Consider the following 57671-nt stretch of genomic DNA (forward strand, 5'->3'; position numbering starts at 1 on the left):
GATAATAACGTAAAAACCTATTTTAGCCAAAATGTAGCTAATATCCACGACGATAGCGTACTGCGAACTATCGTCAAGTGGCAAGTGGAGCAGTTCAATCAAGCTGAAAGACGTATCCAACGCTTCACCCAAAAGCACGAAGAGGGTATAAAATTTCTCAAATATCTGCTCAATCACCCAATTATTGTAGAAGGTTTGTGGAATGAAGCTTTGCCACTGATTACCGAAAATTTACATCAACTTATTGGTGCAGATTTGATTAGTATCTGGGCATATGATGAAAATCAAGGTGTAGTACAATGTATAGAAATGTACGACCACAAAGCCCAAAAACACATCAGCATCAAAGATATTGAGGCTAATACCTTGTATATGAAGGATTTTCCCACTTACTTTGAAATTCTCAAAAATGAAAATATTATTGTCGCCAACGATGCTTTCAATAATCCCGCTACTTACGAACTCACCGAAATTTATCTTAAACCTATGGGGGGTAAATCCCTGTTAGATGTACCTTTCTTTATGGGTGGCAAATTGGCAGGAATCATCTGCTTTGAGCAGTATAATATGCGAATTTGGCTTCCTGATGAAATTTTTTTTGGTGTAAGTATTGGTACTTTTCTTTCGCTTACCTATCAAGCCTTGCAACGCAGACGCTCCGAGAAGCTCTTGCAGGAAGCCAATGAGTATTTAGTAAAATTGAATAATGAGATTATCCAACAGAATGAGGAAATTAGATCACAAGCAGAAATCATACGTGAGCAAAATCAGGAATTGCAGGCTCAATATGCTTCTATACAATATCTTAATCAAGGTTTGGAGGATTTGGTCAAGCAAAGAACTGAAAATCTTAACCAAACCACTGCCAAACTTATTTCTATCAACGAAGAGTTAGATACTTTTTTTTATCATTCGGCTCACGACTTACGCCGCCCACTCACTAATATTTTAGGACTTTTAGAGCTTGCTAAGATGCAAAACCCGTCCCAAGAAATGCAAGAAATATTAGGGTACATCAATGATACTGTGCTGGGAATGGACGCAATGCTTCGTAAACTTATTAGCATCAGTGCCATTCACAATCAAATTAACGAAAAAAAATTCATTGATTTTGAGGAAATTCTTAGCGAAGTATTGCTTTTACTTCAAAGATTGATAGCACAGAAAAAGGTAGAAATCATTAAACAAATAGAGCCTCGTTTAGATTTTTATGCCGAAAAAGAAGCCATAAAAGCCATTTTGCACAATCTCATTGAAAATGCCCTTATTTTTGCTCGCCCCGAAGGTGCTTGGGTAAAAATAGAAGTATTCAGACAAGAAAATCAACTTTGCATACGCATAACTGATAATGGTATTGGTATCCCCGAACAGTATCATCAGAAAATTTTTCAGATGTTTTTTCGTGCCAGCACCTATTCGCAAGGCAATGGGTTGGGGCTGTATATTGTTCGTAAAGCCGTAGAGCAGTTGCAAGGCACTATTACCCTTCAAAGCGAACCTGAAAAAGGCAGTGCTTTTTGTGTAAAATTGCCTTACTGAGTGTTTTTCGCTACTCTGCCTATCTTTTTTCAACAACAAAATCCTTGCTTTCTCGTTAATATTCCATAGTTTTGCGGAAATTTTAACTCAACCAAGCAATGATTACTGCTATTATCGTTATTTTTTGTATTGGCTATTTACTGATAGCCTTGGAGCATAATATTCGCCTCAATAAAACTGCCCCTGCTTTGCTGGCGGGTATTATCTGTTGGGCTATTTATATCGTAGCTGCTGATAACAAACAACTTGTTCAGGAACAATTATACCATCATTTGGCAGAAATTTCACAAATTTTATTTTTTCTTTTAGGAGCTATGACCATCGTAGAACTCATAGATGCTCACGATGGCTTTGATATTGTTAAAAATCAAATCAATACCAAAAATAATAAGCGTTTGCTTTGGGTAATGAGCCTAATTTCATTTTTTTTAGCGGCAATCATTGATAACCTCACCACGGCAATTGTAATGGTTTCTATTTTGCGAAAGGTTGTCAAAGACAAAGAACAAAGGCTTTTATTTGCAGGTGTAATGGTAATTTGTGCTAATGCAGGAGGCGTATGGTCGCCGATAGGTGCTGTAACTACCACAATGCTTTGGATAAAAGGACAAGTTTCGGCAGGAGCAGTGATTACTGAAATATTTTTACCAAGTTTGGCTTGTGCCCTCACGCCGCTTGTTTATTATCAGTTCAAACTTCCCAAGCAAGAAATTCAGCAGTTTAGTGAAAAAAATGAGGAAGCCAACCCCGATGGCAAAACGATGCTGGCTTTGGGGGTAGGCGTACTAATTATGGTGCCAATTTTCAAGACACTTACAGGTTTGCCTCCTTTTATGGGTATGCTTTTGGGGCTGGGTTTGGTTTGGGTTATTTCCGAAGTTATCCATAGCAATAAAGATGATGAACGCCGCCGTCCCCTTTCTGTGGCTCACGCCCTTTCACGCATTGATACTTCCAGTATCCTGTTTTTCTTGGGGATACTACTTGCCGTAGGGGCTTTGGAATCTACCCACATTCTCACTAATTTTTCTGAAATAGTAACGAATGCCGTCAAGGATTTTAACCTCATTTCTCTTATTATTGGGGCTTCTTCTTCGGTAGTGGATAATGTGCCTTTGCTTGCGGCGGTTCAGAATATGTATTCTATGGAGCAGTTTCCTATGGATAGTAAATTTTGGCTACTCACAGCTTATTCCACAGGTACAGGCGGAAGCATACTCATTATTGGCTCGGCGGCAGGCGTTGCCGCTATGGGTATGGAAGATATTACCTTTACGTGGTATCTGAAACGTATGTCGCTGATTGCTATTGCAGGATTTTTGGTAGGTGCAGGTGTGTTTTTCCTTTTGCACGGTTGGTAAAGTTTAGTAATGTCTAAATATCTTGATTTCTGATTATTGTTTTCTACACAATTACAAGTAGAACCCAACTGCTATGTCTTGGCTTTGTATTTCTTGCGAAACCGTTAATTACAGCGATAGCCAAAAGTGCATTGTTTGCGGTCTTGAAAGATTTTATTCTTTCAAAGAAGTGCAAAATCTTTTGGATAATCACCCTGAATACAAAACCTTACAAGAACAAAACAAAAAGCTCAACCAACAAAACAAATGGCTACAAACTCGTAACCGCAACCTAACGCAAGAAAATAAACAACTCAAAGAAATACTCGCAGAGCTTGAAAAAAAGGCTTCGGAAAATCCTCAAAACACCTATCAGCCAGAAAATATACAAGAAAATAATGATGAACTTTCTTTGCCCAAAGAAAAAATTACAAATAGTCAATACTTTCAAAAGCAAAGTTCTTTTGACTTATTACAAGAAAAAGTTTTTTGGGCTGAGCTAACCGCTCTTGTAAGCACCTTTTGGGCTATTTTTTGGACTACTCGCTAAAAAAATCGCAAATATCTTCTACAAAAGGTACAATATGAAAAGTTTGCAAACCTACTTTTTTTGCTCCTTCCAAGTTTCGTAAGCTATCATCTACAAAAAGTGTTTTTTCAGGTTTGAGCCTATTTTCCTCAATTACTTGTTCGTAAATGGCTCTTTCAGGTTTGGCTTTTCCCACTTCAAAAGAATAATAGGGCTTTCTGACAAGCATTTTAAGCGTAGAAGCACTCGTTTGCTTTTGCAAAATATTTTCTACCTCTTGCAAATGGGTAGGGTTGGTATTGCTCAAAATAAAAGTAGGTAGCTGGGTTTGCAAGTTTTGAAGCAAATCTACCCTTTTCTGTGGAATATCTAAAAGCAGAGCATTCCAAGCCTGTTTAAGTTCAGTTAAGGTAGCATTTAGGCTAAAAACTTTCTGAATTTCTGAAAAAAAAGCATTTTCAGAAATTTTTCCTGTTTCAAACTCATAAAAAATAGGGTGTTTGGTAAGATATTCGCCCTCGCCGAACTGGTGCGAGGTGTATTTTTCAAGGGCTTTGAGCGTAAGATTGAAATCAATATCAATAATCACCCCGCCCAAGTCAAAAATAATGGCTTCTATATCGCCTTTCAGAGCATTTTGTAACCAAAGTTTTTTTTCTTGCATAGCCGAATTTTTTGAGCAAATTAGAAATTTTATGCGTATATTTGTAACAAAAGGGCAATATTAGCCGTTTTTTGCAAAAAACAAGCTATGAAAAACACATTTATCGCATTAAGCGTATTATTTTTTTTCGTTTCCCCCCTCTTTTCCCAAAATAAACTCACCATTAGCGGCTATGTACGTGATGCCGCCACAGGCGAAGACCTCATTGGGGCATCAGTTTGGGAAGCCAAAAGCAAAGTGGGTATTCTTACCAATGCTTATGGCTACTATGCTTTGGAAATTCCTATCAGCAACGATACCATTATCCTGAAAGCCAGTTTTGTGGGCTATGCCGAATACACACAAAAAATTTTCTTTACCAAAAGTCTCACGCTCAATATACTTTTGCAAACCGACCAAGCCCAAGAGCAAATTGAAGCCATTGAAGTAGTGGGCGAAGATAAGTTCAAAGATGCCGTAGAAAAAACGCAAATGAGCGTAGAAAAACTGGATTACAAAGAAATAAAAACCGTACCTGTCATTTTTGGTGAAACGGATTTGATAAAAGTCTTGCAACTCAAACCGGGCGTGCAGTCGGGTTCGGAGGCTTCGGCGGGTTTGTATGTACGCGGCGGCGGACCCGACCAAAATTTGGTTCTCTTAGACGAAGGGCTTATCTACAATGCCGCTCATCTCTTTGGTTTTTTCAGCATTTTCAACTCCGATGCTATCAAAAACGTAGAACTCTACAAAGGCGATTTCCCCGCTCAATACGGAGGCAGGCTCTCTTCAGTGCTGGATATCAAGATGCGTGAAGGCAATAAAAATCGTTTTTCGGGTACAGGTGGCATAGGACTGATTTCATCAAGACTCACGCTTGAAGGTCCTATTCAAAAAGGCAAATCGTCTTTTATTGTTTCGGGCAGAAGGACGTATTTTGATATCATCACTCGTCAAATCAATAAAGCCAACGAAGGCAAACCCAATTACAACCCTATCCCCGATTATTACTTTTACGATTTGAACCTCAAAGCCAACTACGAAATTAGCGAAAAAGATAGGATTTTTGTCAGTGGCTATTTCGGCAGAGATGTGTTCAAATTTACAGGCAATCGGGGTAATTTTAACTTTGATTTTGATTGGGGCAATAGCTCGGCTACGGTGCGTTGGAATCATATTTTTAGCCCCAAATTATTCTTAAATACTACTGCTATTTACTCGGATTATCAGTACAAAATTCGCAATCGCTTTGCTTCTTTCCTTTTCAATATTGGCTCAAACATCAAAGATTACAACTTCAAAACCGACTTTGATTATCTGCATAGCGAAAAACATCATATTCGTTTTGGGGCTCAAGCCATTCATCATCAGTTTGGAGTGGCTCGCATACGCTTTGCCAGCGATGATAACCGCGTCAATTTCAATTCAGGAAGCACTTTCGAGGCTACCGAAATGGGCATTTACTTCAACGACGACCTCAAACTCAACGAAAAATGGCGACTCAATGCAGGTCTACGGGCTTCAGGCTTTTTGCAAAACCGAACTTTTTATGCAGGTCTTGAACCTCGTACAGCTTTGCGTTACAAGCTCAATGAGCAAACTTCGCTCAAAGCGAGCTTCGCCCAAATGTACCAGTACGTGCATTTGCTTTCCAATTCGGGGGCTACCTTGCCCACAGATATTTGGTATCCTTCCAACGAAGTAGTAAAACCGCAACTTTCCAGACAAGTAGCTACGGGGGTAAGTCATTTGTTCCGAAACAATGAACTGCTTTTCACAGCAGAAGTGTATTACAAACAAATGAAAAACCAAATTGATTTTCGCGATGGGGCAAATCTTTTCCTCAACGACAATCTCAATGGCGAATTTGTCTTTGGCAAAGGTTGGAGTTACGGATTAGAGCTTTATCTTGAAAAAAAGGCAGGCAAACTTACAGGCTGGCTCGGCTATACGCTTTCTTGGACAAAACGCCAATTTGCTGACTCTTCCAACAACAATGCTCCCATCAATTTTGGAAAAGCCTTTTTCCCCCGTTACGACAGACGCCACGACATAGCCCTTGTGCTAATGTACAAACTGAATGAAAAATGGACATTTGCCTTCAATTGGGTTTTTGGCAACAACAATTGGGTAACTATCCCACAGGGCAGATTTGGCGTACAAGGGGTAAATGGAGCGAATTTTCTTTTGGGGAATGATTTTGGCGAAAGAAGCAACTACCAAATGCCTGCCTATCACCGAGCCGATTTGAACATTATACGCAAATTTAAGCCCAAGTGGGGCGAATCTGACCTTACTTTTAGCATTTACAACCTCTACAATCGTCGCAATGCTTTTGTCATTTACTACGAACCTACCGAAGAAAACGTCCAAATTAACTTTTTTACTCAATTCCGAGCCCGACAGCTCGCCCTCTTTCCTATCATTCCTACACTGACGTATAATTTTAGGTTTTGAGGTTTCGTCAAAAATTTTTACCTTTACGAAGGTAAGTGCAACGTCTAAAATATGAGCTAATGAATGAACGAAGCAGTATTTTTGATATGATAGGTCCCATAATGATAGGACCATCAAGCTCGCATACAGCAGGTGTAGTACGCATTGGTAGAGTAGCTCATAAGATTTTGGGCAAAATGCCCCAAAAAGCTACTATCACCTTTTACAATTCCTTTGCCCAAACTTACGAAGGACACGGTAGCGATAGAGCTATCATTGCAGGGCTAATGGATTTTGCCACAGACGATACACGTATCAAAAACTCCTTTGATTTCGCCCAAGAAGCAGGTCTGCAATACACTTTCAAAGCCGTTGGCAATGCCTCTCTGTACCACCCCAACACCGTAAAGTTAGAACTGGAAGCCGAAGGCAAACAAATTGAAGTAATTGGCGAAAGTCGTGGTGGGGGAATTATCAATATTGCCTCCTACAATGGCTTTCGGGCTAATATTTCGGCATCTATGCACACGCTCATTGTACTGGCAGAAGATACCAAAGGAAAACTCGCCTTCCTTGCCAATATTTTAGCTCAAGACGATTGCAACATTGCTACTGCCTCGGTTTCAAGAAAAGGGAAAAATGATTTGGCTTGCCACTTTTACGAAATGGATAGCCCTCCTCGCCCCCTTACCCTTGAATACCTCAAAAGTCTGAAATGGGCTTACGAAATTACTGCCATTGATTGTACGCAAATCTGAGTTCTTACTACTCTTTTTTCTTCGCTTTTTTCTTTTTCTTGGAAGGCTTTTCAGGATACTGGAAGCCGTATTTTTTGGTAACCTCACTGCGTTTCATTACCTTGATAGAGGCTTTCATTCGTACATCTTTCAACGGGCGGTCGCGGGCATCGGTAGGTTCGGCAATGATTTTTTCAAGTACATCAAACCCTTCCAACATCTCACCAAAAACCGTGTAGTTTTGGTCTAAATGGGGGGTTCCTTTTTTAGTTTTGTAAAACTCGCGATGCTCCACTGGAAACTTGTGCTGTATTCGGGCAGAAAGAGCATCTAACTCCTCATCTGTGAAGGTTCTGCCTTGTACAATGTAAAACTGACAACTGCTGGAAGCCTTTTGGGGGTTATTGTCGCGAGCCGCCGCCAACGCTCCTCTTTTATGGAAAAGTTCAGGGTGAAATTCAGCATCAACACGATAATCCAGCCCGCCCATTCCAAGCATTTCACCGGGTTTGGCATTTTTGGAATTAGGGTCTCCGCCTTGTATCATAAAATCCTTAATAACTCGGTGAAAAAGCAAACCATCATAAAATTTCTCACGAACAAGTTTCAAGAAATTGGCTCGGTGCTTGGGGGTTTGTGGATAGAGTACAAACAGCATATCGCCATAGTCGGTCTGCAATAGCACCAAACTATCTTTTTTTTGAGCAAAAATACTATGAGCCAAAATGAGCAAGCTGAAGGCAAAAATTTTTCGCATAATTGTAAGTATTTACGTTCAAAGAGTTCAAGGGTTTGAAGGTTTCTGAGTTTAAGAGTTCAAAGGTTCGCAAGTCGTGAGTAAAGGCTGCGTTTCTTACGCCCAAATCCAAGTTACTTCCTGTTTCCTGCTTCCTATTTCCTGTCTCTATTTTTCAGGAAGTTTTGGTTTCTAAAAGTTCTTGTAGTTCTTTGAGTTGCTTTTCAAGTTCTTCAATGCGTTTTTTATCTTGTTTTTGTTTTTCAAAGAGGGTAGCCATAATTCTTTGGTTTTCGGCTTCGGCGAGTTTGGCTTCGGTAATATCTTTGGCAAAAACAGAAATACCTATTACCTCCCCTTTTTCGTTGAAAATAGGATTGAAGGAATGTTCGCGGTACTGAATTTTTTTATTACCCAAGTCCCTTTTGATAACTTTTTCAAAACGCTCTCCTGCTAGTGCCCTATCGTAATATTTTTTCCATTCTTCGTGCAGATGTTCGGGTATGGTGGTAAAAATATTATCGCCTTCTTTGAAATTGTATTCTTTCCGTCTTTTTCTAAAAACTTCGTTGAAAACAAGTAAATTATAGTTTTTATCAATCGCCATAATAGAGTCTTCGGTATTGTTGATAAGCGATTGCAAATTGGCTTCTTTCATTTTAAGTTCAATTTCGGCGGTGCGTTGTTGGGTAACATCAGTAACAAATACCGAAGCCCCTACTACTCTTTGCCTTTCGTTGTAAATCGGATTGTAAAGAATATCGTAATAATACGTAACCCCACGAATGGTAACGGTGGCACTGGTTTTGAAACGCTCTCCCGATAAAGCTCTCTTGATTTCCTCCATCATTTGCTCATAGGTTTTACCCGGAAAAGCATCATCAATAATTCTGCCCATATCCAAATACACACCAACCGACTCGTAAAGGTTCTTCATCGCCTTGTTGATAACCGTAATTTGCCTTTTATGATTAAATGCCATAATGGCATCAGAGGCATTATCCAACAAAGCCCTCATATTTCCCTCTTTTTCTGAAAGCTCTCTTTGGTTTCTCTGCATTTCTTCTTGGGTAGCCTGCAACTCCTCAATATTCTGACGCAACTCTTCTTCTTTTTCTCTCATCAGAGCTGTTATTTTTTGCGATTCTTCCAATAGTTGCTGGGTACGGCGATTCACTTTGGTACTTGAAAAAGTAGAAGCCACACTATCAGCTATCTGCTTGATAAATTCCTGCTGGTACTCCTCAAATTCGTGAAAAGAAGCCAGTTCCATTACCCCTTCTACTTTCTCATTGATTTTGAGCGGTACAATAAAAACATATTTCGGATTTGCCCCACCTAAACCTGTTCTTATTTCAATGTAGTCGTTAGGCACTTCGCTCAGATAGATAGGCAAGCCTTCCAACCACGCTCTACCCACTAAGCCCTGCCCTTTGAGAACTTTCTTTTCAATAAATTTCTTTTTGTTGTAAGCATAAGCGGCGGCAAGTTCCAAAAAATGTTCATTCGGATTGAGGTCGGTATCATTTACAATAAAAACTCCTCCCTGATTAGCCCCCACGTATTTTACAAGTTCGCCGATAAGCTCTTCGGAAAGCCTTTCCAAGTTGTTACTTTCACGGCGTAAGATTTCACTAAATTTAGCGATACCTGCGTTCCGCCAAGTACGAATACGCTCCTCTTCCGATACTTTCAAAAGCCCTTCTCGCATCTGTGCAATAGCCTCTCCAAAAGTTCCCTTGCCCTCAAAAACATTCAGTTCGGCATCGTATCTGCCCTCTTTTACACTAATAGCGTATTTTCGTAAGTTTTGCAGGTTCTTGGTGAGTATATTCAAATTACGAGTAATAGGCTCTAATTCACTTACTTGGGTGTGCAAGGTTTCGGGTAGGCCCCCTTCGGCAAGCTCTTCGGTAAAAATATCCACTTGTTCCAAGTTTTTTCCGATATGGCTATTGAGCAAGAAAATAAGAGCTACTAAAGCCACCGCCGTAATGAGGAACACAATTACCTGAAAAAGTGTAAAAAACTGATTTTCTTGCTCAATATCTACGTATAACTTTTCAGTAGCCTTGTCGTTAAAACTGATAAGTTGTGAAAAATAGACATCTAACTCTTTTTGTAGGCGTGTAATCTCATTGGCAAGAAGAAACGCAAGAGCGTCGTCGTAGAAAGTAATAGCCTTATTGGCTTTGATAGCCGTTGTATCCGATACATCTACCCTATCGGAATAATATACAGGACTTCGTTGCCCTTTTTTATTGATAGAAATAGCTTCTTTTACGAGTTTATCCATTTTTGCAAGCCTATCGGCAATAGCTTCGTAAGTTACGGCTAATTCGGGCTCATTGGTACGCCTTGCTACCATTCTTTGCAAGGAATCATTGAAAGCAAGAGCCTTTTTTTCCCATAAATCCAAAATTTCTTCATTTGTCCGAGAGCTAATCCGTTGTTCGGCGGCATAAACGCTATTTTGTAGAATAGAAATCATCTGATTGACTGCCTGAAAACAAGCATAAGCATACAACTTTACAGGCTGATAGGTAGAAGCGATGGCTTCGTTGCGTTTGGTTACCTGTACCATTCGCCCAATAAGCAGATAAGCAAATGCTATCATCAAAACGCCTGCAATAGCAATACTTAAAGCAATACGACTCTGAAAAGATTGTGCGTTGAACCTAAAAAGACGTAATAAACGGCTGACAAAGGCTTTCATTTTGTTTCAAGCAAAAGATTTCTACCAAAAGAATTTGCGAAATTTACGCAAATTTGCAATTCCTTCCAAATTTTCAAATAAAACTGCAAGAAACTTTGTAATTATTTACGTTCAAAAAAATTGAAGGTTCAAGAGTTTGGGGAAATTCTGCTCCCTCTAAATATCCAATATTCTAAATCCTGTTTCCTGTTTCTGCACTATAAATTAGACTTTAACAATTACGAAACTTTTATCGTAGATGCCAAAGCGAATTGACCCCTACCATTCGGCTGGTAGTAAAACCTTCGCCATAAATAGCTCCAATCTGATGCCCAAACTCTTTGGCTCGGGCTTCTATGAAGGCAAAAAATTCGGGAGTAGAAATGTAGGTTTGTGGCTCGTTGTTGTCTGTGGCATTAAATTGAGTGCTATATGCCAAAATTGCCTGTTTCTTGATTTCCCAAAAATCTGTAATATCTACTACAAAAGTAGGTTGTATGTACCTATCCTGAATGAAATGATACACAAAATCGGGTCTGTGAGCCTGCTGACCAGTTTCAATTTTTCTCAAACCTGCCAAAAAGCAAGCATCTCGCACCAATTCGGCGGCACGGGCGTGGTCGGGGTGGCGGTCGGTGATGGCATTGGTAAGCACAATTTTAGGCTTATACTGCCTTATTTTTTGAATAATTGCAAGTTGATGCTCTTTATCGTTTCGGAAAAATCCATCGGAAAATTTCAGATTTTCTCGTAAATGTAAGCCTAAAATCTGTGAGGCTTTTTCGGCTTCCTGCTGACGAGTTTGGATATTTCCTCGCGTGCCAAGTTCGCCTTGGGTAAGGTCTATGATACCTACTTTATTGCCTTGTGCTATGTGTAAGGCAAGCGTACCTGAACAGGAAAGTTCGGCATCGTCGGGGTGTGCGGCAAAAACTAAAATATCTAATTGCATTTTTGTTGTTACAACATTATTTGCGGCAATTTACAGAAAAAATACAAAATACGTCATTTGACGTATGGAAAAAATCAAGATAGAATGTCTACTTTGTAAAAAAATCTTATGAGAAACTATTTTTTAACCTTCGCTTGGATAGTTTTAGGATTAGCAACCACCCAAGCCCAAACCGAAATTTTTGAGGCTATTCGCGATGGCAACCAAGAACGCTTTATGCAACTTGTGCAAGACCCTAAAAATGTAAATGCCAGTATAAAATGGCAGGAAAAAACTTGGCTTTACGAAAACTTCACGCCTTTGATGCAGGCTGTTTCGTACCAGAGAGAAGAAATGGTATTGGAACTGCTCAAACGCAAAGCCAAAGCAAATGCCAAATGCAAAGTAATAGAGGGCTATGAAATAGATAAATGCGATGCCAAGGTTACAGGTTATACTGCTTTGCATATGGCGGCGGCAAAAGGCAACGAAAACATCATCAAACTATTGATTAGAGCAGGTGCCGATACTCGTGCCGAAGTAAAAATTAAATTCCGACATAAGGAATGTTACAAAACCAAAGATGGCTGGTTTGTAGAGGAGTTTGTACTGGGTCCGCAGGGCTATGCCGAAACTTTTGGGCAAAATGATGCCGCCCGTATTATTCGTACCGCCAAAGGCTCTAAATGGATAAAAGAGCCGATAAAATAATTCATTAACCTATTTAATCAATTTAATATGCTCAAAACATCATTCTTGGGCTTATTTTTAGCCTTTAGCTTACAAACCTTTGCCCAAACCCTACCCGAGCTTATTCCCTACCGAAAAGGCAATATGTGGGGCTTTTGCTCGCCTGATAAAACCATTAAGATTGCGTGCAAATATGAAGAGGTTAGCGAATTTAGAGAAAATCTGGCGGCTGTACGAATCAACAAAAAATGGGGTTTTATTGATAAATCAGGGAAGGAGGTTGTTGCTTGCAGATACGAATCTGTTGGCGATTTTACAGAAGGTTTGGCAAAAGTAAAACTGAATAAGCAATGGGGCTTTATTGACCCCACAGGCAAAGAAGTGATATCCTTGCAATATGAAGAGGTGGGCGATTTTTGCGAGAACTTAAAAAAGAATTGTAGTGGCTTAGCACGCGTAAAACGCAACAAGAAATGGGGTTTTATTGATAAATCGGGCAAAGAGGTGATTGCTTGCCAATACGAATATGCAGGGTGTATGTGTGAAAATCTGGCAGCTGTGCAAATTAACAAAAAATGGGGATTTATCGATAATACAGGAAAAGTTGTTATTCCAGCTCAATTCGAGAGTTCTCTTTCCTTCAATGAGGGCTTTGCTGCTGTAATGAAAAATAAAAAATGGGGTTTTATTGATAAAAAAGGAAAAGAAATAATTGCTTGCCAATTTGATGATGCAAGATGGTTTTTTGAAGGATTAGCCGCCGTAAAACTTAATGATAAAGGTTTTGTATTCATAAACCGCTCCCTAAAAATAGTCGTTCCCCCTTACGAACAGGCTTTGAGCACTCTCTCTTACGAAGAAGCTACGTTTTTTAATGAAGGACTTGCTCCCATAAAAAGTTTTGGTAAATGGGGATTTATTGATAAAACAGGAAATGAAGTTATTCCTTGCAAATACGGTTATGCGTGGAGTTTTGTCAATGGCATTGCAAAAGTTTCTTTGAAAAATGGTAAAACTTTCTACATAGACCGCAACGGCACCGAATATTTTGAACCCTAATACTTTTATTCCTTAAAACAAAAATTTAAGATTATGAAGAACACATTTTTTGCCCTGATTTTGATGTTTTTAACACCTATCTGGGCTTTTTCGCAAAACGAATCGGCTGTGAGAATGGCTGAAATAGAAACTAATACCTATAACACTGAAAAAGTGATAGAAAATTCCGCTGCTCAATTTTTTATTCAACCACAGCCCCCTATTTCAGTTAAACAAATTGAACCCCTGAAATTTTCCAAAAAACTTACTAATGAAAAGATTTTAGTAAAACCTGCTATATCAGGAAAATTCCTTGCCAAAATCAAGAAAAACCTAAAACATCAAAAACCCGAACAAACCCATAAAACCACAAAAGGTGGTAAGTTTTGGGCTATTTTGTTCGGACTGGTTTCTATTGTTACTTTTTTGCTTTTATTTTCGGAGCAATCGTGGGCATACTGGTTTATTTCAATGATAAGTATGACCATTGCTCTACTTATCAATTCTGATGTTGCAGAAATTTTAGCAATTATTTCTTGCATAGTTTGCTTGGTACTTATCATTATCGGACTGACCACCGCTAATGCTATGGCTCTACTTTTAGGCTTGCTGATGCTTATTTACGTTGCCGCAATGATTGGATTAACCTAATAAACATAAATTTACAATTCTTATGAAAAAACTTTGTTTGATTTTCAATATTTGTTTGATTGGGTTTTTGAGCGTTCAAGCTCAAAACAATATTCCCAAAGCCCCCAACAAAACCGATACGCAAGGACGCAGACAAGGCAAATGGGTTATCCTTTTTGACAAAGATTGGAAGGTTACAAGTAGCAATGATGTTGCTTATTACAGAATGACTGAATACAAAGAAGGAAAGCCCATTGGGAAAGTAAGGGATTACTATGCTCACAATCACAAAATACAATTTGAAGGCGAAATGATTGATGACACCCCACAACAAGAAGTAATGAAAGGCTTGTGTGTCTGGTATTATGATACAGGTCTAAAAATGCAAGAAGCCCGCTACAACGACAAAGGCAATATGCTTGAACGCAAAAACTATGACGAAAATGGCAAACTTATTCCTGCCGAACAAGTAAAAGCACAAGAAGATTTACAAAAGGGAATACAACTCAACCAAGAAGGCAAATATCAGGAGGCTTTGCAATACTTAGAAAGTGCTAAAAAAGTTTTGAACAAAGAAAATTTTGGCAACTACTATCATTTTTTGCTCGGTAGTTTGGTAATCTCTACACAAAACCTCAAAATGTGGGGAAAAGCCTCGCAGTACGCCGATGAATATCTTGCCGTTCTGAAAGAGAAATTTGGCGAAAACGATAAAAACTACGCAGAGGCAATAATGGATATAGCTTTCATTTACGAAATGGCAAACGAATTTCAGAAAGCCGAGCAATGCTACCTTTTTATGCTTCGCTATGTAGAAAAAACACAGGGCAAGCAATCCAAAGCATACGTTGCACAACTCAACAACCTTGCCGCTACCTATTTTCTGAAAAATGATTTCAAAACGGCACTCAAATATCTGCAAGAAAACAAAGATATTTCTGCCAAAGTCAATGGAAATAAAAGCACAGACCACGCCCTAATCCTTGAAAATATCGGGCAATGTTATCGGTATGTGAAAGACTGCAAAAACGCCAAACCTTATTTGCAAGAGGCAATGGAAATATTCAGAGAGCAAAAAGGAACAAGTAGCAAAGAATACCAACGTTGCCAAAAAGCAATGAGTGATTGTCAGTAAATCAAAAAATTACAATTTTTTAGTTTAGATTATGGTTTGAAAGGCTCTTTCAAAATCAAAAAACATTCAACTATGAAAATAATCTGCTTTTTCGGGCTTTATCTTTTGGCTGTGTGCAATCTTTCAGCCCAAGATTGGCAAACACAATTCAAGCAAGGCGTGAGTGCCTATCAGGCAAAAAATTACAAAGAAGCTATCAGTCAATTTTTTTACGCCAAACAAGGAGCTATTGACTATGTAGGGAAAAATAATATCAACTATTATTACATTGTAACGCTTTTAGGCAGAGCCTACGAAGACAATTTGCAGTACAAAGAAGCAGAAAAAGAATTTCGGGAAGCCTACGAGATAGCAAAAACTATCTTTCCTCAAAATCAGGAAGGTTTTTTGGAAATGGCGGCTCACAATCTTGGAAAAAACTATTATTTGCAAGAAAATTACGCCGAAGCCGAAAAATACACCCAAGAAGCCTATCAGCTCAACAAGTCTGCCCCTGAAATAGACCTTTCCATTTACAATACCTTGGGGGCAATCTGCAAAGAACAAGGAAAATTTGAGGAAGCTGAAAAGTATTTTAGAGAAATAATGAAAAGAACTAATCCCGAAAAACCGCTTTTCTACCCTGCCCTGAACGGATTAGCTTCGGTTCTGTATAAGCAAGGCAAATTAAAAGAGGCCGAAGAAACTTTTTTACAGCTCATTAAAGAAACCCGAAATAAATTTGGCGAAGATGCAAGATATGCCAACTACTTGTATAATATTGGTACTTTTTACCGAAATACCTATCAATTTACCAAAGCCGAAAACTACCTAAAAACGAGCCTTTCTTTGCAAGAAAAACTTTTGGGCAAGAAGCACCCCGATTATGCACTTACCTGCTCGCAATTGGGCTATGTGTATCAGGACTTGGGCAAATGGCAAGATGCCGAAAAACTCTTGCAAGAAGCCACAAATATTTTCAATGAAAGAAACGATAAACTCAATTATATCCTTTCGCTCAATAGTCTGGGTAGTTTGAAAGAGCATCAGGCGTTTTTTGTTGAAGCCGAAAAGCTCTACAAAGAAGCTCAACAACTCTGCGAACAGCACTTCGGTAAAGAAAAAAGCACTTATGCCACCATTTTAGGCAATTTAGCAGGTTTATATTTCAAGCAAGGAGCATACAAACAAGCCGAACCACTTTTAGCTAATGTTTTAAGCATCAAAGAAAAAGTTTTTGGCAAAAATAGCCCCGAATACCACATAAGCCTGATGAATTATGCCGTGCTAAAAAAAGAACTCGGTGCAACAGAAACGGCAGAAAAAGACCTAATGAAATGTGCCGATTACTTTCAGAAAAATGTGGGGAAAAATACGCCTTATTATATTTCTGTTTTGCAAAATTTGGCTGTTATTTATACCGAAAAAGAAAGTTTTTTGCAAGCCGAAGAGAAATATTTAGAAGCTCAAACGATTTGCCAAAAAGTTTTTGGAGAGCGAAGTTCCAATTATATTGAACTTCTCAACAATTTTGCTCAATTCTATATTACGCTTGGCAATTTAGAGAAGGCTTTAGACTTGTATCAGCAAATTTTGTCTTTATCCGAACAGATTTGGGATAGAAATCATATCAGATATGCCAATGCGATTAGTTATGTTGGATATATTTTTGCAATGACAGGCAATTACGAGGAAGCTGAAAAATTGGGCTTGAAAAGTTGGGAAATCGCACAAAAATACTATGGTGAAAATCAGCCTGAACTACTTTCTATACTCAACAATCTTGCCTATACGCTTTCCGAAGCCAAAAAATACAAAGAAGCCTCTTTCTATTTGGAAAAGGCTAAAAGTGTAGCCGAAAAACTTTATGGCAAAGAAAATATTTTTACAGGGGTAGTTTTCAATAATGTAGGCACAAATTTTATCCGAGCAGGCGAGTATAAGAAAGCTCAACCTATACTCCTTGAATCCTTGCAAATCCAAGAAAAAATTTATGGCAAAGAACATCAAACTTATCTGACTGCCGAACAGAACCTTGCTTGGCTACATAGCTTGCAAAATAATTTCTCGGAAGCCGAAAAAATCTATCAAAGAAATTTAAGTAAGCAAATAGAACGAATTTTTCAGATTTTCCCCATACTTTCAGAAAATGAAAAAATTAGTTTTGTAAGAAATCAACAAAGATTTTTTGAAAATTACATAGATTTCTGCATTCGTTATCCTTCGTATAAGCCCAATATTTACGCAGATTTGTTGGATTTTCGCCTGCTTACCAAAGGAATGATTGCGGAGGCTTCACAAAATTTACAGAAAAAAGTGATAGCTCTCAAAAACCCTCAAATTACCCAACTCTACAACCAATGGCTCGCTAAAAAAAATGAGTATCTAAAACTTTTGAACGCACCTGTTTCCCAAAAAAGCGATACCCAAATCAAACAAGTTACAGAAGAACTTAATTTTTTGGAAAAAGAACTTTCTAAAAAGGTAGATTTAGGCAAAACACCCAAAAAATACTCTTGGAAAGACATTCAAAAACAGCTAAAAAATGATGAGATTGCTATTGAGGTTATCAGAACGCTGACACAAAACCCTACCAATCGTCAGAAAACAGATACTGCTTATGTTTTTTTAATCATTACTACCCAAACCAAAGAAGCCCCCGAATTATTACTTGCCCCAAATGCCTCACTTTTAGAAACAGAACAATTAGCCCTCTACGGCAATGTGATAGAAACTCGTAAAACACAATTTTATCAGGAGTTGTACGACAACTTTTGGGGAAATATCATCAAAAAAAGTAAGGTTTTACAAAGCACAAATTTCAAGAAAATCTATTTTTCACCCGATGGCGTGTATCATAAAATCAACTTGGCAACTCTTTATGATGAAACCAAAAAGCAATTTTTAGGAGAGTTTTTGCAAATTTATCAACTCACCAACTTGAAAAAGTTAATAGAAACTGATAATCTTTCAGTTTCCAATAAAAATGCTTTTCTCGTAGGCTATCCTGATTATCAAGGAACTGACGAAAAACAAGAAAAACCCGAAAATAGAGGGTATAGTACTAAAATCACTAACAAAGAAAAGCAAAAACTTTCTCGTTTCTTAGATTTTGAAAGTGTAAGCTATTTGCCCGGTACGAAAAAAGAAACAGATAAAATTGCTGATATTTTGCAGAAAAAGGGCTTACAAGTAAATCTGTTACAAAGCAAGCAAGCTACCGAAGAAGCTATCAAAAAAGTATCTAATCCACAAATTTTGCATATCGCCACACACGGATTTTTTTTAGAAGATGTAGATACGGGTTCAGAACTTGATGTAAAGCAAAGTTTGGTGAATAAAAATCCTCTTTTGCGTTCGGGTTTGCTACTGGCAAATTGTAGCAAAAGTTTAAGACAGGGCGAGTTAAACTCCGAAAAAGAAGATGGTATCCTGACGGCTTACGAAGTAGCTCAGTTGGAATTACAAAATACTGCTTTGGTGGTGCTTTCTGCTTGCGAAACAGGTTTAGGAGCAATTTTGAATGGGGAAGGAGTTTTTGGTTTGCAACGTTCATTTTTTCAGGCAGGGGCTAAAAATCTGATTATCTCGCTGTGGAAAGTAGATGACGAAGCTACGCAAAAGTTTATGGAGATGCTCTACGAAAACTGGCAAAACAAAGGTATGAGCCTACAAGAAAGTTTTTATGAAGCTCAAAAAGCTATTCGTCAGCAGTATATCCACCCCAAATATTGGGGGGCATTTGTGTTGGTGAAGTAAATTTTAAACTTAATATGATGTAATTTCATAATATCTTACAACTCCTTACAACTTTTCTTTGAGTTTTTTGTTTATTTTTGTGGTAAATTTTTTGTTTATGCAAGAAACGCAAAGCCACAGCAAATTTTTGTATTGCCCTTCGCTTACAAAGTATCAACGCAGGCAAACGATTGAAGTAAAAATTGGAGATGTACCTTTGGGCGGTAATAACCCCATTCGGGTGCAAACTATGACCATTTCCGATACAATGAATACCCCTGCGGTAGTAGCGGAATGTATTCGCCTGATTGAGGCTGGCTCCGAATACATACGTATTACCGCACCAAGTATTAAAGAAGCTGAAAATTTACAAAATATAAAAAAAGAACTACGAAAATTAGGTTACACTACTCCGCTTATTGCTGATATTCATTTCACGCCCAATGCCGCCGAACTTGCGGCTCGCATTGTAGAAAAAGTACGTATCAATCCGGGAAATTTTGCTGATAGAAAACGCTTTGAGATTATAGAATACACCGAAGCCGAATACCAAGCCGAACTTGAACGCATCAGAGAAAAATTTGTGCCATTACTTAAAATTTGTAAAGAATATGGTACAGCTTTGCGTATCGGTACGAATCACGGCTCACTCTCCGATAGAATTATGAGCCGCTACGGTGATAACCCTTTGGGAATGGTAGAATCTGCTTTGGAATTTTTGCGTATTGCCGAAGATGAAGGTTTTTACAATATTGTGCTTTCAATGAAAAGTAGCAATCCGCAAGTAATGGTGCAGGCATACAGGCTTCTGGTACAACGCCTCCAAGAAGAAGGCTTAAAGCCCTATCCTTTACACTTGGGCGTAACCGAGGCAGGCGATGGCGAAGATGGTAGAATAAAATCTGCCGTAGGCATTGGAACTCTCTTGGAAGATGGATTAGGCGATACAGTGCGAGTTTCGCTCACCGAAGACCCTGAATATGAAATTCCCGTAGCCAAAAAACTCGTTAATCGCTATACAGAACGAGAAAAACTACAAAAGCCCATTCCTGCTATTGAAAACTACCCTATCAATCCTTTTGCCTATCATCGTCGCGAAACCTGCGAAATTTTGAATATTGGGGCGAAAAATGTCCCTCGTGTGATTGCTGATTTTTCCACCTTTGAAAAAATTGAAATGGACGATTTGAAAAAAATTGGACATTTCTATCTCCCTGCTACCGACAAATGGGCAATGAATGACCTTGGAGCAGATTTTTTGTATTTAGGCAACAAATCTGTTCCTTTTATGCTTCCTAATGGTTTGCAAGCAATACAAGATTATCAAGTTTGGCTAAAGCAGAAAACTGAAAAGGCTTATCCTCTTTGCAATCTAACCGAATATCTTTCTTGTAATGATTTCTCCCCCACACTCAATTTTCTTTTGCTTGATGTAGATAGTACAGATTTACAAGGGGAACTGCTTCATCGCTTGCAAAATGAAAAAAAGTCTTGGGTAATGGTTTTGAAAACAGGTAATCCTCACGCTTTGCCTGCTGTTAGGGCATTAGTTGTAAGGCTCATACAAAATCGCATTGATTTACCTGTAATAATTTGGCGAAGCTATTGCACCCAAGATTTGGAACAATTACAAATTGATGCCTCTACCGATATAGGAGGCTTGCTATTAGACGGATTAGGCGATGGCTTGATGATTTCCGTGCCTAATGAGCTAATCTCAGAAGGCAATAGTCTGGCATTTGGTATTTTGCAAGCTACACGCACACGCATTACAAAAACCGAATACATTTCTTGCCCAAGTTGTGGCAGAACGCTTTTTGATTTGCAAGAAGTTACTGCTAAAATTCGCAAACGCACCGACCACCTCAAAGGTGTCAAAATTGCTATAATGGGCTGTATTGTAAATGGACCCGGCGAAATGGCAGATGCCGATTATGGCTATGTAGGTTCGGGCAAAGGCAAAATTTCTTTGTATAGGGGCAAAGAAATAGTCAAACGCACCGTAGCCGAAGAAAATGCCCTTGATGAACTCATTAACCTCATCAAAGAAGACGGCAAATGGATTGAACCTGTCTGATATTAGCTTTTTCGGTGAGATAACTCATTTTTTTGCAAAAATAGACTTTCTAAATTTTGCAAAAAAATGATAAAACTATGGCTAATGTTGCTCAAAAAAACAACTTCGTTCAAGAAAAGAACCTGCACATTCCCAACAAAGAATGGAGAAATGCCTTCGTTTCTTTGTTTATCAGTTTTATAGGCTTTGTGGTAATGTCCTTGCCCTTTTTAGATGAAGATACTTTCAAGAAGTTTATCGGACCTATGGTCTTTTTGGGCTTATTCGTGGGAGTTACTTTTATTATCATTTTCTTTTTGTTCAGAAGAAGAGCCTTACTGCTTGACGAAATTCGTCAGGGCAGAAACATTCTAATCCATTGGAAATATGACAAACCCACTTGGGAAAAATTTATTCAAAAAGATACTAATGAAAAAGAAAAGTCTGCTAAAGCCCTATTGAAAGTAATGACCCTTATTATGATTATCGTTTCTTTGGTTTTTCTGATAGGCGATGAATTTAGCCAAGAATCGATACAAACCTTCTTTGTAATTTTTTCTGTTTGGATTTTAATATTATTAGCCTATTCCTACAATAAGGTAGTTCTGAACAACAGAAGAAAAAAAGAGGGGGAAGTAATTATTTCCCCGAATGCCCTTTGGCTAGCGGGGCAGTTTCACGCTTGGAGGGGCTATGGCTCTCGTTTGGAAGAAATTGTCTATGACGAAAAAGAAAATATCCTCACGCTTTGTTATTCTTACAAAGTAAGGCACGGCAGAAGTACAGAAACTTTTGACCTTCCCGTTCCTGCCAATAAAGAAGCAGAAGCAATCAACCTGATAAAATTTTTTAACGATAATTTTAGGAATGATTAAAACATTTTGCTATTTTTAGCAAAAATACCACGCAATATGATTTCAGCTATTTTGCTTCGGAAAAACCTCATAGTACCCTTTATTATACTTGCCTTCGGGCTAATGAGTGCTTTTGTCATTGCACCCGAAACTGCCCAAAAAAGTATCTCGCAAGAGTATGATACTTTCTTGAAAGACACTTATCTAAATTTCACAAAAAAATGTGAAAAGGTGTTTAATATAGTGCAAGAAAGCAGTATTCAGGATTTAAAGAAGGACTTACAGATAATAGAAAAAGAAATAGAAAGAGCCTTGATAATAAAAGATAAGGCTATTCAAACGGGTAAATGGCAAGACCTTGCTTATGCCTATGATAACTTAAAAAGACTTCAAAGCCGCATTAGTACCTTCTCGCTAAATCACAAAGGCATTTTTTATATTTTTGAAACGCTTGAAAAAAATTGGGCAAAATGGAAAAAGCTCATATCTGACTCGCAAGCAAAAATTTCTACGTTACAAAGCCAAACTAATCAATATTCGGGTAGAGAAAAAGAATATTTGCTTTCCGCTTGGAAGTTTTATGAAGAAAACGAACAGAAACTTGGACAAAACCTATCATTTATTGAAAAAATCAATCAGGGCTTGCCTTTATCTGAAAAAATAAGCCTATACAACTTAAATGCCATTAACACCAACACAGAATTTCTCATCAATCAGCATAATGCAGAAACTGAACGTTTGGAACGCTGGTTAAAAGACTTCGCTCAAATAGAAACTGCAACTACCAATCGTGTATTAAGCTACGGCAAATCTATTCAAGAAATTAAAAAGCGAGTAGATTCTATTTCTACCGCAGATAAAATTTTCAATCGCCATACAGCCTTACGCAAAACAGACTCTTTACTTACCATTGCCCAAAATACCTACAACAAAGCCTATCCGTATTTTACAAGCAGAGATTTTCTTTCTGCCTACATCACTTTGGACAACCTAATCGCTATTGAACCAGCTTTGCAGAATGAATTTGCTACACAAGTAGAGCAGTACGAAACATTCAAATCGCAATATGATGACATCAACAAAGAGTTGGCAGAAATCAAAAAAAATGGCTCTACCAATAAAGATTATCAAGACGCTTTGGCTTCGCATAATTTAGCTCTACAATATGCAATGATGGCAAATTGGGCTATGGCACAAAACCATTTGCAAAAAAGCTCACAATTTTCCGAAAAAGCTTATAGCTATACTTTCAAGCGTAGCTCACCACGCAGAGATTATTATTCAGGTGGCTCTTCGGGTAGCGATTATTCTAAAAGCAGTGGTGGCTCTTCTTACTCTTCCAAGCGTTCCAGCAGTAGTTCATCATCAAATAGCTACTCTTCCAGCAAAAAATCTGACAGCCGCTCTTGGAGTAGCAGTAGTAGCAGAAAATCATCAAGTTCAAGTAGTAGCAGTAATAGCTCTCGCCGTTCAGACTCTCGCTCTTGGGGCAGTAGAAGTGGCGGCAGAAGAAGATAAATCTATTTACCATTCAATAAATCAAAATGGAACAGGCTTATTTTAGTTTTTATGTGGGCTGGGTAGCCATTATTGCAGGTGCAGTTTGGCTTTCTTGGCGTATTTACAAAAATTACAAAATTGAAAAACAAAAAACTGACGAAATCAAACTTCAAGAAAAAAGAAAAATGGAATTTTACAACAAACCCCTACTGGAAAAATTGGAATTGCTCCAAATCAATGATATTTTGGTGTATTGGAACAACAATTACCAAGTAATTGGTAAAAGCAAACTGATAGAAATGACTTGGGACGAGTACGATAACCATATTGCCACAGGCAGATTTTTTCCCATTATTTGTTTAGACCAAAATCGTTATTTGGTTAGTATGCCCAAAGGCGAAGGCATTGATATTGTTTGGTTTTTTATGGAAAAAGAAGCTCTTTCCTCTTCGCTTACGCCGTTTTTTGAGGGTACAGACGAAAATCCCGGTCCCGCTATGATTTTTGCCGATAGCGAGCAAACTGCTTATGTTACTTTCGCTTTGCCCGGTAAGACCGAAAAATGGCAAATGACCGATATTGGCAGTTTCTTTTTTGAAGGGCAAGGCGTTACGTTTATGCGTGGCAAAGGTGAAGCCAGACACGTTTTGGCTCAAAGTACCGAAAACCCCAAACGCTATATGCTGTTCTTTGATGTCATTGAAGGCAATGGTACAGATACCTTACTGGTTGGTGAAAACATCAATCCAGAAATGGAAATTGAGTATGTATTGCGTTAGGAATCACGTAATTTTATTATGACTGATAGCTTTTTGACGAGAGCAACGAAAACGCCCAAGTTGCTCTATTCTTTTTTGTAGATGCTTGGTTTTTCGGCTATTCATTCGTTTTCGCCAGTGTTTCCAAGAACTTTTTTTCATTTCGCTACGCATTAGTCCAATCACTTCTTGTTCTTTCAAGCCAAATTGAGCCTCAATCGCCTCAAAAGGAGTGCGGTCTTCCCAAGCCATTTCTACAATTCTATCTATTTCAGCAGGCGAAAGATTATACTTTGGGTTAGTTTTCATTATAGCTACGCAACTTTTTACTCAAAACTATGGCTCATCAGAAATTGTTGCAAAAAACTTTCGGTATTGTGTGGATAAATCTGAAAATAACGCTCCGAAACAGCTTCAAAAATCATCTGTCGTAGAGCTTCAATATTTTCTTGCTTTGCGGCTGAAATAAAAATGCTATTCTCATTTTTCTTTTTGGCATAAATTTCCTGCAAATGCAAAGGGGCTTCATCAGGAATAGCCTCTTGGTAAATTTTTTCACGCAAAACATCTATCTTGTTGAAAATAGTAATGATTTTCTTATCCACCGCCTTGATTTCGGCGAGCGTTTGCATTACTACTTGCATTTGCTCTTCAAAAGAAGGGTGTGAAATATCCACCACGTGCAGTAAAATATCAGCCTCAACAATTTCAGCAAGGGTAGATTTGAAACATTCTATCAGAGTTGTAGGCAATTTACGTATAAAACCTACTGTATCGGAAAGCAAAAAAGGTACTCTGTTCCAAACTACCTTCCGTACCGTAGAATCTACGGTAGCAAAAAGTTTATTTTCGGCAAAAACGTTGCTTTTAGAAAGCAAGTTCATCAGTGTAGATTTTCCTACATTGGTATAACCCACAAGAGCTACTCTCACCATTGCATTGCGAGCCTTTCGGCGGGTTTGGCTTTGGCGTTCAATGTGAGCGAGTTTATCTTTCAGAAGGGCAATTTTATCATTGACGATACGGCGGTCGGTTTCTAATTCCTTTTCACCGGGTCCTCTCATACCTACTCCCCCACGTTGCTTGCTCAAATGCGACCACATACGTGTCAGGCGAGGCAAAATATACTGATACTGAGCAAGTTCTACCTGAATTTTCGCTTGTGCCGTTTGGGCTCTTTGTGCAAAAATATTGAGTATGAGCAGACTTCTGTCTAAAATCTTGCACTTCAAGATAGCTTCCAGATGTTTTACTTGTGAGGGTGTAAGTTCATCGTCAAAGATGATTGTATCAATTTCGTTTTTTTGAATAAAGTCTGCTATTTCCAAAATTTTACCTTTACCCAAAAACGTTTTGGCATCAATTTTCTGCAAATTCTGAACAAACCGCTTGACAACTTCCACATTAGCAGTTTCGGCAAGAAAGGCAAGTTCATCAAGGTACTCTTGGGTTTGCTCTCTGCTCTGCTCGGGGGTATGAATAGCGGCAAGCACTGCTCTTTCTTTCTTTTTGGCGGTTTGAATGTAATTTTTCTTTTCTATCATACGAATTTTTATGCAAAATTTTCTTTTGTTGGGGCTTTTTTTCGTGAAAAAACGTTTTTATATTTGAAACGAAACAAAAATTTTTGTTGCAATTTTTTCAAATATTTTACACTTTTGTAGCAAATTTAGCACAAAAATTGTAGCTTTGCCGTATCAACCTTATAGATTTTTCGTTTTTTGGTGGTAAATTATGAAAACCCGCTATTGTTTTAGCCTTACGCTATGGTTCTTGATGCAATCTTTTATTGCCTTCTCCCAAGAATTGGTTGTAAAAGGAACGTATCAAGGGAAAAATGTGTATATTCACAATCCTCTTACCGCAGACCAAAGAACTTTTTGCATTCAATCGGTTTATTTGAATGGAAATGTTGTTATCAAATCCCCTCGCACCAGTTCTTTTGAAGTAAATTTGTCTTCGCTTGCTATTGGTAGTGCCGTAGAAATTAAGATTATACATTCCGAAGGCTGTAAGCCGAAAATCATTAACCCTTGGGTACTCAAAGGGCAAGGCAATTTCAAATTTACTAGCGTAAGTGCTGATGAAAAAAGCCTTACGTGGTCGGTAGAAGGAGAAACTGCCAATAGTGTGTATTACATAGAGCGAATGGTGAATAATAATTGGACGAATGTAACTACTTTGCAAGCTCAAAATCCTCAAAATACCAACACTTATACTTTGCCCATTAGCCACAATGTAGGTTTGAACAAATATCGCATCAAACATCAAGAAAGAAGCGGACAGATTACTTATTCCAACGTTTTGGATTATAGTTTTACGCAAGGAATGGTAAAATTTTATCCACGTAATGTAAGCAATAAAATTTATTTTACTGCCGTAGTAAGCTACGAAATCAGCAATACCAAAAAAGAAGTCTTGAAAAAAGGCAAAGGTAAAGAAGTTGATGTAAGCAACCTTTCTCGTGGTGTGTATTATGTTTCTTTTGATAATCGTACCGAGCAATTTTTGAAAAAGTAAATTGTTTTTTCAGGAAGTTGCTTTTTCAAGTCGGGCTTTGCTTTCTGCGAAGCCCGACTTATTGTTTCATTGCAAAACCTTTCAAAATTTTCTTTCTTTTCTGCAAAAGATTTGTAATTTTGTTGTGCCAAAGGTTAAATTTTTTCAGAATGAACAACCATTACAACGTTTCCAAACGACTGACTATCATTTACATTACGGCTTTAAGTATTATAGCTTTGGTTACTATTTTGAGTTATATTTTTGTCAATCAAAATTTAGTTTCAGACCCTAATGACCCTTCCGATAAACGCTCTCATATTGGTAGAATGATAAATTTCAACGGAGCTTGTGCTACCTATGCCCAAGAAATAGCCTTGCAAACCCTGCTCATTTCCAAAGTACCCACTACCGATTCAGCTCGTAATATTTTAGAACAAATAGAATTTGATTTTGAATTGCTCCAAAAAGCCTACAAAGGTCTCAAAGAAGGTGATGAAGACTATGGCTTGAACAAAGATTTTAATACTGATGAAATTAAAGCTGATTTTCAGAATACCGACCTCTACTACGAGCCTTTTAGCAAGCAAATCAAAGAAATCTTGCAAATGGGAAAAGAATTTCTCCCCAAAGATAGCCTTCTGTTTTTTGCAAAGGTAAAAAATATGCAACCCCAAGTTACAGAAACAGCACGCGATTTTTCTAACCGAATGTTGGATTTGAGTTTTGCATACGACCAAAAAGCCGCCGATGAAATTGCATACTGGGGTAAAGTTGAGCTATGGCTTACTATTTTTGCCTTGCTGGTACTACTTATAGAAGCCTTTTTTGTTTTTCGCCCTGCTGTAAGCACGCTCAATACCTATGTAAAAGAAATTGAAGCTAAAAACAAAAGCCTACAAGAGGCTTACGATAGAATAAAAGCCAACGAAAACCAACTTCGCCTCAATGCTGAAAGTTTAGCAAAAACGAATGCAGATTTGCTCAAATCACAGCAAGAACTTCGCGAAGCAAATCTAATGAAAGACAAATTTTTTTCTATCATAGTTCACGACCTCAAAAGCCCTCTCAATTCGCTGAAAGCTATGGTAGGTTTGCTCACCAAGTTTTCGGATAAGCTCACTACTGAAGAAATACAAAAAACTGCCCAAGACTTGGATAAATCCATAGACGGCTTGTTTGATTTCATCAATAACCTACTGACTTGGGCAAAAGTACAAATGCAAGAAATGAACTTTGAATCCAAAGCATTTGATTTGCGAGATTTAATTGATAAGCAACTCAAATTGTTCAAAGTCTATGCTCAATCCAAAAATATAACGCTCAAATATGCTATTCCCAAAAATAGTGTAGTTTTCGCCGACCCCAACTATACTGATTTAGTTATCCGTAACCTCGTTTCTAATGCAATGAAATTCACGCCTTCGGGAGGAGAAATCAAGGTGAGTGCAAAAAATAAAGGAAATTTCGTGGAAATATCGGTGAGTGATACAGGCGTAGGCATAGAACCCGGCATTTTGAAAAATCTCTTTAATTGGAACAACAAACACATCACTTCGGGTACTTTGGGCGAAAGAGGCACAGGTTTGGGGTTGGTACTTTCCCGAGAGTTTGTGGAAAAAAGCGGTGGCACGATTTATGCAGTCAGCGAAGTAGGAAAAGGCTCAACCTTTACCTTTACGCTACCAACTTATCAAGAAACATAAATTTTTAACCTCAAAAAAAGAACACCTATGAAAAAACTTTTAGCTTTATTGTTTTTCTCTATATTTTGGCTACATATCCAAGCTCAGCCGCTCCATAAAATTCAAGAGCAGTTTGGAGATTTGTACCAAAAAATGGCACAAGAGGGTAAAAATAAAAATTATGCCCAAGCCTGTACCTTCGGCTCGGAGGCAGAGCCACTTGCCGAAAAAGCCTTAGAAAGCAATCAAGAAAAGATTGCCTCATTCTACTACAACTTTGCAGGTTTTTGTGCCGCCGCAGGCGAAGCCGAAAAAGCCGAAAAAGCCTACAAACAATGTTTGGCTATTCGCAAAAAGGCTTTGGGCGTTCAACACCCCGACTACATCAAGACCGTAGATAAACTCGCTCAATTCTACACCCAAACCAACCGACAAGCCGAAGCAGACAAACTGCTTGCCCAACTCAAAAAAGAGCAAAATACCACTACGGCTCAAAATTCTACCAAAACCGATACACAAAACTCCGACACCGCACCCCAAGGAGCAGAAAGCCCCGAATTTGCCAAAACACTTACCAATCAGGCTCTCACGCAAATAAAAGCACGTAATTTTAAGGAAGCGGAAAAAAATCTTACTCGTGCCATAGGTATTTATCAAAAAAATAATCTCCAAAATACCGATTTTGCAACAGCCTCCGATGCCTTCGGTATTGTAATTGTAAGCCAAAAAGGTAGTTACAAAGAAGCTATCCCACATTTTGAAAACGCCTACAACATTCGCAAAAAAGAACTCGGCGAAAATCATCAGCTCAGTCAAGAATCAGCTTTCAATTTAGCCGTATGCTATACACAAACTCGTCAGTATCCCAAAGCCCAAGCACTTTTTGAAAATATTTTACAAAACTTTGAGAAAAGCAATCAGCAAAGTTCGCCTAAATATCAAGAAACACTTATTTCATTAGCAGGTTTATATTTAGATGGCAAAAATATCACAAAAGCTGACCCCCTTTTGCAAAAAGCCTATCAGATTGAGCAAAAAAACAGCCAAAAAAGCCCTCAATATGTAGATTTACTCAATGATTTGGCTCGTTTAGAATTTATCCGTAAAAACTATCACGTTGCCGAAAATTATTACCGAAATGCCATAGAACATTACACCGCTACCAAAAATCAAAATACCTTAGAGTATGCCACAGCTCTAACCAATTTGGGAAATATTCTTAAAGAACAAAACAAAAACGTTGAAGCCGAAAAAACCTATCAGCAAGCACAACAAGTGTTAAAGGGATTAAAACAAGAAAAATCGCCCGAATTCTTGGAAATCAGTATGCACTTAGCGGAACTCTTATCCAAAAGAGGTGAAAACGAAAAAGCCATCAAGACTTATCAGCAAATTTTACCACAACTCAAAGAATTGGTTGGCGAAAATCACCCTTACTACTGGAAAAGTTTAGCCAATGTAGCCGATTGTTTTGCCGCTTTACGCAAATACAAAGAAGCTCGCCCCTACTACGAACAACTTATCAATAATTCTGCGGCTCAAAGTTCGCCCAATTACCCTGTTTGGCTTATCAATTTAGGTGGTTTTTATTACGAAACAGGCAAATACCAAGAATCTGAAAAATTATTTATCCAAGCCTTGCAAAGCTATGAATCGCAAATGCAGGGTGTAGAAGTAGATTATATTGAAACTTTGGAAATTGTTGCCAATTTGTACAAAAATCAAGGTCGCTTTACAGAAGCCGAAAAACTTTACAGCAAAGCCATTGATTTTTGTAAAAAGCAATTCGGCGAAAAACACTTCACTTTTACCACATTACAAAACAATTTAGCTAAACTTTACAAATCGCTCGGACGCTACGAAGATGCCGAACAAATCTACAAACAAGCCCTTGCTCGCTTTACCAAAGCAGATGAAAACAGCACCGCATATGCCCAACTGCTCAACGATTATGCCGTATTGTACAGCGATGCGGGCAAGTTCAAAGAAGCTGAGCCCTATTTCGAAACTGCTTTGAGTATTTTTCAGAAACAAACAGGTGAAAAATCTGCTGAATATGCCAATGTGCTTCAGAATTATGGAAATTTGCAAAGAAAAATGGGGCGTTTCAGCGAAGCTATCACCAATTTTCAGAAATGTTTGAGTATCCGCAAAGAAGTTTTGGGCGAACTGCATCCCGACTATGCCGTTACGCTCAATGCACTGGCAAGCCTGTACAAAAAAGCGGGCAACTTTGAAAAAGCTGAACCCCTTTACCAAGAGGCTCTCAATATTCGGAAAAATCTTTTCGGTGAAGAAAATCCTGAATATGCCACCTCTCTGGACAATTTGGCAAACTTTTACCAAAATACACAACAAAATGCCAAAGCCGAACCTCTCTACAAAAAATCTTTGGAAATCCGCAAGAAAATTTTTGGGGCTAATCACCCTATTATTGCCGCAAGTATGAACAATTTGGCGGTGCTTTACACCTCTACCAAGCAATTTGCACAAGCCGAACAATTTTACAAAGATGCTTTGGCTATTCTTAAAACAAATCTGAGCGATAAGCACCCCAACTATTTGGCTACCCTCAACAATTTCTGTATGCTTCTGCAAGAGCAAGGCAAATTTCAAGTAGCTATGCCTCTTTTTCAGCAACTTACACAAAATACGCTCTCACTCATTCAGAAAAATTTTAGCACTTTGAGCGAAAATGAAAAAAGGCAGTTTTGGGCTGTAAATAAGCCTTACTTGGATAATTTTGTGCTTTTTACGGCTAATTGTGTGAAAGGTAAAATTCCTAAAAACGAAGCTCTTGCAGGCGAAGCACTGGATTTGCTCGTAATGACCAAAGGCATTATCCTCAATAGTACAGGAAAAGCTCGTAAAGAAATTTTGACAAGCAAAGACGCCCAACTGCTCGCCCAATATGACGAATGGGTAAAACTGCGTGAAATGATTGCCAAGCTATCCAATTTAGGCACTGCCGAGCTGAAACGCCGAGGTATCAATTTGGATAGTTTGGAAAACAAAGCGAAAAACCTTGAAAAATCTCTTTCAGCTAAATCCAAAGCCTTTGATGAAGCATTTAGTAGCAAAGTTATTTCTTGGAAAGATATTCAGAAACGACTTTCAGATAAAGAGGTATGGTTAGAATTTTTGCGTGTGCAAGGTGAAAATAAAGAAGTTTTGTACGTAGTTTTTGCAGTAAAAAAGGATAGCAAAAATCCTGAAGTGCTTACCCTAAACAATGGAAAAATTTTGGAACAAGAAGAGTTGTATTTTTACAAGAACTCTGCCAAATTCCGAAAAGAAGACAAAGAAAGTTACAAGAATTTCTGGAAACCTTTGGAAACACTCATTGGCAATGCCCAAAAAATTTACTACTCTCCCGATGGTGTTTATTCACAAATCAATCCGCTTGCCCTTTGGGATACCGAAAAAAACGAGTATCTCTGGGATAGAGCTGATATTATTTTTCTAACAAGTGCCAAAGATTTATTAGAAAAATCCACTGCCACCAAACTGCAAGGCAAAGCACTACTTCTGGGTAATCCTTTTTACCAAATTGATAACAATCTAAAAATCAATGCCGATGCTATCAATTTGGACGAGCAGAGTAGTTATTGGATACAAAACCCTGTTTTTATAAGTTTGCCCGCTACCGATAAGGAAATAAGCAATATTGAAAGCATTTTGCAGAAGCTAAACGGCTTGCAAGTAAAAAAACTTTTACGTGCCGAAGCCACCGAAACTAACTTGAAAAAAGAAATGGGGCAGTACAATCTTTTACATTTGGCAACTCACGGCTTTTTCATTCCTTCCGATTTTGAGGAGCGAAGCAATGCTATCATTAGCACCGAAATTGCAGAAGGCTCACAAGAAAGCAACGACCCTCTACTGCGTTCGGGCTTGATACTAGCAGGTGTTACTGATTATTTTGTAAATGCCAAACGCTCCCCCGACCAAGAAGATGGTATCCTGACTGCCTACGAAATTATGAATTTACCTTTGGATAATGTGAATTTGGTAGTGCTTTCGGCTTGCGAAACAGGTTTGGGCAAAGTACAAGCAGGCGAAGGCGTTTATGGTCTGCAAAGAGCCTTCCGAATTGCAGGAGCTAAAAACCTGATTATGAGCCTATGGAAAGTAGATGATACCGCTACCCAAGAACTTATGCAAAGTTTTTATAGCGAACTGCTCAAAAATCCAAATCAAGTACAGGCTTTCAGAAACGCCCAAAAGCAGATACGTGAAAAATACAAACACCCTTACTATTGGGCAGGTTTTGTAATGTTGGGCGAGTAAAATTTTTCAAATTAGGCTTAATGTAGGGCTACAAAGCCCTTTTTTTCTTACTTTTGCAAAAAACAAAAAAATGAAGCTCATCAGTTACTTTTTTCTTATTACTACAACTTGGTATTTGCTTCAAAGTTGTACTCCTTCGCAAGGCAAAAAAGCAACCGATACCACACAAATCAGTAAAGAAATCACGGAACCTATTTTGGTGCTTACGGGTTTTGGCGTAGAGGCTGAAAGCATCACTTTGCCCGAACTGCAAAAGAAGTTTTGTGCAGGCGAAGTCTATGTTTTAGAAAACTCGGCAGAACGAGTAAAAAAGGTATTTTCTTGCAATACAGCCAGCCTCAAAAAATTAAAAAACATTCGTGAATTTGCCCCACTTGCCAAAAACAGCTTGCTACTTGTTTTACTTTCCGAAAGTACGCCGCAATTCAAGGCTCTTGCAATAGATAGCTTGTATTTTTTTCAGAATGCTGAAAAATATCCGCTTTACGCTTGGAGCGAAGCCAAAGAAAAATTTGATTTCAAGCAAAAAATTACCCGCTTCACACTTACAGGCACTACTGCTGTTACGCGTTATATGGGGCGAGCCACCGACCAGTATGGCACCGATTGGCTTTTAGCCAACATTTTGGAAAGAGTAAAAGGAAGCGACTTTTTGCATATCAGCAACGAAGTAAGTGCTACCGAAAAATGTGAGTATGTTCCGGGTATGCGTTTTTGTATGAAAACCAAACATTTGGAAATCTTTACCAAATTGGGGGTAAATATTGTAGAACTGACGGGCAATCATAATTTGGATTACGGCAAAGAGGGCTACATCAAAACTTATGAGTGGTACAAAGCAAATGGTATGCAAATTTTTGGCGGCGGATTGAGCGTAGAAGATGCCTACAAGCCGCTAATTCTTACGCTGAAAGACGGCAAAAAAATTGCTATGGTGGGCTTTAACGAAAGTTGCCCTGTAAATGAATGTGCAGGCAGACGTGGCAATAGCGTAGGAGCGGCAGCTTACGATAGCCTTAAAGTAATGCAAATATTGCAAGATTTACGCAAAAATCCTGATATTAGCTATATCATCGCTTCGGTGCAATTTGATGAAACCGATTCTTATGCCCCTACCAAAAGTCAAGCTAAAATTACTAAGTATCTTTTGGATTGGGGGGCAGATTTTGTGTATGGTTCGCAAGCCCATCAGGTTCAGCAAGTTGAGTTCTACAAAGGCAAACCTATTTTTCACGGCTTTGGCAACTTTCTCTTTGACCAAATCCACCGAATTGGCGTAAGACAAGGGTTTTTCTTGCATACTTATTTTTATCAGGGCAAAATGGTGCAAGCAGTTCCTATTTTTACTTTTACCGCTACCGAACGCCGCCCTGCTTTGGCAAATAACGAGCAAATCCGTGAAATTAAAAAAGTGATTTTCTTGGATAAGCATTTGTATCAATGAATTTTTTGTGAAAAATTCGCCTCATACTAATTGAGTAACAAACAAATTTTTTTATTTTTGGAAAAAATCTAAAACATTTCGTTTGCACATTTTTTTATAGCATAAATTTTGGTATATGGCAGGCATTAAAATTCTCACCGAGCATATCAACGTTCCAGGAATTGAAACCTTTGAGGTGTATCGCAAAATGGGGGGCTATCGTGCCGTAGAAAAAGCCCTTAAAACAATGACACCCGACGAAGTTACCGAAGAGGTCAAAAAATCGGGCTTGCGGGGGCGTGGCGGAGCAGGTTTCCCTGCGGGTATGAAGTGGAGTTTTTTGGCAAAACCCGAAGGCGTACCTCGCTATTTGGTTTGCAATGCTGATGAATCCGAGCCCGGAACTTTCAAAGATAGATACCTGATGAGCCACATTCCTCACGCTCTCATTGAAGGAATGATTGTTTCCAGCTATGCTTTGGGAGCAAGAACTTCTTACATTTACGTAAGAGGTGAAATGCTTTACGTGATAAAAATATTAGAAAAAGCTATCGCCGAAGCCTATAATGCAGGATTTTTAGGCAAAAACATTCTCGGCACCGACTATAGCTTGGATTTGTACGTACACCCCGGCGGAGGGGCTTATATTTGTGGAGAAGAAACAGCTCTTTTGGAAAGTTTAGAAGGCAAACGCGGCAATCCTCGCAATAAACCCCCTTTCCCTGCTGTAAAAGGTTTGTATGGTTGCCCTACGGTGGTAAATAATGTAGAAACCATTGCTTCTGTCTCTTGGATAGTAAATAACGGCGGCGAAGAGTATGCTAAAGTTGGTATTGGCAAAAGTACAGGAACAAAACTCATCTCGGCTTGCGGGCATATCAATAAACCCGGTGTTTATGAAATTGAGTTGGGCGTACCTGTGGAAGAGTTTATTTATTCTGATGAATATTGCGGGGGAATTAAGAATGGAAAAAAATTGAAAGCCGTAATTGCAGGAGGTTCTTCGGTGCCTGTATTACCTGCCCATCTGATACTCAAAACAGCCAAAGGCGAGCCAAGACTAATGACTTACGAATCGCTCAATGACGGCGGTTTTCAGACAGGCACAATGCTCGGTTCGGGTGGCTTTATAGTTATGGACGAAAGCGTGTGTATTGTAAAAAATACTTTGAGCCTTGCCAAGTTTTATCATCACGAATCTTGTGGGCAATGTAGCCCTTGTCGCGAAGGTACAGGCTGGCTTGAAAAAGTTTTGCAAAAAATAGAATATGGCAAAGGCACAATGCAAGACATAGATTTACTTGTAGGCATTGCTAATAATATTGAAGGCAAAACAATTTGCCCTTTGGGCGAAGCGGCGGCTTGGCCTGTACAATCAGCAGTAAGGCATTTCAGAGATGAATTTGAGTGGCACGTCAAATATCCTCACGAAGCTACCAAAAAAGGGGCTGTTTATCAAGGTATGCCTGTGGCAGTATAGTTATTAAAGCGGCAACATCGCTAATAGCGATGTTGCCGCATAAAAATCTTTCTAAATTTCTTAAAGAAGAAAGAAATCACGTCCTTTTATCCTCTTATTGCTATAATTTCAACGTTCCTTTCCCCATTTTCATTACTAATATTGCTTTGTTTTCGGCATAGACTTCTTTCATTGCTTTTCCAATTTTTTCCATAATTATATCCATTTCACCAAAAACTTGCGTACTCATTCCGTTGGTCTGCACTTCCAAAGAACTATCTTTCAGTTTTTCAATGAAATCTAAAATTATTTGCTCAAAATCTTTGCTTAAAGGATAAAGGCTCAATTCTACACTGACTTGCATAATATCAAGCGTTTTTCTTCTTACAAATTATCTTGGAACTTACTTTCCTTTGGGTAAGAGATTTACAAAAACAGGAAAATGGTCGCTATAACCCGCCAAATAGCGTTTTCCTGCAAAAGTTCGCAAGGGTTGTCCTTTGTACTGGGGTGGCTCTTGTTGTAAAAGAAATTCGGGCTTATAGATAGTAGCCGAGTTAGGTAGATACTGCAATTTACTTTTTCGGTCAAGTAAGTTTTGTGATAGAATAACTTGGTCAAGCACGTTCCATTCTAATTTTTTCTCTTGGCTATTGTAATGAGCGTGAGAACCCAATCCTTCAGCTTTGAGCCGAGCCATAGGATTAAACAAATCGCCTGCTTGTAAATTTTGCATATCTCCTTTGGCTTTCAAAACTTCTATAATGCTTTTATTATCTGGCTCATCGTTCCAATCGCCCATCAAAAGAATATTGCTTTTGGGATTTCTCTGCAAAAGTGAATCTACGGCTTGTCTTACTTTGGTAGCGGCTATTATTCTACGAGGTTCGCTGGCTTCCAAGCCCCCTCTTCGCGAAGGAAAATGCACTACAAAGACGTGAAGGGTATCTTTTTTACCTAAAATACCTGAAACAAATAGTACATCGCGAGTTTTATCGCCGTTGGGTAGCTCAATACGGATACTTTTATCGGCAAAAGGTGTAAAGACATTTTTTTTGTAAAGCAAAGCAACATCTATCCCTCTTTCGTCAGGCGAATTGTAATGCACAATGCCATAATTGTATTTGGCAAGACTTTCCTGCTTCACCAAATCTTCCAATACCCTTCTGTTTTCAACCTCACAAAGTCCTAAAATATCAGGAGCATTATGCCCTATGGTGCTAATAGCATACGCCATATTAGCAAGTTTTTTCCGATACTTTGCCTCGTCCCACTGATTGGCAGAAGTAGGCAGAAACTCCGAATCATCAATCGTGGGGTCGTCTTCGGTATCAAAAAGATTTTCTTGATTGTAAAATGCTATCGTAAGCAAATTTTTGGGCATTTTTTTCTTTGATTTTTTCTGTGCTTGCACAGAACTAAAAGCGGCGAAGGCTAAAAAAAGCAATATAAAACGCATAGGCAAAATGGTTAAGATTGAACACCTGAAATGGTAAAAAATCCGTTTCAAAGTTACTCGTTTTTAAGGAAATTCATATCTTTGCTAAAAGAAAATGTAAGATGTACATTTCTAAAATCAAACTTATCAACTGGAAAAACTTCAAAGAAATTGAAGTCTCCTTACAAAAACGCACATTTATTGTAGGTCCCAATGCTTCGGGTAAAAGCAATTTTTTAGATGCTATTCGCTTTTTACGAGATATTGTCAAACAGAGTGGTAGCTTACAAGAAGCAGTAGCTTTAAGAGGTGGGGTTTCTAAAATTCGTTGCATAGCCTCTCGTAGCAATTCAGATGTAAGCATTGCAATAGTCATTTCTAATCATCAAAATCAAGCTGAATGGGAATATGAACTTACTTTCAACCAAACAGGTGGTGGCATAGCCGAATTGAAAGCAGTGGTAAAGCGTGAATTTCTCAAAAATCTTTTGACAGATACCATTTGGATTGATAGAAAAAATAACAACGAACCCAACGAATATCTTTTAGAATTTACCCATATTGAACAAGCCTCTATCAATTTCAACTTCAAGCCTTTTATTGATTTTCTGAACGAAATTACTTATTTGCATCTCATTCCTCAATTATTGCGAGAACCTCAATCTTTTCTCAAAACCTCTAAAAGCGAAGATTATTATGGCAGAAACTTTTTTGAGCGAATTCAAACACTCAATAAAAATACTCGCAATGCCTATTTAAGACGCATTGAAAAAGCCTTAAAAATCATTTTACCAAATTTTGAAAAACTATCGCTTGAAACAGATGAATTAGGCACACCTCATTTAGAAGCAACCTTTAAGCAGTGGCGTGCCAAAGGTGTTAAGCATACTGAAAAATACTTTTCAGATGGCACTTTAAGGCTTATTGCTTTGCTTTGGGTGCTTTTAGACGGCAATAAGCCTGTTCTTTTGGAAGAGCCTGAACTTTCTTTGCATAGTGCCATTGTTCAACAACTCGCAGATATTATTTATGTATTACAAAAAAAGAAACAAGGTGAAAGACAAGTAATTCTCACTACACATAGCTACGAACTGCTAAACAATAAAGGTATTCAGTTAGAGGAGGTACTTTTGGTAATATACCAAGGCGAGGAAGGTAGCCATATTATTCCTGCCGCACTACGTAATGACATCAAACAATATTTACAAATTACTAATGATAGCGTTGCAGAAATTATCATTCAGCGTACTGCTATGAAAGACCCTTTTCAAATTCCTATATCATTTGAAAAAGAATGAATAAAATTTACATACAACCTGTTGTAGAGGACATTCTGCACGAAAAAGTTTTGCAGAAACTTTTTCAAAATTTACGCAAAGATATTGAACTTTACCCTGCTCTTGGCAAAAAAGGTAACGACTACATCTATCAAAAATTAGCTCAATTCAATGGTGCCGCTATTCCTGACTGCCGATATTTTTTGCTATTAGATACTGATAAACCTATTTGCGTAGTTGATTTTTTGAAAAGCATTATTACATTTTCAGCTAATCCTTACTTTTATTTGCGTTTGTGTGTCGTAGAAATAGAAACTTGGCTTTTGGCTGATAGAGAAAATTTTGCAAAATTCTTGGGTATCCGAGAAAGTGAAATTCCTTTCAATCTTGAAACAGAAATCTCTAAGCCCAAAGAATTTGTAATTGCTCTTGCTCGTAAATCAAAGAAAAAAGGAATAAAATCAATTGTTCCCGAAGGTACAGCCAAGCAAGGCAAAGGCTACAACTTGAAAATGGTTGAATTTATTGAAAATGATTGGGACTTTCAGAATGCTTCTTTGCTTAGCAGAAGTTTGCAAAAAACTATTCAAAAAATTCAAAATCTCTAAAACTTCCCTACTACCGCAACAGTTTCTTTGTAGGTTTCTTTTTTACCTGAAAGATTGAAAATTTCAAAAATTACCACATAATAGCCGGGTAAAACACGATTTTTTTCCTCGTTGGTGCCGTCCCAAAGCAAAGAACCCTCATTGGGCAAGGTCTGATTTCGTGCCAAATAACGCACAGCTCGCCCCTGTGCATCATAAACAATTACATTGGCTACATTTCCTTGCCCTGAAAATTTGAAATTGATACTTGCAAAGTCTGCTTGCCCATCATTGTTGGGGGTAAAAACCTTCGGAACAATGGTAATTTCCCCGCTTTGACTTTGATAAAGTTTATTTTGAGAGTTTTCGTAGCCCGGTGTAGCAAAGCCCACACTACTTGCCGCCGAAAACCAAGAGTTGGGGTTGTTGGTGGGTAAATCAAAGCCTAAACGCTCCAAAGAAACGCCTTTTACATCATCAAGCAGTTTGAAGTGCATATTTTCATCATAATCAAAGCGTTCTACAATTTTGTCTAAATTATTGATAACCAACACTACATCTCTTTGACTTGTAAAAGCAGGCAAAGAGGAAGGCGTTTGAAGCATTGGCTTACCTTCGGAAAATGGGTAATTTTGTTGAATGTTCAAAATATCGTCAGAAATAGCTACATAACTGCGAGGAGCAAGTACATAGTCTTCGTCTGTAATATTCTTTCTGCTATCCACAGCATCATTACGTATGCGAGCCAGCGACCAATTTTTTAGATTGATGTATTTTTCTGAATTGTTGTAAAGTTCAATGAAATCACTTCCACCTGTACGAGGATTGAAAAGCACCTCATTAAGTACAATATCCAGCGAGTCGGCTTGCTCGGGTACGCCAAAATCTGCAAAATTAGCTTCCGCAATCAAATTTCCTGCACAATCTGTAAGGCTTTGCACCACTACCCGATACTTTTCGCGATTTTGTAAAGTAGATGAAAGCGTAAGGCGTACTTTTTTGAAATCAGGAGCCAGCACGGTACGAGTTTGTACACTAATACCTTTATCAATGGCATAAGAAGCATTGGCGGCAAAAGTGCTATCCAAACGCTCATTAAAACTCAAAATAACCGTAGCATTGTCAATGGCATCAGCACGAAGCAAACGAGGCGGAATATTATCAGGGCGAGCTTCTTTTACAGAATTTTCAGCCGAAGGCGTTCCTCCATTAGGGTTTATAGAGGCTGTCCAATTATCTACTTCTCCACAAGGGTTATCAGTATCTATCATTTCCAAAGACCAACCTCCTTGCTTTTTGGTAGCATCTTTATACCAACTATCACTATACACCACCGAAAACACCTGACTGCCATTGGGAGCTGTAAGCGTAAGTCTTTCTCCACTATTGTTCAGACTTACCATTCCACTAATGCCATACACATTGCTGTATGCTGAAAAGTCGTTGATAACACTCGCATTAACCAAAGTAATGTACTGATTAGGTAAAATATTGATGGCAGGAAGTGTTACGGAGCTGGTGTTATCCAACAGTTTGCACCCTTGCAAGCTGATTACTTTATTAGTTCGGTTGTAGAGTTCCAAATATTCTTGTTCGGGAAGCCCTACGCGTGGGTCGGGGTCAGCAAAAATTTCAGTAATCACTACTTGATGAAAAGTAGGCGTAAGTCCCAAGCCTAATTGCAATTGGGTATTGGCTTGCAAAGCATTACCCGCACAATCGGTTAGCCCATTGAGCGTAAGCGTATAAATATCTCCTGCTACAAGATTGCTACTCAAATTGAGTTGTACCTCTGTGTCGCTAATCGCTGTTACCGAACTTACACTGATACCTCCTGAAAAATTGTAAGTTGCCGAAAGCAGAGTGCTTTGGTTCATCGGCTCATTGAATACAATACGCACCACATTAGGAGCAGGAATAGCCGTATTGCTTACGCGTGGAGCTTGTGTATCGGGAGTGTTATTAAATACCGAGTTTTGCTGTGCGGGCGTTCCGCCAAGAGGGTGATTGGAAGCTATCCAGTTGCTTTCATCACTGCAAGGAAGCGTAGGATTGATAAGTTCTAAACTCCAACCGCCATCGTCTTTGGCAGTATTTCTGTACCAAGAAAGAGCATACGTAACAACATCAATGTCTGTATTATTGGGGTTATCTCGCAGAGTAATAGTTTCTCCTGAATTAGTCAGTACGTCCCAAGAAGGCATACCTATCACTGTCCCAAAACTTGAAAAAAGTGAAGCATTTGCTTGCGGACAAAGCAGTACGTATTGATTAGGTTGTAGAATAAAATCATTGGTAGTGATAGTTCTCGTGTTGAGTGTCCAGTTTTTCAGGTTGATATTTTTATTGGAACGATTGTAGAGTTCCACATATTCGGAAGCAGGAAGCCCCACAACAGGTGTTTCATCTGCCATTATTTCATTGATAATAACATCACGAAGCGAAGCAGTTGAAATTTGCAAGTATGTAAAAGTGGTTTGTGTAGAACTTTGCGTATTAGAGGCAAAATCTACAATATTACTTGCTGTAATGGTGTAATTTTGGTTATTGACAAAAGGAGTAGAAAAAGTAAGCGTAACTTGTGAAAAATTAGTCGGGTTGCGAGTAGCTGTCAGAGGTGTACCTATGCCGCCGCTTACGCTGTAATTAGCAGGATTTTGAGCAGAAGTCAGCGTTATACTTTCGCTAAAAAATACATCAATTTGGTTATTTACAAGTGTAGAAGCACTTATCAGAGTGGGTGGGGTGGTATCAGGCGTTGAAATAGAGCCAAAAACTTCTACATTATCTACTCGCCAAGTACCTGCGGCACTGCTTGCACCAAAAGCGTATATCCGAAATTCTACACTTCCTGAAACATTGTAAAAATTCTCGTCCAAAGCCACCACACGATTGGTAAGCAAACTTGTACCTGTATTGGTATAAGTACCCAAATCGGTACTAAACCCATCACGACTGGAACGCAAAACCCATTGTGTAGGACCTGCACTGCTACGCACTTCATCAAGTTCAAAACTTGTAAGATTAAGCACAAAACCCGTATTTGCCGTTATGGTAAAAGAAAAATATCGGTTTAGGTCTAAAGAAACTACATCCCAAGCACTTGCACCAAAATTATTTAATGAAGTAATAGGAGTAATACTTGTACTACGGCTAAAATCTGTTACCGAGCCATTGGTGGGCTGAGCATCGGCAGGAAAAGTTACAGGTGTTCCTGTCGCTCCTGTAAAGCTAAAGCGTATCAGTTGAGCCGTTGATAAGTTTGTAAGCAGATATAAGAAGCCCAAGAGTAGAACTTTTTTCATAGAGTATCGCTAAAACTGCAACAATATACGAAAAAACATTTACCAAACATAAAGGTAATGTTAAATATGTACCAAAATAAAATGAAAAACGAAAATTCTCTTGCAAAAAAGCCCCGAATTTTGTATTTTTGAACTTTCACAATCAAATTTCATTATTTTATGCAAAAAGTAGAAAACGGGCACGTGGTAAGAGTACATTACACGGGCAGATTAACCACAGGGGAAATCTTTGATTCTTCGCTCGGCAGAGAACCTCTTGAATTTACAATGGGCGAAGGACAAATGATTCCCGGTTTTGAGCAAGGTATTTTGGGAATGGAAGTGGGAGAAAAAAAGAGTATTCAAGTTCCTTGTGAGTTGGGATATGGCGAAGTTTTAGAAGAAATGATTTTAGAAGTTCCTAAAAGTCAGTTGCCTTTTGGTATGCCTTTGGAAGTTGGGACACAACTTGCGATCAATTTAGCCAATGGTGGGCAAATTCCTGCTGTAATGACCGCTGTGAGCGAAGAAACCGTAACCATAGATGCCAATCACCCACTAGCAGGCAAAGACCTTGTTTTTGAAGTGCAACTTGTAGAAATCAATCCCAAAAAAAGTGGTCTGATATTCTTTGAATAAGATTTGCCTTTACTATCATTACAAAGCAGAGGGCTTCGCCGATTAGCGAAGCCCTCAATTTATTTCATACACGCAAGCAAGCCTGTTATTTTTTCGCGGTGGCTTTCTTTTCGGCGGTATTCTCTTCTCCCGGTTTTGCAAAATCTACATTTTCCAAAATCAGCATATTGCTGGAATTGGTTTTCAAACCTTTGATTTTTTTGCTGTAAATTCTCAAAATCTCATCGTAATACAAAACGATAATAGGAGATTCTTCCACGATAATATTATCCATTTTGTGATAATACTGGTACAAAAGATGATGATCTTCATCGTGGTCGTCTTTTTCTTGGGCTTCTACATAGAGCCTATCAAATTCTTTATTTACAAAATGCGTTTTGTTAGGACCAGCAGGTGAAAAGTTTTTGCTAAAAAACATTGCAAAATAATTTTCTGCATTAGGATAATCGCCAAGCCAAGAACCTCTGAAAAACAATGCTTTTCCTTCATCTACGGTTTGCTGATGTTTTACAAACATATTCATTTCTATTTCTACCTCAATACCAACATCTTTTAGATTTTTAGCAATATTCTCGGCAATTTCTTTATCGGTAGTATAGGTTTGCAATTTTAGTTTTGGCAAGCCCTTGCCACCTTCGTATCCAAGTTCTTTTAAGAGTTGTTTGGCTTTTTCAGGGTTGTAGCTATAACCTTTTACCACAACAGAATCAAAAGAAGGCAAAGCGGCAGGAGTTACCCCCGAAATACCTGATACCCCTAAACCATTGCGTATGATATTTACAATTTCATCTCTGTTGATAGCATAACTAATAGCCTGACGGAATTTCTTTTTCAAGAAAGGATGGGTAGTATCGCCTTTGTAAGCGGCAGGGTCCAACTGAAAACCGATATATTCGGTATTCATATAAGGTACTTTATCAATATTGTATTTTTTCTTGAATTCTTCTTTGATTTTGCCATTAGCAATCATTTCTTTGGCATTTTCGGAAAGCCCTACAATAAAATCCAATTTTCCTGCTGTAAATTCTTTGTAAGCCGTGTTAGGGTCGTTGATAAAGCGAACTTCTACCCCATCAAGAAAAGGCAACTGCTTCCCGTCTGCATCTTTTTTCCAATAATGAGGATTTTTATCCAATACCAAACGCTCCCCTTCTTTCCATTCTCTAAACTTAAAAGGTCCTGTACCTACGGGGTGAGAGCGGAAATCATCACCATATTTTTCAACAGCCTCACGAGGTACTACAAAAGCATAAGGCATTGTAAGAATAGAAAGAAATGGGTGAAATCTGCGTTGCAAGCGTATCTGCAAAGTATATCTATCCAATGCTACAAAAGCAGAGTCGGGATTGGGGTGAACTTTATCCCTGAAAATCCAAGCCCCTGTACTGCGTGTTTTGGCACTTAAAATGCGTTTGAAACTATACACAAAGTCTTCGGCAGTAACTTCCCTACCAATACCATTAGGGAAACAAGGGTCATCGTGGAAATGCACACCCTTGCGAATAGTAAAGGTATAAATGGTTTCGGTGCTATCCCAACGATATGCCTCCGCAATAGATTGCGTGGGGTGCATATTTTCGTCAAGTTCTAGCAAACCATTAAAAATTTGCGTAGTAGCCCAAATAGCGGCACGATTCCGAGCCTGTGCAGGGTCTAAGGAATTTAAGCCACCTGTTTGGTTGTAGCGGAAAATTTTCTTTCCACTATCACCGTTTTGGTTGCCACAAGAAGCCAGTAGCAACACCAATGCCACAAACGAAAGGTACAGTCTCATCATAAAATTTTTAAGGTAAATTTGAATAAATTTCCTATATTTGCAAGCAATTTTGTAAAATACTTTTGCAATTCAAACTTTTGCAAAGATATATTTTTTCGGCAAGCAAACTAAACTTTTTTTCAAAAAAAACATTTTTTCACAAATTTATTTATTTTTGAACAGAAAAATACATTCAAATTGTTTGGCATTTTAACCAATTTAGACACAGCTTATACACTTAAACTTTTGAAGTTCAAACATTTAAACCTTTAACTGCATACTCTATTCTGAAACATTATGGGTAAAATTATTGCGATTGCCAACCAAAAAGGGGGCGTTGGAAAAACCACCACTGCTATCAATTTAGCCGCAAGTCTTGCTACTTTAGGCTTTCGTACTTTGCTTGTAGATGCAGACCCCCAAGCCAATTCTACTTCGGGCTTAGGGCATAATCCCAAGCAAATTCAAAGTAGCATCTATGAATGTATGGTGGAAGAAGCCAATATCAACGATACCATTTTGGGTACTTCTATTGAAAAACTCTTTGTTGTCCCTTCGCATATTGATTTGGTTGGTGCAGAAGTAGAAATGATAAATTTGGAGAATAGAGAAGAGAAAATGAAAAAGGTTTTGCACCCTATCAAAGAAAATTACGATTTTATCATCATAGATTGCTCACCCTCACTTGGGCTTATCACGGTAAATGCCCTCACTGCCGCCGATTCAGTGATTATCCCTGTACAATGCGAATATTTTGCTTTGGAGGGTTTGGGCAAACTCTTGAATACTATCAAAATCATTCAATCTCGCCTGAATACCAAACTTGAAATAGAAGGCATCTTGCTCACAATGCACGATTCGCGTGTAAGACTTTCTACGCAAGTAGTGGAAGATGTGAGCAATCATTTCAAAAAAATGGTATTCAAGACGGTTATTCCTCGGAATGTTCGTCTAAGCGAATCGCCCAGCTTTGGCTTGCCCGCTATTCAGCACGATTCTACCAGCAAAGGTGCGGCAAGCTATATGGAACTTGCCAAAGAGATTTTAGAAAAAAATAAATTAGCATAATCAAAACGAAAAAAAATGAAAAAAGGTGTTTTAGGAAGAGGTTTGGGGGCTTTGTTATCGGATTCTAATGTTGTAGAAGAAAATCAAACTTTGCCACAGGCAAGCATCAACGAAATAGATGTCAATGCCATTGAAGTCAATCCTTATCAGCCTCGTACCGATTTTGATGAAGAAGCTCTGCAAGAACTTACCGAATCTATCAAAACACAAGGCATCATACAGCCTATTACGGTGCGTAAATTGGAAGAAGGTCGCTATCAGCTGATTTCAGGCGAAAGACGCTTACAGGCTTCTAAAAGAGCAGGCTTAAAAACTATTCCTGCTTACATTCGCACTGCCAACGACCAACAAATGTTGGAAATGGCTCTCATAGAAAATATCCAAAGAGAAAATCTCAATCCTATAGAAATTGCTTTAAGCTACCAAAGGCTTATTACCGAGTGCAACCTCAAACAAGAAGAATTGGGAGAAAGAGTAAGCAAAAATCGTGTAACGGTAACTAACTATTTGCGTTTGCTCAAACTGCCCCCTATTATTCAGGCGGCTTTGCGTGATAAGCAAATCAGTATGGGGCACGCCCGAGCCATTATCAATGTAGAAAACCCCGATACTCAAATTGCTATTCTGAAAAAAATTCTTGCCGAAGACCTATCAGTAAGAGCCGTAGAAAATTTGGTACGTGATTTGGCTTCGCCCAAAAATAAACAGAAAAAAACGACTGAAAGCTCACTTTCTTACGAAATCAAGCAGTTGCAACAAAAACTTTCCTCACATTTTGGTACAAAAATTGCAATCAAAGCCAACAACAAAAATCAAGGTGAAATCAAAATCCCTTTCCATTCCACAGAGGATTTGAACCGAATTTTAGAGCTATTGCAATTATGACATTGAGGAGAAAAGCTAAACAAACGCTCAAAAAATATCTTTATTGCTTTGCTTTTTTGCTTGCGTGTAGCCATTTGCAAGCACAAGATACGCTCAAACCCAGCAAAAGCCTCATCAACCGACCTCGTGAAGCGGCTTTTCGGGCGGCAGTCTTACCCGGTTGGGGACAAATTTACAATAAAAAATATTGGAAATTGCCCATTGTATATGGCGGTGCGGCGGCAATAGGTTATGGCATCTATTGGAACAATAGCTACTATCAGTATTTCAAAAGTGTGTATCAAGAAGCATTCCTGACAGGTAATCCGCAACAAATCAATATCACTGCCGCTGAATCGCTTCGCAATCAATTTCGCAGAAATAAAGAACAACTCATCATTGCAGGGGTAGTGTTTTACGGGCTTACCATTGTTGATGCCATTGTAGATGCTCATTTTTCCACCTTTGATGTCAGTGATGATTTGAGCCTGCGTTGGCTTCCTAAAATTGATTTCAGCCCACAAGGACAAACCATTTTTGCATTTAGCTTACAACTGCAAGCCAAAAAATATAAGCTCAAAAAGCAATACACAAATGATGTGTGGGGGCAAAAGAATGGTGATATAGCGTGTATTCGGCACAAAAATCTGCTTTCTTTACCCAACCTTTACAAAAAACCTGCTTTTCGGGACAAAAATCACAAATGATGTTTTCTTTGAAGGCTATACCTTTTCGGCTATAAGCCTTGTATAGTGCCTCTTTGGCAGTCCAGAGCTGTGTGAGCTGATGCAAATCGTTTTGGGCAAGACTTAACTCTTTTTCAGAAAAAACACGCCGAGCCACTACACGGATTTTTTCTTGCTTTTTTTCAATATCAATCCCCAAAGGTTTTGAAGCTAAAGCTATTGCAACAAAAGGAAAAGCGTGAGAAATAGAAATTTCCAAAGGCATTGCAGGCAAAAAGGGCTTACCGCTTTCATTTTTTTGAATAGGAACATAACTAAAATGCTCTTGAAAGGCTACGAATTGTAAAAGACACCTGACAGCCGCATATTCACACTTTTTTTCTAAAACCTGAATATGAGCGAGTTCCTCTATTTCTTGGGGGAGTAAATGAGAGGTAAGTTCTTCCAGCGGCTCTACAATGTGCCAAATATAATATCTGATTGGGCTTTGATTAGCTTTCCAAAAAACTGCCATTTATCTGCGGCGTTTTTTTTCACGTTTGCCAAGCTCGTCGCGTATTTCGGCGGCTTTTTCGTAGTCTTCTTCTTCCAGAGCTTTGTTGAGAAACTGATAGAGTTGCTCGTCAGAATATTCTTTGAGTGTCATTGGTGGCGGATTATACGAAACTTCCTCATTTTCCATTTCCATAGAAGGTTCATCTTCCAAAATAACTCCTGCTTCTTGCAAAACACTTTCGTAGGTGTAAATAGGAGCGTTCATACGCAAGGCAATGGCAATGGCATCGGAAGGGCGAGCATCTATTTCTATTTTTCTATCTTCGCTTACACAAACCATTTTAGCATAAAAAACACCCTCTCGCAAATCGCTGATAACAACTTCTACAAGGCGAATTTCAAAAGAATCTAAAAAACTGCGAAATAAATCGTGTGTCATTGGGCGATTAGGAGTGATACGCTCAATTTCAATAGCAATAGCCTGAGCCTCAAACATTCCAATAATAATAGGCAGTCGCCTATTTCCGCCTCTTTCACTCATAATCAGTGCAAAAGAGCCCGATTGCGTTTGCCCCGAAGATAAACCTAATATTTCCAAACGTATCTTGCTCACTTTCAGAAAGTTTTGTATGATTGTTTTCTCATTACAAAATTAAAGCAAAAAGTTTAATTTTGCAAAAAAATCCCAAGAAAATTAGCTTTTTAGCCCTCAAAAACGAAAAGAGTTTTATGCTATTTCCCGATGAGTTTGTTCAAGATTTCAGCTTGATATTTGTTGAAAATTTTTAATTTTCGGACAATTTTTTCAAACAACGCAAATACTTTTATGAAACTCGGTGTAATACGCGAAGGCAAAGTGCCTGTGGATAGGCGTGTGGTGCTATTGCCTCATCAGTGCAAATACATTCAAGAGCATTTTCCTGATGTAAAGATTTTGGTTCAATCCAGTGTGGTTCGTTGTGTAAGAGACGAAGAGTACGAAGCTTTGGGCTTGCCCGTAGTAGAAAATATGGACGATTGTGATGTTTTGATAGGTGTAAAAGAAGTACCTGTCAAAGACCTTATTCCCGAAAAAACTTATATGTTTTTTTCGCACACTATCAAAAAACAGCCCGCTAATCGGGCATTGTTGCAGGCTATTTTGGCAAAAAATATTCGCCTGATAGACTACGAGTGCCTCACTGACGAAAACGAAGAAAGAATTATTGCCTTTGGGCGTTATGCGGGCATTGTAGGGGCGTATCACGCCTTGCGTACTTGGGGGCTGAAATACAAACTTTTTGAACTGCACCGAGCTATTGATTGCAAAAGCTATGAGGATTTGCTTTCTGAACTCAAAAAAGTCAAACTTCCACCTATCAAAATTGCTCTTACAGGTAGAGGACGTTCGGGCAAAGGGGCTTTGGAAATTCTGCGTGCCGCAGGTATCCGACAAGTAAGCGTTCAGGAGTATTTGGAAAAAGATTTTTCGGAGGCAGTCTTTGTGCAACTTGCTTCTTCCGATTATTACAAACCCAAACACCCCAAAATTCCTTTTGAGGTTTTTTACGATAACCCCGAATTTTTTGACGGCGACTTTCTGAAATTTGCCTACTGCACCGATTTGTTTATTTCTACACACTTCTGGCACCCCAAAGCACCCAAACTTTTTGAACTTTCGGATACCCAAAACGAAAATTTCCGTATTCGTGTCATTGCAGATATAACTTGTGATATAGGTGGCTCTATTCCCACTACGCTACGAGCCTCAACCATTGCAGACCCTTTGTACGATTTCAACCGAAAAACTTTTCAGGAAGAAAGGGCTTTCAGCAATCCTGAAAATATTACCATTATGGCTGTGGATAATTTGCCTACCGAGCTACCTTTCAGTGCTTCGGAAGATTTTGGCGAGCAGTTTATTCAGCGGGTATTACCTCATTTTTTCAATGGAGATAAGGAAGGTGTTTTGCAAAGGGCTACTATTGCTGAAAATGGCAAACTCACCGAAAAATTTAGCTATTTGCAAGATTACGTAGCGGGGCATTGAGCGACTGCTTGCCCACAATCACGCCATCCAGCATATCAATAATATGATGAGCATAGCTGGCATCTTGAGCCGAGTGGGTAACCATCAGAATAGTTACCCCCTCTTGGTTGAGTTGCCAAAGAATTTGCATAATTTCTTCGCTATTTTTGCTATCTAAATTACCTGTGGGTTCATCGGCAAGTAAAATTTGCGGCTCTATACACAAAGCACGGGCTATGGCAACTTTCTGCTGACCTCCTCCCGAAAGTTGTGAAGGAAAGTACATTGCTTTGTGAGCCAATTTGAGCTTTTCAAGCATTTCGTAGGCTCTTTGCTTACGCTCTCGGCGGGAATAGCCCAAATACATCAAAGGTAATTCAACGTTTTCTTGCACAGTGAGTTCCTCTATCAGATTGAAATTTTGAAAAACGAAGCCAATGTTTCTTTTTCGGAATTCGGCACGTTGTTTTTCGTTGAGTTTAGTCATTTTTTGCCCCAAAAACCAATGCTCCCCCGAAGTAGGCATATCCAAAAGCCCAATAATATTGAGCAAAGTAGATTTTCCACAACCCGATGGTCCCATTATTGCTAAAAAATCGCCCTGCTGAACATTCAAATCTACCCCTTGCAAGGCTTCGGTAGCAATTTCGCCATTCCAATACGTTTTGGTTACTTGTAAAAGTTGTATAAGAAACTGCATTGATTTGTAGAATGAGGTTTGGGCAAAGATAAACAATTTGCCCAACTATCTTTCAAGCAAATGTAAATCTCTTATTCCTACTAAACGAAAAAGTATTAAATTTGAAGCCAAACGATTTTACCAAGAACAACATAAAAAGCCTTTTATGAAAAACAATGCAATTGTATTGAATGGCAATAAATTGAGCCTCAATGAAGTTATTCAGGTGGCTTGGCAAGGAGCAGAAGTCAAGATAGCTAACGAATGTTATGCTAAAATACAAAAAAGTCGTGATTTTATTCAAAAACAAGTAGCCGAAAAGAAAATCATTTACGGCGTAACCACAGGTTTTGGGGCAAATGCTTCCAAAGTAATAGAAGATTATGAAATTGCCAAAAAACTACAAAAAAACCTCTTGCTTTCTCACGCCTGCGGGGTAGGCAAGCCATTTAGTTCTGAAATTGTGCGAGCTATAATGCTTATCCGTCTCAATACTTTGCTGGCGGGCTATTCGGGCGTAAAAATGGAAACCGTCAATTTACTGGCTCGCTTGCTAAATTTACGTATTCACCCTATTATTCCTTCGCAAGGTTCGGTAGGAGCAAGCGGCGATTTATGTCCTTTGGCTCATATGGCTTTGGTGCTGATTGGCGAAGGTTTTGCGGAAGTAGAAGGGCAAATTCTATCAGGGAAAGAGGCTTTACAAAAATTTGATTTACCCCCTTTGGAACTTGAACACAAAGAGGGTATTGCTTTACTCAATGGTACGAGCATAATGGCGGCATTGGGGGTTTGGGCGGTGTATCAAGCCAAAGATGTTCTCTATAAAGGGCTTAAAGCCGCTTGTATGATGTTTGAGGCTCTTGGTGCAAGAAGTCAAGCCTTTGATAAACGCCTACACCGAGCCCGAAAACACCGAGAACAGCTAAAAATTGTGCAAATTATTCATAAATTTACCGAAAACTCTACCCTTTTGGGCATAGAAAGCACCGAAATTGTCAAATTTCTTTTTGATAAAATACAGCCTCATCTTACCGCCGAACACCGCCGAGAAATTCTCAAAAAACTACAAGATGCTCCCCACCAGATTGCCTTCTTGAAGCATTATTTGCCCCAAGAAGAGCATTTATCGTATGCTTGGCTGAGCTTGCACAAAATTTTAACTTTTGCAGAAAAGAAAATCACGCCCCAAGATGCCTATTCGGTGCGTTGTACGCCACAGGTTTTGGGGGCGTGCTTGCAAGCCATTCAACACGCCGAAAATATCATTGAAGCAGAACTCAATGCTGTGGTAGATAACCCCCTGATTTTTGCTGAAAGCGAAGCAGTAGTTTCGGGTGGCAACTTTCACGGCGAGCCTTTGGCTCTGGCACTGGATTATCTGAAAATTGGCGTTGCCGAAATGGGAAATCTTTTTGAAAGGCAAATCAATAAACTTGTAGATGAAGCTACCAACGACTGCCTGCCTGCCTTCCTTGCCGCAGATACCTCAGGGCTACATTCAGGGCTGATGATACCCCAGTACGTGGCGGCAAGTTTGGTTTCTGAAAATAAAGTGCTTGCCCACCCCGCCTCGGTGGACTCTATTCCTACTTGTGCCAACCAAGAAGATCACGTAAGTATGGGAACTATTGCAGGCAGACAAGCCCTTGAAATTACTGAAAATGTACGTAAAATAGTGGCAATTTTAATGCTTACCGCTCATCAGGCTTTGCATTTACGCAAAAAACAACTTGCTCATATTGGATTCAAAGTAAAACTTGGCAAAGAAACCCAAAAACTTCATAAAAAATTAGACGAGCTTGTAGGTTTCATAGAGCAAGACCGCTTTCTGCACCAAGATATAGAACAAATTTTGGCGAATTGGGAAAAATGGTAATCACGATACCTCAACTTTCAAACCATCATAAGCTAAAAAAATGTTTTCGGGCAAAAGAGAGCTTATTTCCTCGTGTAAGCCCATTTTGTGGCTGATATGCGTAAAATAAGTCTTTTCTGCCCCAATGTGCTGAGCCACCTGAATTGCCTGCTCCAAATTGTAGTGTGAAATGTGATTTTCTTTTTGCAAAGCATTCAGAACCAATACTTTTGAACCATAAATCTTTTGCAACTCTTCCGAAGCAATGTAGTTGGCATCGGTGATATAAGTAAAATTACCTATACGAAAACCCAACACAGGCAAACGATAATGAAATACCTCAATAGGCATAATTTTCTGCCCATTGATTTCAAAGCTATGTTCTTTGCTGATTTCGTGAAGTTCTACTTGTGGGATACCTGGGTAACGTTTTTCAGCAAAAATATAAGCAAATTCAGTTTTGAGTTGGTTCAAAACTTTGCTTGTGCCATAGAGGGGCATATTTTTATTTTGCAAAAAATTAAAAGGGCGAATATCGTCAAGCCCTGCGGTATGGTCTTTGTGTTCGTGGGTAAAAAGAACTGCATCTAATTTTTTTACCCCTGCCCGAAGCATTTGCAAACGAAAATCGGGACCTGTATCAATAACAATGCTTGCCAAAGGGGTTTCTATGAATACAGCTGAACGCAGGCGTTTATCTTTGGGATTTTCTGACCGACATACCGCACACTCGCAAGCGATTACAGGCACTCCTTGCGAAGTACCTGTACCCAGAAAGGTAACTTTAACCATTGAGATTTTCTTGCATTAACTCCTCGTAGAGCTTTTTAGTTTTAGCACTCAAAAGATTTTCGTCAATTTCTACTTGTTTCAAAATATCTAGCAAACAATTGATTTTGCCTTCTATGGGAAAATATTTATTCACCACAATCACACGTTGTTCTTTCAGGATACAATACCCCGACTTGAAATTGCCTTTTTCGTAACGCAAAAAAAGATTGCTTTCAGCAAAAATATCTTCCATTTTGCTCAAAAAAGCAGGCGTGTATTTTATTTCCATTGTTTTGCTCGGTTGAAGTATTTTCTTGTTTCCAAGTTAAATATTCTTTCTCAATCTTGCCACAGGGATACCCAATTGCTCGCGATATTTGGCAACTGTACGGCGAGCAATGTGATACCCTGCTTCTTTAAGCATTTTTTCAAGTTTTTCATCAGAAAGTGGCTCACGTTTGTCTTCATTATCTACAAACTCTTTCAGTTTGGCTTTTACCTCTCTACTACTTGCTTCTTCACCTTCGTCAGTAGCAATACCTTCGGAAAAAAAGTGTTTGAGCGGATAAACCCCAAATTCGGTTTGTACATACTTACTGCTTGCCACACGAGAAACCGTAGAAATATCCATACCAATTTTTTCTGCAATATCTTTGAGAATCATTGGTTTGAGCTTGGTTTCATCACCTTCTAAAAAAAACTCATATTGGTAAGTCGCAATGGCGTGCATAGTTTTCAGCAAAGTCTGCTGACGCTGTTTGATAGCATCAATGAACCACTTAGCGGCATCTAGCTTCTGCTTCACGAAAGCAATGGTTTCCTTGACACCCTTATCCTGACGCTTGCTTTTTTGGTAAGTATCCAGCATATCGGCAAAAGAAGGGCTAATACGCAGTTGGGGGGCATTGCGAGCATTCAAAGCAATATCTAATTTGCCGTTGTTGTTGGTAATAATAAAATCGGGAATGATTTGTTGTGAGCCACCTCCTTCGCTATCCGAAGAATTGCCCGGTTTGGGGTTGAGCTTGGTAATCAGTTTTAAGACTGATTTTAGCTCTTCTTCCGAAAGCCCCAATCGCTTTTCAATTTTATCGTAATGCTTTTTGGTAAATTCTTCAAAATTATCCTCAATAATTTCAATTGCCCAATCCAAGATTTGCTTTTCTTCTTCGGTATGAATTTCCTCGTATTTTTTGCGTTTGAGCTGGATAAGCAAACACTCCTGTAAATTGCGGGCGGCTACACCGGGTGGGTCAAATTGTTGAATTTTTTTCAGCACTGCCTCAACTTCTTTTTCGGTAACCTCAATATAATATGTTAGAGCCAAATCTCCTACAAGAGCTTTGAGTTCTCTTCTCAAATAGCCGTCATTATCCAAAGTGCCAATGATATGTTTTCCAATGATTTGCTCTTTTTCAGAAAGTTTGAGAAAACCCAATTGTGTTTCCAAAAACTCTACAAAAGTAGTACCTGCCGCTATGGGGAAGTTTTTTTCCTCATCATCGGTGCTGTAATTATTGTCTTGGGTTTTGTAGCTTTCCTCTTCTGCTTGCAAATATTCATCAAGATTCATATCGCTGATAGCTTCGCTTTGGTCGTAAGTGTCGCTATCATCATCAAAGTCGTTATTTTCATTATCATAGTCATAGTCTTCGTTATTATCGTTTTCACCATAAGAAAAATCTTCCTCACTTTCTGCTTCGCTGTTTTCAAAATCATAGTTTTCATCTTTCCCTTGCTCCAAAGCAGGGTTTTCGGCAATCTCTTCCTGAATACGAGCCTCCAACTCCGCCGTAGGAATTTGCAATAGCTTGATGAATTGAATTTGTTGTGGTGAGAGTTTTTGCTGTAAAGACTGATGTAAGCCTAATTTTTGCATAGACTAATAAATTAAGTCCTGCAATGTAGCAATAATTTTGCCAAACTCAAAAATTTTGTAAAAAATTTTGATGCAAATCCCAAACTTGCTCTATAAGTGATTGTTTTTCATCATTGTAGATAACAAAATCAGCAAATTTAATTTTTTCCTCTTCGGGCATTTGTTTAGCCATAATACCTCTAATTTCATCTTTGCTACGTTGGGGGTCGCGGGTGCGTATGCGTTGCAAGCGTAACTCCTCTGGGGCAGTAACCACAATGAGTTTATCCAATGACCGATACGCTCCCGATTCTATCATCAAAGCCGCTTCGCGTATGATGTAAGGCATATTTTCTTGCTCAGCAAGCCATTGCTCATAATCTTGGGCTACGGCAGGATGCACCAAACTATTGATAAGTTTTGTTTTTTCACTATCCGAAAACACCTGCTCTGCCAAAAAACGTCTATTCAAAGAGCCATCTGCAAAATAGGCATTCTCGCCAAAATTTGCTATGATTGCTTTTTTTAACTTATCATTTTGAACCATTACAGCTTTGGCACGCGAATCGGCATCATAAACAGGAATACCCAAAACCTGAAAAATACGAGCTATGGTGCTTTTACCCGAACCTATACCTCCTGTAATACCAATTTGAAGGGGTTTTGTCATTTTTTCTGAATAGTTTTTACTTTGTAATGTGGATTGGTTATTTCGGCACTTTCAATACCTTGGGGAATATGCTCTAATTGCAGTGTAATGGTAGAATCTTCGGGGTGAAACTTCTTAAAGTCTGCAATAATGCTAAAATCTTGCAAATCTATTTCTTTTTCCATACTTGCCTTGAAAATACATAGTACCTCAGCCCTTTTCTGAACTAAATCTACATTTTCAGGAAAATTTATTTTTTCTACATCAAAACGAAGTTTTCTTGTAAAAAATCGCTCTACTTCAAAACTCACTTTTACATTGGGCTGTAAGGCTTTGAGATTAGGACTTTCCCAAGCTGAAAGGCTCACGAGTTTATCAAAATTTTTTCGGATACTACCTTCACGAATGGTGAGGGGCAGGGAGTCGGGCAATTGGTTAATTTTTTCCACACTTCCTTCAAAAGTAACTACTGGCGGATTGATATAAATAGGACTTACGATGCGATAGCCATCGCGAAGCTGTTTGCTAATACTCTCTTTACGCAAATATAAGCGTACCGTTTTTCGTACATTCCGATTGTTATTGACAAAAAAAGTATCATTTTTGATTTCCAAAATTTTCAGGTCTTTATCCAGTTTGCCAGCAAGCGTATTACGCAAGCTACCCGAAAGAACGTAGTTATGACTTTGAGTAGCAGGCATTTGATAATAGAGCAGTTTTTCTTTGTCGTTGGCAAAAATTTCTCGGGCAATTTTCCAGCCTGTTCCCGAAAGCGTTACAAAGACCTTACGTTGAAAAGTGTCGGCATTTGTGCCATTGGCATATTGCAGGCGTACAGGATACACCAGCGAGTAAGTCTGTTCGCTATTGAGTTGGTAAAAGAGCCAGAAAAGCAAAGCAAAAAACAAACTCAAAACCATAGCCCTGAAATTGCTTTGGTCTTCGCCAATAAGTAGCTCTTTGAGCCAATGAAGCAAATTTCTAAAAAATTGCATCAGAAAAAATGTTTTTACAAATTTACAAAAATTTGCGTTTTGTGCAAGGCATAAAAATTTTTCCTAAATTTGAAGCCTGCAAAATATGTTTTTCAATGAAAAAGCTATTCGGATTTTTGTTTCTCACTTGTGCTTTGCACGGATTTTCTCAAAACCTTATCCCTGCTGAAAAAAAAGGCAAATGGGGCTTTCTCAAAGAAGGCAGTAAAAAATTTGCTATCAAGCCTAGCTTTCAAGAAGTAATGCCTTTTGGCAAAATGCTTTCCGAAGGCAAAGCCTTTGTAAAACAATCGGGACAATGGGGCGTAATTGATACCAAAGGAAAGTGGCTCATAAAACCCGCTTACGATACGCTTTTTCAGCTCAAAAAAGCACAAATCGTATGGCTACTTGCCAAATCGGGCAAAGAAAAATTTATCTTGAATAGCAATGGCGAAAAAATAACCCCCGCCTTTTCAGATTTTGAGCCTTACAATCAGAAAGTTTTTTTGGTTGTAAAAGACAAAATGTGGGGGCTGTGGTGGTACGAAAATAACACTTTTACAGAAATTCTGCCTATGGAATACGAAAGAGTAGGCATTGCCAATGAGGATTTAGATGTTTTTTATGCACAAAAAGAAAAGAAAGTTAAGTTTTACAACATACGCAGTAAAAAATTTTCTGAAGAGTACGACAAACACCGCCTGCTCAAAGTGGCTACACGCGAAGATAGTACCCGCAGACGTATGGCTTATTTGCTTGTGGAGCGTCAGAGCAAAAAAGGTTTGCTAAATCCTTCAGACTTCAAAATGATTTTACCCCTCGCTTTTGATGAAATTCGTCAGATACCCAACCAACAGAATAAAATTCTGTTTGAAGTAGCTCAAAACGGACTTCTCGGAATTTTTGATAACCAAGGAAAAGAAATCTTACCAATTTCTTTTGATAGATTTTCTTTCCTTTACAAAGATTTGATTTTAGCCACTAAAAATGCTCAATGGGGAGCATACAATTACGAGGGCAAACAAGTACTTTCGCACCTTTATCAAGATATTCGCTACTGGAAAGATGCCAATGTTTTTGCGGTGCAAAAAGATACACTGCACGGCATTGTGAGCTATGAAGAAAAAAATATCTTGCCTATCAATTATCAAGCAGTTGATATTTTGAGTTTTGAAAAGCCCATTTATATCCGAATTACACAAAAGAGAAAACAAAAAATCGTGATTTTAGAAGGCGAAAAAGTCTTGCCTTATCTCAAAGATGAGTATGAAAAAATCCAAAGTTTCAACGAAAAGTATTGGTACGCCCAAAACTTGCTCAAAAAAATGCTTATTGATAAAAAGACGCAAAAAATTTGGCTCCTGCCCCCGCATACGCGTATTGAAGACGGCAAGCGTCTGTATATGACAATGGTAGATAGCCAAAGAGTAATGAAGCCTTTTGCCGAAAACCAGCCC

45 protein-coding genes and 1 pseudogene (1 of these 46 running past the window's edge) are annotated in these 57671 nt (G+C 38.6%); 28 read left to right on the plus strand and 18 right to left on the minus strand.

Annotation, left to right across the window (positions count from 1 at the left end; translation table 11 throughout):
- From ACWITO_RS04285 to ACWITO_RS04295, 3 genes are all read left to right on the plus strand, one after another.
- A partial coding sequence (locus ACWITO_RS04285; protein ID WP_448528775.1) for a GAF domain-containing sensor histidine kinase occupies positions 1-1539 on the plus strand: 1539 nt, incomplete at its 5' end.
- A 98-nt stretch (positions 1540-1637) separates the two neighbouring features.
- Positions 1638-2900 (plus strand): sodium:proton antiporter NhaD, encoded by a 1263-nt coding sequence (nhaD, locus tag ACWITO_RS04290; RefSeq protein WP_448528776.1) that lies wholly within the window; start codon positions 1638-1640, stop codon positions 2898-2900.
- 73 nt (positions 2901-2973) lie between these two features.
- Complete coding sequence (locus ACWITO_RS04295) at positions 2974-3429, plus strand: zinc finger protein (RefSeq protein ID WP_448528777.1); 456 nt, start codon at positions 2974-2976, stop codon at positions 3427-3429.
- Here ACWITO_RS04295 and ACWITO_RS04300 read toward each other — a convergent pair.
- Positions 3419-4072, minus strand: coding sequence for an HAD family hydrolase (locus ACWITO_RS04300; RefSeq protein WP_448528778.1), 654 nt, complete (start codon positions 4070-4072; stop codon positions 3419-3421). The genes ACWITO_RS04295 and ACWITO_RS04300 overlap by 11 nt on opposite strands.
- An 87-nt stretch (positions 4073-4159) precedes the next feature.
- Between ACWITO_RS04300 and ACWITO_RS04305 the strand changes: the two genes are divergently transcribed.
- Together ACWITO_RS04305 and sdaAB are read left to right on the plus strand one after the other, a co-directional pair.
- Positions 4160-6508: a TonB-dependent receptor gene (locus tag ACWITO_RS04305; RefSeq protein ID WP_448528779.1), complete on the plus strand. Its 2349-nt coding sequence runs from the start codon at positions 4160-4162 to the stop codon at positions 6506-6508.
- Between the two features lie 59 nt (positions 6509-6567).
- On the plus strand, positions 6568-7245 hold the full coding sequence (sdaAB, locus tag ACWITO_RS04310) for an L-serine ammonia-lyase, iron-sulfur-dependent subunit beta (RefSeq protein ID WP_448528780.1): 678 nt from the start codon (positions 6568-6570) through the stop codon (positions 7243-7245).
- 7 nt (positions 7246-7252) lie between these two features.
- Here the strand turns inward: sdaAB and ACWITO_RS04315 are convergent, their stop codons facing one another.
- From ACWITO_RS04315 to bshB1, 3 genes are all read right to left on the minus strand, one after another.
- The gene (locus tag ACWITO_RS04315; protein ID WP_448528781.1) at positions 7253-7981 is read right to left on the minus strand and encodes a peptidylprolyl isomerase; all 729 of its coding nucleotides are present in this window, start codon (positions 7979-7981) and stop codon (positions 7253-7255) included.
- Between the two features lie 154 nt (positions 7982-8135).
- Complete coding sequence (locus tag ACWITO_RS04320; protein WP_448528782.1) at positions 8136-10676, minus strand: PAS domain-containing protein; 2541 nt, start codon at positions 10674-10676, stop codon at positions 8136-8138.
- Between the two features lie 229 nt (positions 10677-10905).
- Positions 10906-11607: a bacillithiol biosynthesis deacetylase BshB1 gene (bshB1, locus tag ACWITO_RS04325; RefSeq protein WP_448528783.1), complete on the minus strand. Its 702-nt coding sequence runs from the start codon at positions 11605-11607 to the stop codon at positions 10906-10908.
- Positions 11608-11715: 108 nt separating this feature from the next.
- Between bshB1 and ACWITO_RS04330 the strand changes: the two genes are divergently transcribed.
- The 9 genes from ACWITO_RS04330 to ACWITO_RS04370 all read left to right on the plus strand — a co-directional run bounded on the left by ACWITO_RS04330 (position 11716) and on the right by ACWITO_RS04370 (position 23985).
- A complete protein-coding gene (locus ACWITO_RS04330; protein WP_448528784.1) occupies positions 11716-12297 on the plus strand; it encodes an ankyrin repeat domain-containing protein in 582 nt (193 codons plus the stop codon).
- 27 nt (positions 12298-12324) lie between these two features.
- The gene (locus ACWITO_RS04335; protein WP_448528785.1) at positions 12325-13335 is read left to right on the plus strand and encodes a WG repeat-containing protein; all 1011 of its coding nucleotides are present in this window, start codon (positions 12325-12327) and stop codon (positions 13333-13335) included.
- Between the two features lie 33 nt (positions 13336-13368).
- Complete coding sequence (locus ACWITO_RS04340) at positions 13369-13965, plus strand: hypothetical protein (RefSeq protein ID WP_448528786.1); 597 nt, start codon at positions 13369-13371, stop codon at positions 13963-13965.
- Positions 13966-13987: 22 nt separating this feature from the next.
- Positions 13988-15079, plus strand: a complete 1092-nt coding sequence (locus tag ACWITO_RS04345) for a tetratricopeptide repeat protein (RefSeq protein ID WP_448528787.1) — start codon at positions 13988-13990, stop codon at positions 15077-15079.
- A 72-nt stretch (positions 15080-15151) separates the two neighbouring features.
- Positions 15152-18817: a tetratricopeptide repeat protein gene (locus ACWITO_RS04350; RefSeq protein ID WP_448528788.1), complete on the plus strand. Its 3666-nt coding sequence runs from the start codon at positions 15152-15154 to the stop codon at positions 18815-18817.
- Positions 18818-18914: 97 nt separating this feature from the next.
- Positions 18915-20873, plus strand: coding sequence for a (E)-4-hydroxy-3-methylbut-2-enyl-diphosphate synthase (ispG, locus tag ACWITO_RS04355; protein ID WP_101358892.1), 1959 nt, complete (start codon positions 18915-18917; stop codon positions 20871-20873).
- A 77-nt stretch (positions 20874-20950) separates the two neighbouring features.
- Positions 20951-21727, plus strand: a complete 777-nt coding sequence (locus ACWITO_RS04360; protein ID WP_448528789.1) for a hypothetical protein — start codon at positions 20951-20953, stop codon at positions 21725-21727.
- Positions 21728-21763: 36 nt separating this feature from the next.
- Positions 21764-23224: a hypothetical protein gene (locus tag ACWITO_RS04365; protein WP_448528790.1), complete on the plus strand. Its 1461-nt coding sequence runs from the start codon at positions 21764-21766 to the stop codon at positions 23222-23224.
- 26 nt (positions 23225-23250) lie between these two features.
- Positions 23251-23985, plus strand: coding sequence for a hypothetical protein (locus tag ACWITO_RS04370; RefSeq protein ID WP_448528791.1), 735 nt, complete (start codon positions 23251-23253; stop codon positions 23983-23985).
- A gap of 3 nt (positions 23986-23988) precedes the next feature.
- Here ACWITO_RS04370 and ACWITO_RS04375 read toward each other — a convergent pair whose 3' ends face one another.
- Positions 23989-24273, minus strand: a complete 285-nt coding sequence (locus ACWITO_RS04375; RefSeq protein ID WP_448528792.1) for a TIGR03643 family protein — start codon at positions 24271-24273, stop codon at positions 23989-23991.
- A 17-nt stretch (positions 24274-24290) separates the two neighbouring features.
- Complete coding sequence (gene hflX, locus ACWITO_RS04380; RefSeq protein ID WP_448528793.1) at positions 24291-25508, minus strand: GTPase HflX; 1218 nt, start codon at positions 25506-25508, stop codon at positions 24291-24293.
- Between the two features lie 190 nt (positions 25509-25698).
- Between hflX and ACWITO_RS04385 the strand changes: the two genes are divergently transcribed.
- The 5 genes from ACWITO_RS04385 to nuoF all read left to right on the plus strand — a co-directional run bounded on the left by ACWITO_RS04385 (position 25699) and on the right by nuoF (position 35341).
- A complete protein-coding gene (locus ACWITO_RS04385; protein WP_448528794.1) occupies positions 25699-26484 on the plus strand; it encodes a T9SS C-terminal target domain-containing protein in 786 nt (261 codons plus the stop codon).
- 149 nt (positions 26485-26633) lie between these two features.
- Entirely contained in the window at positions 26634-28169 is a 1536-nt protein-coding gene (locus ACWITO_RS04390) for a sensor histidine kinase (RefSeq protein ID WP_448528795.1), read from the plus strand.
- A gap of 27 nt (positions 28170-28196) precedes the next feature.
- Positions 28197-32438: a tetratricopeptide repeat protein gene (locus ACWITO_RS04395; RefSeq protein ID WP_448528796.1), complete on the plus strand. Its 4242-nt coding sequence runs from the start codon at positions 28197-28199 to the stop codon at positions 32436-32438.
- A gap of 70 nt (positions 32439-32508) precedes the next feature.
- The gene (locus ACWITO_RS04400) at positions 32509-33882 is read left to right on the plus strand and encodes a CapA family protein (RefSeq protein ID WP_448528797.1); all 1374 of its coding nucleotides are present in this window, start codon (positions 32509-32511) and stop codon (positions 33880-33882) included.
- Between the two features lie 115 nt (positions 33883-33997).
- A complete protein-coding gene (nuoF, locus tag ACWITO_RS04405; RefSeq protein WP_448528798.1) occupies positions 33998-35341 on the plus strand; it encodes an NADH-quinone oxidoreductase subunit NuoF in 1344 nt (447 codons plus the stop codon).
- 100 nt (positions 35342-35441) lie between these two features.
- Here the strand turns inward: nuoF and ACWITO_RS04410 are convergent, their stop codons facing one another.
- On the minus strand, positions 35442-35684 hold the full coding sequence (locus ACWITO_RS04410) for a YkoF family thiamine/hydroxymethylpyrimidine-binding protein (protein WP_448528799.1): 243 nt from the start codon (positions 35682-35684) through the stop codon (positions 35442-35444).
- Between the two features lie 39 nt (positions 35685-35723).
- Complete coding sequence (locus tag ACWITO_RS04415) at positions 35724-36779, minus strand: endonuclease/exonuclease/phosphatase family protein (protein ID WP_448528800.1); 1056 nt, start codon at positions 36777-36779, stop codon at positions 35724-35726.
- 101 nt (positions 36780-36880) lie between these two features.
- Here ACWITO_RS04415 and ACWITO_RS04420 point away from each other — a divergent pair, with 101 nt between their 5' ends.
- Positions 36881-38056, plus strand: coding sequence for an AAA family ATPase (locus ACWITO_RS04420; protein WP_448528801.1), 1176 nt, complete (start codon positions 36881-36883; stop codon positions 38054-38056).
- Entirely contained in the window at positions 38053-38643 is a 591-nt protein-coding gene (locus ACWITO_RS04425; RefSeq protein ID WP_448528802.1) for a hypothetical protein, read from the plus strand. The genes ACWITO_RS04420 and ACWITO_RS04425 overlap by 4 nt, the downstream gene beginning before the upstream one ends.
- Here the strand turns inward: ACWITO_RS04425 and ACWITO_RS04430 are convergent.
- On the minus strand, positions 38640-41927 hold the full coding sequence (locus tag ACWITO_RS04430; protein ID WP_448528803.1) for a lamin tail domain-containing protein: 3288 nt from the start codon (positions 41925-41927) through the stop codon (positions 38640-38642). The genes ACWITO_RS04425 and ACWITO_RS04430 overlap by 4 nt on opposite strands.
- A gap of 159 nt (positions 41928-42086) precedes the next feature.
- Between ACWITO_RS04430 and ACWITO_RS04435 the strand changes: the two genes are divergently transcribed.
- Positions 42087-42545 carry an FKBP-type peptidyl-prolyl cis-trans isomerase gene (locus ACWITO_RS04435; RefSeq protein ID WP_448528804.1) on the plus strand — a complete coding sequence of 153 codons (459 nt, stop codon included), beginning with the start codon at positions 42087-42089 and terminating at the stop codon, positions 42543-42545.
- An 85-nt stretch (positions 42546-42630) separates the two neighbouring features.
- On the opposite strand, the gene ACWITO_RS04440 is transcribed toward ACWITO_RS04435, so the two are convergent.
- Positions 42631-44322 carry an ABC transporter substrate-binding protein gene (locus ACWITO_RS04440; RefSeq protein ID WP_448528805.1) on the minus strand — a complete coding sequence of 564 codons (1692 nt, stop codon included), beginning with the start codon at positions 44320-44322 and terminating at the stop codon, positions 42631-42633.
- 276 nt (positions 44323-44598) lie between these two features.
- On the opposite strand from ACWITO_RS04440, the gene ACWITO_RS04445 reads away from it, so the two are divergent.
- The 3 genes and pseudogenes from ACWITO_RS04445 to ACWITO_RS04455 form a co-directional block, all read left to right on the plus strand.
- Positions 44599-45369: a ParA family protein gene (locus ACWITO_RS04445; RefSeq protein ID WP_448528806.1), complete on the plus strand. Its 771-nt coding sequence runs from the start codon at positions 44599-44601 to the stop codon at positions 45367-45369.
- A gap of 15 nt (positions 45370-45384) precedes the next feature.
- Complete coding sequence (locus ACWITO_RS04450; RefSeq protein WP_448528807.1) at positions 45385-46254, plus strand: ParB/RepB/Spo0J family partition protein; 870 nt, start codon at positions 45385-45387, stop codon at positions 46252-46254.
- Positions 46251-46778 (plus strand): annotated as a pseudogene (locus ACWITO_RS04455) (DUF5683 domain-containing protein); the annotation flags it as partial. The gene ACWITO_RS04450 and the pseudogene ACWITO_RS04455, both read left to right, overlap by 4 nt.
- Before the next feature lie 31 nt (positions 46779-46809).
- Here ACWITO_RS04455 and ACWITO_RS04460 read toward each other — a convergent pair.
- Both ACWITO_RS04460 and ACWITO_RS04465 read right to left on the minus strand, forming a co-directional pair.
- Positions 46810-47433, minus strand: a complete 624-nt coding sequence (locus ACWITO_RS04460) for a 4'-phosphopantetheinyl transferase family protein (RefSeq protein ID WP_448528808.1) — start codon at positions 47431-47433, stop codon at positions 46810-46812.
- Positions 47434-48027 carry a bifunctional nuclease domain-containing protein gene (locus ACWITO_RS04465; protein WP_448528809.1) on the minus strand — a complete coding sequence of 198 codons (594 nt, stop codon included), beginning with the start codon at positions 48025-48027 and terminating at the stop codon, positions 47434-47436. It abuts the gene before it with no gap.
- 213 nt (positions 48028-48240) lie between these two features.
- Between ACWITO_RS04465 and ACWITO_RS04470 the strand changes: the two genes are divergently transcribed.
- Positions 48241-49443 (plus strand): NAD(P)-dependent oxidoreductase, encoded by a 1203-nt coding sequence (locus ACWITO_RS04470; RefSeq protein WP_448528810.1) that lies wholly within the window; start codon positions 48241-48243, stop codon positions 49441-49443.
- Here ACWITO_RS04470 and ACWITO_RS04475 read toward each other — a convergent pair.
- Positions 49409-50122 carry an ABC transporter ATP-binding protein gene (locus ACWITO_RS04475; RefSeq protein WP_448528811.1) on the minus strand — a complete coding sequence of 238 codons (714 nt, stop codon included), beginning with the start codon at positions 50120-50122 and terminating at the stop codon, positions 49409-49411. The two genes, ACWITO_RS04470 and ACWITO_RS04475, sit on opposite strands and share 35 nt — an antisense overlap.
- A 145-nt stretch (positions 50123-50267) precedes the next feature.
- Between ACWITO_RS04475 and ACWITO_RS04480 the strand changes: the two genes are divergently transcribed.
- A complete protein-coding gene (locus ACWITO_RS04480) occupies positions 50268-51980 on the plus strand; it encodes an HAL/PAL/TAL family ammonia-lyase (protein WP_448528812.1) in 1713 nt (570 codons plus the stop codon).
- Here ACWITO_RS04480 and ACWITO_RS04485 read toward each other — a convergent pair whose 3' ends face one another.
- Genes ACWITO_RS04485 through ACWITO_RS04505 form a run of 5 tightly spaced genes read right to left on the minus strand, consistent with a single transcriptional unit; the run spans position 51981 to position 56232 of the window.
- Positions 51981-52751: an MBL fold metallo-hydrolase gene (locus ACWITO_RS04485; RefSeq protein ID WP_448528813.1), complete on the minus strand. Its 771-nt coding sequence runs from the start codon at positions 52749-52751 to the stop codon at positions 51981-51983.
- Positions 52744-53019 (minus strand): hypothetical protein, encoded by a 276-nt coding sequence (locus ACWITO_RS04490; RefSeq protein ID WP_448528814.1) that lies wholly within the window; start codon positions 53017-53019, stop codon positions 52744-52746. Before ACWITO_RS04490 ends, ACWITO_RS04485 begins: the two co-directional genes overlap by 8 nt.
- Positions 53020-53055: 36 nt before the next feature.
- A complete protein-coding gene (rpoN, locus tag ACWITO_RS04495; RefSeq protein ID WP_448528815.1) occupies positions 53056-54609 on the minus strand; it encodes an RNA polymerase factor sigma-54 in 1554 nt (517 codons plus the stop codon).
- Between the two features lie 46 nt (positions 54610-54655).
- Positions 54656-55258 (minus strand): dephospho-CoA kinase, encoded by a 603-nt coding sequence (coaE, locus tag ACWITO_RS04500; protein WP_448528816.1) that lies wholly within the window; start codon positions 55256-55258, stop codon positions 54656-54658.
- Entirely contained in the window at positions 55255-56232 is a 978-nt protein-coding gene (locus ACWITO_RS04505) for a hypothetical protein (protein WP_448528817.1), read from the minus strand. The genes coaE and ACWITO_RS04505 overlap by 4 nt, the downstream gene beginning before the upstream one ends.
- A gap of 95 nt (positions 56233-56327) precedes the next feature.
- Here ACWITO_RS04505 and ACWITO_RS04510 point away from each other — a divergent pair, with 95 nt between their 5' ends.
- On the plus strand, positions 56328-57671 hold the 5' portion of the coding sequence (locus ACWITO_RS04510; protein ID WP_448528818.1) for a WG repeat-containing protein. The gene runs 189 nt beyond the window's last position; only the first 1344 of its 1533 coding nucleotides appear in the window; the start codon lies at positions 56328-56330; its stop codon lies beyond the right edge, outside the window.

It is taken from the genome of Raineya sp. (assembly GCF_053497555.1).

What these genes read in the sequence shown, in the direction of transcription:
- ACWITO_RS04330 (WP_448528784.1), top strand. Translation starts at nt 11,716, where the DNA reads ATGAGAAACTATTTTTTAACCTTCGCTTGGATAGTTTTAGGATTAGCA.
- ACWITO_RS04430 (WP_448528803.1), bottom strand. Translation starts at nt 41,927, where the DNA reads ATGAAAAAAGTTCTACTCTTGGGCTTCTTATATCTGCTTACAAACTTA.
- ACWITO_RS04385 (WP_448528794.1), top strand. Translation starts at nt 25,699, where the DNA reads ATGAAAACCCGCTATTGTTTTAGCCTTACGCTATGGTTCTTGATGCAA.
- ACWITO_RS04295 (WP_448528777.1), top strand. Translation starts at nt 2,974, where the DNA reads ATGTCTTGGCTTTGTATTTCTTGCGAAACCGTTAATTACAGCGATAGC.
- ACWITO_RS04365 (WP_448528790.1), top strand. Translation starts at nt 21,764, where the DNA reads ATGATTTCAGCTATTTTGCTTCGGAAAAACCTCATAGTACCCTTTATT.
- ACWITO_RS04300 (WP_448528778.1), bottom strand. Translation starts at nt 4,072, where the DNA reads ATGCAAGAAAAAAAACTTTGGTTACAAAATGCTCTGAAAGGCGATATA.
- ACWITO_RS04315 (WP_448528781.1), bottom strand. Translation starts at nt 7,981, where the DNA reads ATGCGAAAAATTTTTGCCTTCAGCTTGCTCATTTTGGCTCATAGTATT.
- ACWITO_RS04415 (WP_448528800.1), bottom strand. Translation starts at nt 36,779, where the DNA reads ATGCGTTTTATATTGCTTTTTTTAGCCTTCGCCGCTTTTAGTTCTGTG.
- ACWITO_RS04335 (WP_448528785.1), top strand. Translation starts at nt 12,325, where the DNA reads ATGCTCAAAACATCATTCTTGGGCTTATTTTTAGCCTTTAGCTTACAA.
- ACWITO_RS04410 (WP_448528799.1), bottom strand. Translation starts at nt 35,684, where the DNA reads ATGCAAGTCAGTGTAGAATTGAGCCTTTATCCTTTAAGCAAAGATTTT.
- ACWITO_RS04345 (WP_448528787.1), top strand. Translation starts at nt 13,988, where the DNA reads ATGAAAAAACTTTGTTTGATTTTCAATATTTGTTTGATTGGGTTTTTG.
- ACWITO_RS04440 (WP_448528805.1), bottom strand. Translation starts at nt 44,322, where the DNA reads ATGATGAGACTGTACCTTTCGTTTGTGGCATTGGTGTTGCTACTGGCT.
- ACWITO_RS04490 (WP_448528814.1), bottom strand. Translation starts at nt 53,019, where the DNA reads ATGGAAATAAAATACACGCCTGCTTTTTTGAGCAAAATGGAAGATATT.
- ACWITO_RS04480 (WP_448528812.1), top strand. Translation starts at nt 50,268, where the DNA reads ATGAAAAACAATGCAATTGTATTGAATGGCAATAAATTGAGCCTCAAT.
- ACWITO_RS04375 (WP_448528792.1), bottom strand. Translation starts at nt 24,273, where the DNA reads ATGAAAACTAACCCAAAGTATAATCTTTCGCCTGCTGAAATAGATAGA.
- ACWITO_RS04475 (WP_448528811.1), bottom strand. Translation starts at nt 50,122, where the DNA reads ATGCAGTTTCTTATACAACTTTTACAAGTAACCAAAACGTATTGGAAT.
- ACWITO_RS04470 (WP_448528810.1), top strand. Translation starts at nt 48,241, where the DNA reads ATGAAACTCGGTGTAATACGCGAAGGCAAAGTGCCTGTGGATAGGCGT.
- ACWITO_RS04450 (WP_448528807.1), top strand. Translation starts at nt 45,385, where the DNA reads ATGAAAAAAGGTGTTTTAGGAAGAGGTTTGGGGGCTTTGTTATCGGAT.
- rpoN (WP_448528815.1), bottom strand. Translation starts at nt 54,609, where the DNA reads ATGCAAAAATTAGGCTTACATCAGTCTTTACAGCAAAAACTCTCACCA.
- ACWITO_RS04360 (WP_448528789.1), top strand. Translation starts at nt 20,951, where the DNA reads ATGGCTAATGTTGCTCAAAAAAACAACTTCGTTCAAGAAAAGAACCTG.
- ACWITO_RS04370 (WP_448528791.1), top strand. Translation starts at nt 23,251, where the DNA reads ATGGAACAGGCTTATTTTAGTTTTTATGTGGGCTGGGTAGCCATTATT.
- ACWITO_RS04485 (WP_448528813.1), bottom strand. Translation starts at nt 52,751, where the DNA reads ATGGTTAAAGTTACCTTTCTGGGTACAGGTACTTCGCAAGGAGTGCCT.
- ispG (WP_101358892.1), top strand. Translation starts at nt 18,915, where the DNA reads ATGCAAGAAACGCAAAGCCACAGCAAATTTTTGTATTGCCCTTCGCTT.
- ACWITO_RS04305 (WP_448528779.1), top strand. Translation starts at nt 4,160, where the DNA reads ATGAAAAACACATTTATCGCATTAAGCGTATTATTTTTTTTCGTTTCC.
- ACWITO_RS04420 (WP_448528801.1), top strand. Translation starts at nt 36,881, where the DNA reads ATGTACATTTCTAAAATCAAACTTATCAACTGGAAAAACTTCAAAGAA.
- nuoF (WP_448528798.1), top strand. Translation starts at nt 33,998, where the DNA reads ATGGCAGGCATTAAAATTCTCACCGAGCATATCAACGTTCCAGGAATT.
- ACWITO_RS04460 (WP_448528808.1), bottom strand. Translation starts at nt 47,433, where the DNA reads ATGGCAGTTTTTTGGAAAGCTAATCAAAGCCCAATCAGATATTATATT.
- nhaD (WP_448528776.1), top strand. Translation starts at nt 1,638, where the DNA reads ATGATTACTGCTATTATCGTTATTTTTTGTATTGGCTATTTACTGATA.
- ACWITO_RS04320 (WP_448528782.1), bottom strand. Translation starts at nt 10,676, where the DNA reads ATGAAAGCCTTTGTCAGCCGTTTATTACGTCTTTTTAGGTTCAACGCA.
- ACWITO_RS04340 (WP_448528786.1), top strand. Translation starts at nt 13,369, where the DNA reads ATGAAGAACACATTTTTTGCCCTGATTTTGATGTTTTTAACACCTATC.
- ACWITO_RS04390 (WP_448528795.1), top strand. Translation starts at nt 26,634, where the DNA reads ATGAACAACCATTACAACGTTTCCAAACGACTGACTATCATTTACATT.
- ACWITO_RS04425 (WP_448528802.1), top strand. Translation starts at nt 38,053, where the DNA reads ATGAATAAAATTTACATACAACCTGTTGTAGAGGACATTCTGCACGAA.
- sdaAB (WP_448528780.1), top strand. Translation starts at nt 6,568, where the DNA reads ATGAATGAACGAAGCAGTATTTTTGATATGATAGGTCCCATAATGATA.
- ACWITO_RS04400 (WP_448528797.1), top strand. Translation starts at nt 32,509, where the DNA reads ATGAAGCTCATCAGTTACTTTTTTCTTATTACTACAACTTGGTATTTG.
- coaE (WP_448528816.1), bottom strand. Translation starts at nt 55,258, where the DNA reads ATGACAAAACCCCTTCAAATTGGTATTACAGGAGGTATAGGTTCGGGT.
- ACWITO_RS04445 (WP_448528806.1), top strand. Translation starts at nt 44,599, where the DNA reads ATGGGTAAAATTATTGCGATTGCCAACCAAAAAGGGGGCGTTGGAAAA.
- hflX (WP_448528793.1), bottom strand. Translation starts at nt 25,508, where the DNA reads ATGATAGAAAAGAAAAATTACATTCAAACCGCCAAAAAGAAAGAAAGA.
- ACWITO_RS04505 (WP_448528817.1), bottom strand. Translation starts at nt 56,232, where the DNA reads ATGCAATTTTTTAGAAATTTGCTTCATTGGCTCAAAGAGCTACTTATT.
- ACWITO_RS04395 (WP_448528796.1), top strand. Translation starts at nt 28,197, where the DNA reads ATGAAAAAACTTTTAGCTTTATTGTTTTTCTCTATATTTTGGCTACAT.
- ACWITO_RS04435 (WP_448528804.1), top strand. Translation starts at nt 42,087, where the DNA reads ATGCAAAAAGTAGAAAACGGGCACGTGGTAAGAGTACATTACACGGGC.
- bshB1 (WP_448528783.1), bottom strand. Translation starts at nt 11,607, where the DNA reads ATGCAATTAGATATTTTAGTTTTTGCCGCACACCCCGACGATGCCGAA.
- ACWITO_RS04350 (WP_448528788.1), top strand. Translation starts at nt 15,152, where the DNA reads ATGAAAATAATCTGCTTTTTCGGGCTTTATCTTTTGGCTGTGTGCAAT.